Source organism: Methylobacterium sp. BTF04 (assembly GCF_010692745.1).
In the GTDB taxonomy this organism is placed as follows: Bacteria; Pseudomonadota; Alphaproteobacteria; order Rhizobiales; family Beijerinckiaceae; genus Methylobacterium.
In genome coordinates, this window is record NZ_JAAHTB010000011.1 from 54573 (window position 1) to 109338 (window position 54766).

Here is a 54766-nt window from a genome sequence, read left to right on the forward strand (position 1 = left end):
CGACAGGCCGCCGCCACAGACCGCGCCGGTGAGAAAAGACAGAATCAGCAGCCCCGGCATGATCGCGACATAGGGATGTCCATGCCCGAGTGCGACGGCGAACTGGGTGGTGTTGCCGCTCATGAACGAGGTGTAGAGGCCGCCGAGCCGGATGAAGCCGAGGGCGTCGACGTAGCCGGCCATCGCCGTGAGGATGAGGCCGAAGGCCAGGTGCCAGGGTCGAGTCATGGGGTGGGCGACGCGCAGCTCACCGCTGGACCGGCAAGGTTAAAGCTTTGCTCACCAAGTCCGCGCAATTGGAGTGAACCGGGGTGAACGCCGCGCTCCGTTGGCCTGTTGGTCTGGCGATCCGGCACTGGGACGATCGTTCCCCGCCGGGTGAGTTGGAGTTGCGTCATGATCCCGTTCGCCTGCGCTGCCCTTGCGTTGCCAACCTTCCGCGCACACCGCATCGCCGAGACCGTCCTGGTGGTGGAAGACGAAGCGGCGATCTGCGAGCTTGCCGCCGAGGCCCTCCTCGGCGAAGGCTATCGCGTCCTGACCGCCGCCGACGCGGACGAGGCCGAGGACATCCTCGCGCGGGAAAGCATCGATCTGCTCTTCACCGATATCGATCTGGCCCGCAACACGAATGGCATCGTGCTGGCCCGCCGGGCACGACGGCACCAACCCGGCCTCCCGGTTGTTTATACATCCGGGGGACGGGGTCACCTGTCGCTCGCCGATGCGGTGGCGGAATCGGTCTTCGTGCCCAAGCCCTATCGCCTCAGTCACTTGGTGGCCTTGGCCAACGGCTTCCTGCGCCCCAACTCCCATCACGCCTGAACGACGGGGCGCCCGCCAGCGCCTTTCGGAACACCGGAGACCAACCCCCGATGCGCATGATCCTGGCTGCCGCCTCCGCTCTCCTGGCATTCACCGCCGGTGCGTCCGCTGCGTGCGACGTCAAGGCCGCGAAGCTGGAGGAGGCGATCGCGGCGAAGAGCGAGCTGCGAGAGACCGCCAACAAGCAGACGGTGCGTGACCTGCGCACGCTGCGCGACGCGGCGATCGTGCTCGAGACCTATAAGTACGGCACCGAATGCGAGCGCATCGTCGAGATCGTGAAGGCCCTGGCCGCAAACCCCGAGAAGACGATCGAGCGCGGCGGCGACACCGACGAAGACAAGGCCGAAGACCTGCTGGAGGCCCGCGAGCCCAAGGCGGCACCCGGTACCGCCGCTCCGGCCGCGCCCGAGCCGACTAAGGCCAAGTAGGCGCCACCCGCGCGTCCGGCTACGAGCCGGGCACCCGACACCATCATCGACGAGCAGGCGGCAACGGCATGGCGACGGATACGATCTTGCGGGAGGCCGGCATCGCCCATGCGGCTCACCGACTCCCGGCCGTCATCGTCGACGACTACAACATCGAGTTGAAGGACGAGGACGGCTTCATCGGGGACCGGGTCTCGAAGGGTGCGTTCCGCGAGCGCATCGAGGAATCGCGCGAGAAGCTGCGCAAGATCGGTGACGATCCACTCGGCGACAAGCCGAGCGACGCGATCAGCAAACGACGCCTGGATCAGTGTCTCATGGGCGAGGATGCCCAGGCCGCCGGTGTGGTGTTCGGCGCCGTCGAGGACTTCGCCCAGGATCTGGCCGGCGTGGTGCGCCGGTTCCTGCGCCAAAAGGAATGGCGCGACACCCAGGCCATCGTCATCGGCGGCGGTTTTCGCGATAGCCGCGCCGGCATCCTCGCCATCGGCCGCGCCGAAGTTATCCTGCGGGCCGGAGGGCTAGATCTCACCCTGGAGCCGATCCGCCACCATCCCGACGAGGCCGGGCTGATCGGGGCGGTGCACCTCGCACCGGCCTGGATGTTCGCAGGCTACGACAGCCTGCTCGCCGTGGATATCGGCGGCAGCAACATCCGCGCCGGGGTGGTCGCCACCAACCTGAAGAAGGCCCCCGATCTCTCCCGCGCCGAAGTGTGGCGCTCGGAGATCTGGCGTCATCGCGACGAGGAGCCGGCTCCGAGCCGCGACGAAGCTGTCGATCGCCTCATCACCATGCTGTCGGATCTGATTCGGCGGGCCGAGCGCGCCGATCTCGCACTCGCGCCCTTCATCGGCATCGGCTGCCCCGGCCTCATCGCGGAAGACGGCGCCATCACCCGCGGCGGTCAGAACCTTCCGGGCAATTGGGAGAGCAGCCGATTCAACCTCGCCGACCGGCTGGTGGCCGGCATCCCCCGCATCGGCACGCATCCGACCATGGTGGTGATGCACAACGATGCCGTGGTGCAGGGCCTGAGCGAGGTGCCGCACCAGACCGGCGTCACCCGCTGGGGCGTGCTCACCATCGGCACCGGCCTCGGCAATGCCCGCTTCAGCAATCGATCGGACGACAGCGACGCGGAGTGAGGGAGTAGGAGGTCCGCGTCGATCGCACGTCCGGGCCCGGGGCGATCAGGCGAAAGTCGCTTCCTGCCGAGTCAAGATGGGCAAATGCGGGGCGGCCGGCCCGCCCGATCCAAGAGACAGCGCGTGATCTCAAAATGCGCGGTGTGAGCACTCACCGCGCCCTGGCGGCGGCCCGCGAGAGTCTCTGGGCGATCCGTTCGCGCAGTTCCTGGGTCAGCTCGATATCGACGAGGCGCCAAGTCCAGCCGCGTAGCCGCAGCCGAACCCGGAACTGGCGTGCGCGTGGCGCCTCCGGCGGAACCCCGATGACGACGGTGCGAAAGCCGCGCATCTCCGAGCCGAAATAGAACGGAATCAGACGCCCTAGATTCTCGACGCGCAGGCCCGGCCGCGCCAGGCGGGGCGCCGAATTGCCCACTTCGGGCAGGCTGCGATCGCCGAGGTCGATGCTCTGCGGCCAGCCGTCATCGAGGAGATCGACCACGGTCTGGGGCGTCACCAGAGTTTCGGCGAGTGGGATCGCCAGGGCGACAGCGGCGTCGGTGAGACGCTGGCGTTCGCGCGGTTCGGCGTCGGCGGGGTCAGAGCCCTGGATCTGCGCCGCCGCGGCGGCCTGCCGGATGATGGAGAGCCGCAGAGTGCGAAAGTTGACGTGCCGGTCCACGTAGCCGGCATCGTGCGCCTGCACGGCGCGGGCGAGATCGTAGAGGGCCCAGAACGGCGTCAGCGTGAACGCGAACCAGCCGAACGCCAACACGAGAGGAATCAACCACCAGCGCATGCGGTCGAGACCTCAGGCGCGCCGACGGTGTGAGCCGGTACTCACGCCGATGCGCGCCATGCGGTCAATCCGGAAAAGGCCGCGACGACCCCCTCGTAGACCGGACGCTTGAACGGTACGATGAGGTCGGGCAGCCCCGCCATCGGCTCCCAGCGCCACGCATCGAACTCGGACGGATGGGCGCCGCCACCCGGCGATGCGACGTCGATCTCGTCGTCGCTGCCGATGAAGCCGAACGCGAACCACTTCTGCGTCTGGCCGCGATAGCGACCCTTCCAGACCTGCTTGAGCACGTCCGGCGGCAGATCGTAAGACAGCCAGTCCTCGGCCTCGGCGAGACGCACCACCGAGGTCGCGGCGACGTTCGTCTCCTCATAGAGTTCGCGCAGAGCCGCAGCCTCCGGGTCTTCCCCCGGATCGATGCCCCCTTGCGGCATCTGCCAGGCGCGCCCGTCGCTCACATGCTCCGGTCCGGCATCGGCGCGGCGGCGCCCGATGAACACGAGCCCAGACGGCGCGATCAGCGTGATCCCCACACAGGGGCGGTACGGCAGGTCGCGGCCGGAATCGGGAGCGGTTTTCGTCATCGGCGCGACCATAGGGCAGGCCGTCCAGGTGCCGCAACGCACGAAGCGGTCGATCTGGCGTTAAAACCGCTGCGGCGGCGTCACGGAACAGCACTGCTGAGGCGGGCTCCGGCGCCCGAACCGCGCAAGGCGACGCTAACCGGGACGAGGCGGATGCCACGCGCCTCGGCCTCGCGCGCCCAACGTGCGATCCGGTCGATACTCATCGGAAGCGCGCTCGCCGACGCCAAAGCGAAACCATTGGCACGGGCCTGCGCTTCCAGCCGGGCAAGTTCGCGGTCGATCGCTTCGGGTCGGGGAACCGCGTCGAGCACGATCTCGGCCCGCGCCACGGGCAGCTTCGCCTTGGCCGCGAGTCCCGCCGCGAGGGAGCGCGGCGAGGTACCGTCATCGACATAGCCCAAACCGCGGCCGGCGATCTCGCGCAGGACCGGCTCCAGGGCGACAGCATCGCTGGTAAGCTTGGCGCCCATGTAATTCACGATGCCGACGAAGCCAGAAAAGCGGCTCATCGCCCAGCTCAGGCGATCGAGATTCTCCGAAGGCCGTGACGTCGTGAGAAGTGTCTGGGGGCCAGGATCGCTATCGGGATAGTCGAACGGCTCCATGGGCGCCTGAAGCAGCGCCTCGTGCCCGAAATCCCGCGCGCGGGCCACCGTGCGCTCGAGATCGCTGCCGTAGGGTGCGAAAGCGAGGCTGACCGCCGGAGGCAGGCGGGTGATGGCGGTGACCGTGGCGGCCTGGCCGATGCCGAGCCCAGAGACCAGAATGGCGATTCGGGGACCGGTGCCGCCAGCATCCGGACGAGCGTAGACGTCGAGCGGGCGCAGGCGCCCCTCGCCCATGCGGGGTACGTTGCCATGACGGCCGCGCTCGACGAGACGCGGATCCGGGGCCGGCGCGAGCGTGACCGGCGCCGCATCGGGCACCCGGATCACCACGGCTTCGGTGGGGGCGGCAGTGCCGCTCGGGCGCACCACCACCACGCCCGACGCGCTCTCGACCTCATTGGCCGAACGCTGCGCCGCCACTGGCTTGTCGCGCTCGGGGAGTGCCGGTGCCGTCTCGGCCGGGGCCGGATCGCGCATGGCGATCGCCACGTTCGCCCGGGGCTCGCCACCCTGGGGATCGCCCGCGACCACGAGGATGCTGCCGGCAATGACGAGGCCACCGGCCAGGATACCGAAAATCACTGGCGTGGTCAGGCGTACGCTCCCGAACGCCCGCAGGCGCTGCGCCACCGAGCGCTTGGCGCCCAGCGGCCGGGTCAGGATGTCGTCGAAGGCCACGCGCAGCCGCTTCCTTCTGGCCTGGAATCGTCGCGCGCGAAGCGGGTCCGGCTTGCGCGGCGCAACAGCGAAGTCTCGGGAAAGCCCGACGCCGACATCGACCGATAGGGCCGTCAGCGCCGTTCGAGACCGACCCGCTCCAGACGAGAGGAAACGGCCCCCAATGTCGATCCTGGACCGACATTGGGGGCCGCTATGGTTAACGCTTCGCTAAGCCGGGACGATGAATCGCCCCGCGATCGGGTCAGTTCGGGACGACGGGCTTGGCGGTGTTGGCCGCACCCTTCTGGATACCGCGCAGGAAATCGAAGGCCGCGATAAGCTGCTTGTCCTTGGCCGGGTCCGGCGGCACGTAGGCCGAAGAACCACCGCGCTCCTCGACGTCCTTCTGCTTGAGGTGGCCCTTCAAGCCAGCCTCGCCCTTGGTCTCGTCCTTGCCCTTCAGTTCGTCGGGCACCTCCTGCAGGACCTCCTGGTCCGGCTCGATGCCCTTGGCCTGGATCGAGCGGCCCGACGGCGTGTAGTAGCGGGCCGTGGTCAGGCGGAGCGCACCGCTGCCGCCGAGCGGGATGATCGACTGCACCGAGCCCTTGCCGAACGAACGGGTGCCCAGCACCGTCGCGCGCTTGTGGTCCTGCAATGCGCCGGCCACGATCTCGGAGGCCGAGGCCGAACCGCCGTTGACCAGCACCACGATGGGCTTCCCCTTGGTCAAGTCGCCGGATTTCGCCGAGAAACGCTGGGTCTCGTCGGGATTGCGGCCGCGGGTGGAGACGATCTCGCCCCGGTCGAGGAAGGCGTCCGACACCATCACCGCCTGATCGAGCAGGCCGCCCGGGTTGTTGCGCAGGTCGAGCACATAACCCTTGAGCTTGTCGGCGCCGATATCGGCGGTGAGCTTGTCGATGGCCGCGCGCAGGCCGTCGAAGGTCTGCTCGTTGAACTGGGTCAGACGAATGTAGCCGATATCGCCGCCTTCGGCGCGCGAGCGCACCGGCTTGATCTTGATCACGTCGCGGTTGAGCGTGACCTCGATCGGGTCCTTCGACTCCTTGCGGCTGATCTTGAGCTTGACCGGCGAATTCACCGGGCCGCGCATCTTGTCGACCGCCTGGTTGAGGGTCAGGCCCTGGACCTGATCGTCGTCGATCTGCGTGATCACGTCGTTGGTGAGGATGCCGGCCTTCGAGGCGGGGGTGTCGTCGATCGGAGTCACGACCTTGATGAGGCCGTCCTCCATCGTGACCTCGATGCCGAGGCCGCCGAACTCGCCGCGGGTCTGCACCTGCATGTCGCGGAAGCTCTTCGAGTCCATGTAGCTCGAATGCGGGTCGAGGGAGGTCAGCATGCCGTTGACCGCCGCCTCGATCAGCTTGGCCTCATCGGGCTTCTCGACGTAATCGGTGCGGACCTTCTCAAACACGTCGCCGAACAGGCTGAGCTGCCGGTACGTCTCCGCCGAGGCCGCTACCGCGCTCGTTCCCGAAAGAAGGCGGGTCTGCGTCGCGACCATGGTGGAGCCGACGCCGAGGAACGCGCCGACCAGAACGAGGGAAACCTTGCGCATTATCCGCGAACCTTCTCGCTGGGGCTTTTGGCCCACCAAGGCTCCGGATCGATGGAGCCGCCGTCTTTTCTGAACTCGACGTACAAAACCGGATCGCTGCCAGCGGGAGCGGACGTTGCGCCACCCTCGCCCATTGCTGCCACGGGCTCACCCGCGAGCACGAACTGTCCGACCTCGACGTTGATCTGATCCATCCCTGCCAGCAGTAGATAGTAGCCATCGCCGGCGTTGATGATCAAGAGTCGACCGTACGAACGAAATTGCCCGGCAAACGACACCCACCCATCCGCAGGAGAGGAAACCACGGCTTTTGGCCGCGTGGTGAGCGAAATGCCGCGGGTGATTCCACCGTTGCCATCAGGCTGGTTAAAGCTTCGCAGGAGCGCTCCGCTGGCTGGGCGAGGCAAGTCGCCGCGTGTGTCGACGAAGCGGACCTTCGGCGCGAGTCGGGCCGGATCGCGCGTCCCGGCGGCGGCGAAACGCTCCTGGGTGGCGCGGGCCTCCCGGGTTTCGGCGGCACGGGCCTCCTCGGCCGCGCGGCGCGCCGAGGCCACCTCCCCTTCCATCCGGTCGAGCAGATCCTTGAGGCTCTTGGCCTGAACCCCGAGCTCAGCGGTGCGGGCGCGCTCGGCCACGAGGCCGCTTTCCACCTCATCCTGCCGGGTCCGCCGCGCCGCGACGAGGGCGTTGAGACGCTGCTGTTCCTTGGCCCAACCGGCGAGATCGTTCTTGAGCCCCTCGCGATCCGAGGCGATCAGGCCCTTCAGCCGCACCATCTCGGTGAGGTCGGCCGCAAGCGTTTCGGCCTCGCCCCGCAGCTCCGGCACCACCGCGCCGAGCAGCATGGAGGTGCGGATGACCGCAAGGACATCCTCCGGCCGCACCAGCACGGCGGGCGGCGGGCGGCGGCCCATTCGCTGGAGCGCTGCCAGAATTTCGGCGATCACGCCGCGCCGCGCATCAAGGGAGCGACGAATGGCAGCCTCGCTGGCGCCCAGGGTCTTGAGCCGCTCTTCGAGCCGGCTCATCCGATCCTCGGTGGCCTGGGACTGGCGCGCGGCGTCGAGGAGCGCGGTGTTGAGCTTGGCCCGGTCGCCGCCGATCGCCGCCACCTCGGCTTCGAGCTGCGTCCGCGCGCCGGTGCTGGCGGCCAGCGCGTCCTCGATCCGCTTGAGATTTTCCGCCCGCCGAGTCTTCTCGTCGAGGGCGCGCTGGATTGCGTCCGGCGTCGTCGCCTCCTCGGCAAAGGCGGCCCGCGGCAGGTGGGCGCCAACCACCAGCGCCAAGCCGACCAGAAGCACGGCACCCACGGTGCGCATCGGGCTCTTCACCGCCTTGCGTCGCGTGGGTCGACTCATCGGTCGTCGAGGTTTCCGCGGTGGTATGGGTGGCCGGAGAGAATCGTCAGTGCCCTGTACACCTGCTCCAATGCCAGCACGCGCACAAGGCCGTGAGGCAGGGTCGCCGCGCCGAACGACAGGGTGAGGTCCGCCCGCGTCCGCACCCCTGGATCGAGACCGTCGGCGCCGCCGATAGCAACCACGAGGGCCGGACGGGCGGCATCGCGCCAACCCGCCACACGCTCGGCCAGGGCCTCGCTGGTGAGGTCGCTGCGCCCGCGCTCGTCATAGGCGATGACGGCAGCGCCTGCCGCCTGGGCGAGCAGGCCAACGCCTTCCTCGGTGCAACGGTCCTGGGGCCGGCGAGCCCGACTTTCGGGAATTTCGGAGATGTCGCACGCGGAGAAGCCGAGACCGCGCCCGAGCTGGGCGGCCCGCTCGCGGTAGCGAGCGGCCAGGTCGCGCTCCGGGCCGGCCTTCAGTCGACCGACCGCCACGACGAGCAGGCGCACGGGACGCGCGGCCCGCTCTCGGTCAGTCCGCCAGCATCGCGGGACGATCGGCGCCCCACATCTTCTCGAGATTGTAGAAGCCGCGCACTTCCGGCCGGAAGATGTGCACGATCACGTCTCCGGCGTCGATCAGCACCCAATCGCAGGCCGGCAGGCCTTCAACGCGGGCAGAGCCGTGGCCCTTGGCCTTCATGTCCTGCAGTATCCGATCGGCGATGGCGCCGACGTGGCGCTGCGAGCGACCCGAGGTGATGATCATGGTGTCGGCAAGCGAGGTGCGGCCCATGAGATCGATGGAGATCGTCTCTTCGGCCTTCATGTCCTCGAGGCAATCGAGCGCGAGGGCCCGGAGGTCGTCGATCTTCCGGTCGACGGCCTCGGCGGAACCGGGTGGTCCCTGGTGGATCGGATCGTTCAGCGTCTCGGTTCCTGCATTTGCCATGGTCATGGGACCGACCGTAGCCTGAATGGCGGCAAAGTGGAATGTGCCTGTCGGCTTTTCGATGGTCGCTCGCCTTTTCAATGGTCGCTTGCCTTTTCGATAGGCGGTTGCCTCACCTCTTGGCTCGCAAGGCCGTCGACGACAGCCCGGAGCGCGGGCCGTGCAGGAAGACCCAGGCCGGCGGGGCCAGGTCGGCGAGCAGGCCAGCATCCGATTCGTCGATGCGCCAGCGGCTGAGGAATCGGGCGGCGCGGGCGTTGGGAGCCTTGAGGGTGAAACCCGGCCTGTCGATGATCGCGATCGGCATCGTCGCGGCGATCTCGGCGAATCCGCGCCAGCGATGGAACGTGGCGAGACTGTCTGCGCCCATGATCCAGACGAAATGCACGGATGGCGCACGGGCGCGCAGATAGCGCAGGCTCTGGCGGGTGTAGCGAACGCCGATATGGCTCTCGAAGTCGGTGACCGCGATGCGCGGGTGGGTGGCGACGTCGCGCGCCGCCGCGATGCGCGCGTCGAGGGAGGCGAGTTCGCCCCGATCTTTCAGCGGGTTGCCGGGGGTCACCATCCACCACACCCGGTCGAGGCGCAGCCGCTTCAAGGCGACGAGGCTGACATGGCGATGGCCGAGATGGGCCGGATTGAACGAGCCGCCATAGAGCCCGATGCGCAGGCCCGGCGCCGAAGGTGGCAGCCGCGCGAGCGCCGGCGCCTCAAGCCGCATCGGCACCATTCGTCGTAGCTACGCCGCCGGGGCGGCGCGTCAAGCGCGGGTCTGCCCGTTCCCGTGGACGCGGTACTTGAACGTGGTCAGCTGTTCGACGCCCACCGGGCCCCGCGCATGCATCCGGCCCGTGGCGATACCGATCTCGGCGCCGAAGCCGAATTCGCCGCCATCGGCGAACTGGGTCGAGGCATTGTGCGCGACGATGGCCGAATCGACCTCCGCCAGAAAGCGCGTGGCCTCGGCCCCATCATCGGTGACGATGGCGTCGGTGTGGTGCGAGCCGTAGGTCTCGATATGGGTGATGGCCGCATCGAGGCCGTTGACCACCCGCACCGCGATGATCGCGTCGAGATATTCGGTGCGCCAGTCGGTCTCGGTGGCCGGGGTGACGCGCATGTCGCTAGCCTGCACCGTTTCGTCCCCGCGCACGGCGCAACCGGCGTCGATCAGCATCGTGACCAGGGGCGCGAGATGCGTCTCCGCACAGGCCCGATCGACCAGGAGGGTCTCGGCGGCGCCGCAGATGCCGGTGCGCCGCATCTTGCTGTTCAGGACGATGGTGCGCGCCATGTCGAGGTCGGCGCCTGCCGCGACGTAGACGTGGCAGATCCCGTCGAGATGGGCGAAGACCGGAACGCGCGCCTCGGCGTGGACTCGCTCCACCAGACCGCGCCCGCCGCGGGGCACGATGACGTCGATGCAGCCTTCGAGGCCGGACAGCATGGCGCCGACGGCGGCCCGGTCGCGGGTCGGGACGATCTGGATCGCATCGGCGGGCAGGTCCGCAGCCTCGAGCCCGGCGCGCATGGCGCGCGCAATGGCCATGGCGGAGCGATGGCTGTCGGAACCCGCCCGCAGGATCGCGGCGTTGCCGGCCTTGAGGCAGAGCGCGCCGGCATCGGCGGTGACGTTGGGCCGGCTTTCGAAGATGACGCCGATCACGCCGAGCGGCACGGCAATCCGCTCGATGAGCAGGCCATTGGGGCGCTCGAAGGCGGCGACCTGACGGCCAACGGGATCGGGCAGCGCACCGATCTTGGCCACCGCATCGGCAATGGCGCCGAGCCGGGCTTCGTCGAGGGTGAGGCGGTCGATCAGCGCCTGGGTCTGGCCGGCGGCGCGGGCCGCCTCGACGTCGCGGGCGTTCTCGGCGAGGATCGTGTCCGCATCCGCCCGCAGGCGCTCCGCGATGGTCCGAAGCGCGATGTCCTTCACCTGTGCCGGAGCGAGGGCGATCCGGCGAGCGGCGGCGCGGGCGCGCCGGCCGATGGCCTGCATCTCCTCGGACAGATCACCGGGAGGGGTGAAGTCGCTTCTCAGGTTCAGAACGGGCACGGCCTTCATCCTTGCGGTCGCTCCAACAGGGACGGGACCGCACACTTCCAACTCCGTCATGCCACGTCGGGATGCGGCAAAACAAGCAGTCGCGACGTCATGGCCGGATGGCTGCCGGCTATTCGCCCACCATCGCGAGGTCGTCGCGGTGCACCATCTCGGCGCGGCCCGGATGGGTGAGCAGGTCTGCGATCTCCCGGCTGGGACGGCCGATGATGCGCAGGGCCTGAACGCTGTCATAGGCGACGAGCCCGCGCCCGAGGGTGCGGCCGGCCGCATCCCGGATGACCACGGCATCGCCGCGCCCGAAGCTCCCGGTGACGCCGGTGACGCCAATCGGCAACAGGCTCGCCCCGCCCTGAAGCGCACGGGCGGCGCCGTCGTCGACCACGAGGATGCCACGCGGCTCCAGCGAGCCGGCGATCCAGGCTTTCCGCGCGGCGACCGGGTTCGAGCCCGAGAGGAACCACGAGCAGCGGCCTCCCCGCAGGATGGTGCGCAGCGGGTTCTTCTCGCGCCCGTCGGCGATGATCATGTGGGTGCCGCCGCTGGCCGCGATCTTGGCGGCCTCGACCTTGGTGCGCATGCCGCCGCGCGACAATTCGGAGGCCGGGCCACCCGCCATCGCCTCGATCTCGGGGGTGATCCGCTCGATGATCGGGAGGTGGCGCGCCTCCGGATCGGTATGCGGGGGTGCGGTGTAGAGCCCGTCGATGTCGGAGAACAGCACCAGGACCTCGGCGCCGATCATCGTGGCGACGCGGGCGGCGAGCCGGTCGTTGTCGCCGTAGCGGATCTCGCTGGTCGCCACGGTATCGTTCTCGTTGACCACCGGCACGGCGCGGACTTCGAGGAGCTTGAGCACGGTGGCCCGCGCGTTGAGGTAGCGCCGGCGCTCCTCGGTATCCTGCGGCGTCACCAGGATCTGGCCGGCCGCGATGCCGTGGTGGCCGAGCGCCTCCGACCAGTGCCGCGCCAGCGCGATCTGCCCGACCGCCGCCGCCGCCTGGCTCTCCTCCAGGCGCAGGGTCCCGGGCGGATAGCCGAGCACGGTGCGCCCCAAGGCGATCGCCCCCGAGGACACCACCAGAACGTCGGCCCCGCGCGCATGGAGGTCGGCGATATCCTCCGCCAGCGCGGCGAGCCAGGCATGGCGCAGCCGCCCGCGGGCTCGGTCGACGAGGAGCGCCGAGCCGACCTTGATGACGATTCGGCGAAAGTCCTGGAGGTCGGGGGTCGCGAGCGTGAGGGTCATCGGTCCAGCGGAAAAACGGGGAGGATGTCGGTTCGGCTGAAATCATCCCCCTTGAAGAGAAGCCGAGCCGTGTTCGACTTGGCGACGGCGTAGGACAGGCAATCACCGAAGTTCAATTGTGCCGGACGACCCCGTCCCTTGCCGAACCGAGCGAAAGCGGAGCAGGCAAGCTCGTACATCGCCGCGTCGAACGCGAGAACCGTCACGGACGGACTGCGGGTGAATCCCAGCAAGAATTCCGCGGCCGTCTCCGGAATTCGGGATTCGAGGACCATTCGCGTCTCGACCAGGGTGGGCGCGCCGACGACGGCCGTGCGGGCGGCGACGACCCGGTTGAAGGCTTCCTCCTCGGGCTCGCACAACGCGATGGCGACAAGGGCCGAGGTGTCGAGCGCGATCATATCGGCAAGCCGAACTCGTCGTACAGGTCGCTATGGTCGGACGTGGCGCCCGGCAGCTTGTTTGCCGCGGCCCGGCGCGCGAGCGCCCGGAGCGCATCGTATTCCAATTGCTGGCTCGGCGTCAGGTCGCTTCGCGGCGGGAGGCGCGATCCGAACTCGCGCAGGGCCCGCACCACGATCTCCGTCACGCTGGTGTCGAGGCGGTCCGCAAAGTCGGACGCGAGGGCATGCGCCTCGTCACTGCGGATGTTGAGCTGTTTCGCCACGCCATCCCCCGATCTGCTAGCTTGGACAACTTCCATGCTAGCACAGAGTTTCGGCGGCGTCTCTCAGGGCTGCCAGGCATCCGCCGGCTGCGCCTCGGCCGCGGCGGCCTTGGCGTCGTCCATCTCGCGGGCGATCGCACGCAGGGCATCCTGCACGCCGAGGCCGGTGGCCGAGGACAGGATCAGCGGCTTCTTCTTCGAGGCGCGCTTGAGCCGGGCGACCTGCTCCTTCAGCGTGTCGGCATCGACGATGTCGGCTTTCGAGAGGGCGACGATCTCGTGCTTCTCGGCCAGATCGTGGCCGTAGGCTTCGAGTTCCTTCCGGACGAGCTTGTAGGTCTTGCCGGCATGCTCGCTGGTGGCTTCGACGAGGTGGAGCAGCACACGGCAGCGCTCCACGTGGGCGAGGAACTTGTCGCCGAGGCCGACGCCGTCATGGGCGCCTTCGATGAGGCCCGGAATGTCGGCCAGGACGAATTCACGCTCGTCCGACCGTACCACGCCGAGGCCCGGATGCAGGGTGGTGAAGGGGTAATCGGCAATCTTGGGACGGGCCGCCGTCACCGTGGCGAGGAAGGTCGACTTGCCGGCGTTGGGCAGACCGACGAGGCCCGCATCGGCGATGAGCTTGAGGCGGAGCCAGATCCACTGCTCGTGGCCCTCGAGACCCGGATTGGCGTGCTTGGGCGCCCGGTTCGTCGAGGTGGTGAAATAGGCGTTGCCGAAGCCACCGTTGCCGCCCTTGGCGAGGCGCACCCGCTGGCCGACATGGGTCATGTCCGCGATCAGGGTCTCGCCGTCGACGGCGATGATCTCGGTGCCGGCGGGGACCTTCAGCACCACGTCGGCGCCGTTGGCGCCGTGGCGGTTCGAGCCCATGCCGTGCTCGCCCTTCTTGGCCTTGAAGTGCTGCTGGTAACGATAGTCGATCAGCGTGTTGAGGCCGTCGACGCACTCGACCCAGACGTCGCCGCCCCGGCCGCCATCGCCGCCGTTGGGACCGCCGAACTCGATGAACTTTTCGCGCCGGAAGGCCACGCATCCGGCACCGCCGTCGCCGGAGCGGACATAGACCTTGGCTTCGTCGAGGAATTTCACGGTGCTGCTCGTCTCATCTGTTCAGGTCGGTTGCCGGGTCGGGCGTGTCCGCCCCACCTTACAGCGTCGGACCCGATATCGTATCCGCTCCGACGCCGCCGGATCTCGTTCTCGCATCGCGAGGTCCGAGGATCGGAATCCCCATCTCGCGACGGTGCTGTTGCGCGCCCGGGCCGGGTCCGACGGGACGTCCCGCCCGTTGCGTCAGGAGCCGGGAATCACCCGACGCCGTGCCGGCATTTCCCGTCGAGGTTCAGGTACTGCACGCTGCGCAGGCCCGCCTCGAACCAGGTCGCGTCGCGCCGTGCCGGATCGTAGGCGTAGATATTGATCGTGATCGCACCATCCGGCGCGGTGAGGGTTGCCGGACTGTCCGAGGCCTCGAACACCCAGGCCGGTCGCGGCGCCTCGGCTCCGAATTCCGTCCGCGTCCCGTCCCTCTCGATCTGGTTCGCCTGCGTGAAGACAGGCGCGACCGCACCCGGCATCATAACGAAGGTGAACCCGACCTTCGGACGACGGCCGACGAAGTCGTAGAATTCGCAATAGAGCGTGGAATCCGCCGCCTTCGTCCGGCGCGCCGTCGGCGTGTCCTCGCCGTTGGCCGCGGACGGTCGGACCTCACCGCGCAGAAAAAACGCGGCCGCGGCACCGCATGCGACCAGCAAGGCGATCAGGGCGAGGATACGCGTCATCACGGTCGCACGGCTCCAGACGACGAAAGGGAGGATGGTTGTCCATCCTCCCCGACGGTCTCTCAAGACGCCGACCGTTCCGTCACCGGATCCGGTCGAGGCAGAATCGGTCCGCTGCTACTCGGCGGCTTCCTGCATCGGCACGACGGTGACGAAAGCGCGACCGCGCTTGGTCATGAACAGCACATGGCCATCGGTCTTGGCGAACAGGGTGTGGTCCGTGCCCATGCCGACATTGGTGCCGGGATGCCATTTGGTGCCGCGCTGGCGCACGATGATGTTGCCGGCGATCACGGCTTCCGAACCGAACTTCTTCACGCCGAGGCGCTGGCCGGCCGAATCACGGCCGTTGCGGGACGAGCCGCCTGCTTTTTTATGGGCCATTGTGGCTTACTCCGAATTCTCTGAGGCTCAGATCAGGCGCTGATGGCGGTGATGCGCACCACGGTGTGGTGCTGGCGATGACCGCGCTTGCGGCGCGAGTTCTGCCGGCGGCGCTTCTTGAAGGCGATGACCTTCGCGTCGCGGCCATGGCTGACGATCTCGCCGGTGACGCTGATGCCCGAGAGCATCGGCACGCCGACCTGAGTGGCGCCGGCTGCGTCGGTGAAGAGCAGCACGTCTCCGAAGGTCACGGCCGAACCGGCCTCGCCCTCGAGGGTGGCGATCGTAATGGTGTCGTTGGCGGCAACGCGATATTGCTTGCCGCCCGTCTTGATGACTGCGAACATCGTTCTCTTTCGTGTTCTCTGCCGGCCTCCGGCGCGCCTCGCGGCGAATCCTGGACCGTCTTCTTGTTCAGGTCATCCGCATCACCGGGTCGAGCCGGGCGCGAACGCGAAACGCGCGGACTTCGTCGAGGAAGCCGCGCGCCGTGCCGGTGGATAGTCGGATCGGCACCGATTTGTCAAACCAGAAGCCGAAGGCCTTGGAAAGTTTTGTGCCCGCTTGAAGGGGCTGAGCGCTACAGTTCCAGCATTAAGCGTGAGGCTGTCAGGGGCGTCATTATACAACATTCGTGAAATAAAATTCATTCAAAATAAATCTTGTTTATCGGCACCCGATACGCCGGCCTCCAATAACAACAGCTTTTTACATTCAAATACCATCGGCCGATCAACCATTGAACATGGATCATCTCGACATAATATCAAAAATCGTATTTTATTTATCAATACTAAAATCGAATCTTACGAAAATCCGCTTAAACCACAGTCTTGTCGTGGGATCCGATCTCACAAAAAGAGCACGATTTTATGCCTGCGCCAATAAAGGCGGCCTCCAAAAAGAAATTGAGATAAAAAATCGTCCAGCTAGTGTTGATTGGCGGCAAATATGCACTCTAATATGGTGCTTGATTAGTCCGAATGGCGCTGAATGACCTCCCCAGCCATCACCGCCACCACCTATTGGACGTCCCGGCGAGTCTTGTTGAAAGGCAACACAGATGTCACAGGGTTTTTGGATGTCCGATGTAATCTGGGACAGTGAAACGAAACGAGATGATTTATCCCGACTGTATAAAATCATATTTTCGAAAATCCCACATGCTGAAAAGATCGATTCGTTAAATGAGTTGTCAAGAATTGCTACTGAAGGTTCATTAGCTGCCGCAATATATATTGCTTCGTATTACGACGCAGGAAAAAAAGTCGAATTCAAAGGCGCTGCATTGCGCTGGCTTAAAATTGCAGCTTCGATGGGCTCGCGTGCAGCAGCCTTTAGAATGGCGGTTGCGCAAATAGAAAGCACCACAGATCGCAACGAAGCTGAATGTTCTCTAAGAAAACTTTCCGAAGCTGGATATCTTCCGGCTAAATTTAGGCTCGCCTCTTATCTTTACCTACGAAATCCCAAAGCAAACAAAACGGAATGCTTAAATCTTCTTCGCTCTGCCTCTGCAGGTGGACATGTTTTTGCGAAAAGAGAATTGGGTAGGATCACGATGATCAGCCCTGCCCGTCCGCTAGACGTTTTTATTGGATTTTCTATCATACTATCATCGATTATTTCTTTTCTTCCAATTCTTATCAAGCTAGCAAAGGGCGACAATTCCTCTGACGAAAAATTATATGGATAGAATATCAAACCTAATTCTCATTTAAGAAATTATAATACTCTATATAAATTGGCTTTACAGATTTTTGAAATTCGTTACTTAAATTTATATCGGAGATTTTGCGGTTTCCAGAATTTATATTAATTTTAATTCATTCGCCGCATTTTTATTATTGCTCATATCCGTAAACATTAAATAGTCTTTTCAGCTACCTCTTCGTCATTCCACCGAGCACATTCCGAAGGATAGCATTGCCAACCTCAGTGCCGACCTTGCGCGCCATCGAGCGCGCGGCATTGCCGATGACCTGCTCGGCAAGGCTCGGCGCCGGGCGACGCCCCTTGGTCGACGGCTTTGTGCCGAGGACGCTGCCGAGCCAGCCACCCATCAGTCCACCCAGACCATTCTCGGAGACAGCCTCCTCGCTCGGGCCCGAATCGAGCCCCTTGCGCTTGGCCAGAATCTCGTAGGCGCTCTCGTTGTCGACGGCTTCGTCGTATTTCCCCCGCAGCGGGCTTTTGGCGATCAGTTCGGCGCGCTCGGCCGGCGTGATCGGGCCGACGCGGCCCTGGGGCGGAGCGATCAGCGCGCGCTCCACCACCGAGGGCGTGCCCTTGGCCTCCAGAAAGCTCACCAGCGCCTCGCCGACGCCGAGTTCGGTGATCGCCTCGGCGACGTCGAAACCGGGATTCTGGCGAAACGTTTCGGCGGCCGCCTTCACCGCGCGCTGGTCCCGCGGCGTGAAGGCCCGCAGGGCATGCTGGACCCGGTTGCCGAGCTGGCCGAGCACCGTTTCCGGCACGTCGAGCGGGTTCTGAGTGACGAAATAGACGCCGACGCCCTTCGAGCGGATCAGGCGCACCACCTGCTCGACGGCATCGAGCAGGGCCTTCGGTGCATCGTCGAACAGCAGGTGCGCCTCGTCGAAGAAGAACACGAGCTTGGGCTTGTCGAGATCGCCCACTTCAGGGAGCTGCTCGAACAGCTCGGACAGCATCCACAGCAGGAAGGCGGCGTAGAGCCGGGGCCGCTGCATCAGCTTGTCGGCGGCCAGGATGTTGATGATGCCGCGCCCGTCGCGATCGGTCTTCATGAAGTCGTTGAGATCGAGGGCCGGCTCGCCGAAGAATTTGTCGGCGCCCTGGTTCTCCAGCATCAGGAGCTGGCGCTGGATCGCGCCGACCGAGGCCGCCGAGACATTGCCGTACTTGCCCGAGATCTCCTTCAGATTCTCGGTGAGGTAGAGCAGCAGCGCGCGCAGGTCCTTGAGGTCGAGGACCGGCCAATGGTTGTCGTCGGCGACCCGAAAGGCGATGTTGAGCACGCCCTCCTGGGTGTCGTTGAGCTCCAGCAGGCGCGCCAGCAGCAGCGGCCCCATCTCGATCACCGTGGCGCGAATCGGGTGACCCTGGTCACCGAACAAATCCCAGAACACCGTGGGGAAGCGGTCGGGCTCGTAGGTGATGCCGAGTTCCTCGGCGCGCTTGACGAAGACCGGCTTCGATTCGCCGGCCGCCGCGAGGCCCGACAGGTCGCCCTTGATGTCGGCGGCGAAGACCGGGACGCCGGCATTGGAGAAGCCTTCGGCCATCACCTGCAGCGTCACCGTCTTGCCGGTGCCCGTGGCCCCCGCCACCAGCCCGTGGCGATTGGCGAGCCGAAGCATCAGTGCCTCCGGCTTGGTACCGCCGCCTTTGAGGATGCTCTTGCCGACCAGGATCGTGCCGTCGCCCTGCATGATCGTCCGCTCCCAACGTCCGGTCGAAACGGGTCGGAAAAGACCCGCCCGTCCGTGTCATCCGGTTATGCCGTCAGGCCGCGGCATTTTCCAGCGTCGCGGTGCGTGGTCTTGATTTCAGCGCGGACAGACCGGAAGGACAGGGTCCCGACTACGCTGGAGCGTTTTGAGATGGACGAGTTGATTGCCCGCGTCACCACCGTGACAGGCCTGGATGCCGCGACAGCGCAGACCGCCATCGGCCACATCCTGGCCTTCCTGCAAAAGGAGGGCCCGGCGACCGAAGTCGCGCAGCTGCTCGCCACAATGCCGGGTTCGGAGACCGCGGTCGCCGCATCGAACGCGGATGAAGGCGGCGGCGGCCTGATGGGCATGCTCGGCGGCATGATGGGCGGCGGCGTCATGGCGCTCGGCCAGAAGCTCATGGCGGCCGGCGTGCCGATGGGCCAGATGCAGCCCCTGGGCAGCGAACTCTTCGCCTATGGCCGCGAGAAGGCCGGCGAGGACGTGATGGGCCCGATCGTCGGCGCGATTCCCGGCCTGAACCAGTTCGTCTGATTTCCTTGCGTTTTTCTTCGGCGGCTACCCATTGGGGAACCGCCGAAGAGACCCCTGCGGGTTTCTACAAACACCTCTCGCACAACGCGAATTCCTGTCATAAAAGCGTGCGCGCTTCGTGATGATGTGACCTCCCGAAGGCGCGAGGCTCAGGGCTCCAACGGGAGCCCGCCTCGCGGTCCCGACAGGCGGATTCGACGATGGTCCCGAACTTCGCGCGAGACGCATCCGCGGCGTGGCTCACCGGCTGGGAGACGCATGTGCAGGCGCCCCTGGCCCGGATGAAACAGAAGCGGGCGGATGCCGGGTTTGCCGGATTGCCGGGCTTCGGCGGGCGCGGCCTGATCCCGCCCGGCGCCGTCCCGATCAAGTTCAAGCCGCGCCTGAAAAAGCCGCTGGCCGCACCGGGCCTCGACCCGAGCCTCGGCCGCATCGGCAACCTCGAAGTGCGGCTGGCGACCTCGGTGTCCGAGATCCGCCGGGCGCAGCGCCTGCGCTACCGTGTGTTCTACGAGGAGATGTCGGCGATCCCCACCGGCATGACCCTGCTGGCCCGCCGCGACATCGACGATTACGACACGGTCTGCGACCACCTCCTCGTCATCGACCACGCCGCCACCGACGCCAAACCGTTCCGGCGCCCGCGCCCAAAGGTGGTGGGCACCTACCGCCTGTTGCGCCAGGACGCGGCCGATCGGCATTTCGGCTTCTACTCGGCGGGCGAATACGACATCGCCCCGTTGCTCGCCGCGCATCCGGGAAAGCGCTTCCTGGAACTCGGCCGCTCCTGCGTGCTCAAGCCCTACCGCACCAAGCGCACGGTGGAGCTGCTTTGGGCCGGCATCTGGGCCTACGTCCAGCATCACCGCATCGACGCGATGCTCGGCTGCGCCAGCCTGGAGGGGACCGACCCGGACCGCCTCGCCCTCCCGTTGAGCTTCCTCCACCACCACGCCCGCGCCCCCGAGAACTGGCGTGCCCGCGCTCTGCCGGAGCGCTACGTCGCCATGGATCGGCTGGCGCGGGAAGCGGTCGACCCGAAGGCCGCGCTGCAATCGCTGCCACCGCTGATCAAGGGGTATCTGCGCGTCGGCGCCACCTTCGGCGACGGGGCGGTGGTGGACCGGCAGTTCGGCACCACCGACGTGCTGGTGGTGCTCCCGGTCTCGGCCATCGCCGCGCGCTACATCGACCATTTCGGCCCGGCCGCGAACCGCCGGGCGGCGTAAGCGCGGCCTCAGGCCTTCGTGTCCGCCATCAGGGCGGCGAGCCCTTCGCGATAAGTCGGATAGGCCAGGTCCACGCCGAGTTCGTCGCGGATCAGCCGGTTCCGTACCCGCTTGTTCTCGCCGTAGAAGCTGCGCGCCATCGGGCTGAGATCGGCGGTCTCGAAGTCGATCTCGGGCGGCAGCGGCAGGCCGGCGAGGTCGGCCGCATGCTCGGTGACGACCTGCGGCGGCGTCGGCTCGTCGTCGGTGACGTTGTAGATCGCGCCGGCGCGCGGGCGAGCGATGGACGCGAGAAGCGTGGTGGCGATGTCATCCACATGGATGCGGTTGAAGACCTGTCCGGCCTTGATGATCCGCTGCGACTTGCCCTCGCGCAGTTTCACGATCGGGTTGCGGCCCGGCCCGTAGATACCCGACAGGCGAAACACCTGCACCGCCTTGCCGGTCTCCGCGCCCAGCGCGAGCCACGCGTTCTCCACGGCGATCCGGCCGTGCGAGCGCCCGCTCGCAGGATTGGGCTGCGTCGTCTCGTCGATCCACGCCCCCTGCTGGTCGCCATAGACCCCGATGGTGGAGAGATAGCCGATCCAGCCGATCCGGCTTTGGACGATCGCGTCGCGGTAGCGGCCGAGCACCGTGTCGCCGTCGCGGCCGGGTGGGGCGGACACCAGCAGAACGTCCGTGTCGGCCAGATCGGCGGCGATCCGTGCGTCGTCCACATCTGGGCCAAAGCCGCGCAGCGCGACGCCGTCGAGCCCGGCGCCTGCCCGCGCCGGATCGGTCACGGTGGCGCGGACCTGGTCGAACTGAGCCGCTGCGCGTTCGACGAAGCGGCGCGCCGTGAAGCCGAGACCGAAGACGAAGAGATTCATGCCGCCGTGTTTCCCGCCTGATCCAAAGCCTCGCGCCACTCGGCCCGGACATCCTCATCCATTTCGCCCAAGGCATGGACGTTGAAAAGACCGCGCAACGCCGCTGTCCCACTGAGACGGCCGAGCGCCCAGACCGCCATGGCGCGGACGAGGGCCGAGGGATCGGACAGGCACCGTTCCGCTTCGGCCGCCAGCGCCGGCTCCCCCGAATTGCCGATGGCGATGAGCACGTTGCGCAGGAAGCGGTCGCGTCCCGTGCGCTTGATCGGCGTGCCGGCGAAGCGGAGCCGGAACGCCGCATCGTCGAGCCGCGCCAGTTCGGCGAGGGGCGGACTGACGAGATCGGCCCGCGCCGCCATGCGCCCCTCCCCCGCCGTGACGGCGAACTTGTTCCAGGGGCAGACCGCCAGGCAATCGTCGCAGCCAAAGATTCGGTTGCCGATCGCTGTCCGAAATTCGCGCCCGATCGGGCCTTCGTGCTCGATGGTGAGGTAGGAGATGCAGCGCCGCGCATTGAGTGCGTAGGGCGCCGGGAAGGCGTTCGTCGGACAGATGTCGAGGCAGCGGCGGCACGAGCCGCAATGGTCGGTCTCGGGATCGTCGGGAGCGAAGTCGGCCGAGGTGTAGATCGCCCCGAGCAGGAGCCAGTTGCCGAGGGTGCGCGAGACCAGCACCGTGTGCTTGCCCTGCCAGCCGAGGCCGGCTGCGGCGGCCAGCGGCTTCTCCATCACCGGGGCGGTGTCGACGAACACCTTCACCCGAACGTCGCCCTTGGCGGAGAGGTAGCCGCCGAGCTCCTTGAGCTTTCCCTTCAAAACATCGTGATAGTCGCGCCGCTGCGCGTAGGCCGCGATGGCGCCGCGGTCGCGCTGCCCGAGCAGGTCGAGGGGGTCGGTCTCGGGGCCGTAATTCATGCCGAGCATGACGACGCTCCGAACCTGCGGCCACAGGGTGAGCGGATCGGCGCGCTGGTCGGCCCGGTCCTCCATCCAGGCCATCCCACCATGATGGCCGGCTGCGAGCCAGGCCGGCAGGCGTTCGACGAGTTCGGGCACGGCATCGGGCCGGGTCACGCGGATCGCATCGAAGCCGAGATGCCGGGCGCGCGCCTCGACCGCACGGCGCAGGTCCTCCCCCGCCAGGATTTTTCGTGGGGGGCGGCGCGGCGTTGGCGAAACGGTCAGAAGTCGAGATCCGCGTAATGGTCCGCCGGCGCCATCCCGGGCACCCGGTCGGCCAGCAGCGTGCGGAAGCACGGGCGCGACTTCACCCGCGCGTACCAGTCGCGTGCGGTCTCGTCCTCGTCCCAGGGCACGTCGCCGAGGTAATCGACGCAGGAGAGATGGGCGGCGGCGGCGAGATCGGCATAGGTCAGATGGTCGCCCGCCAGCCATTTGCGGCGGGACATCAGGTAGCCGATGTACTTGAGGTGATAGCGCACGTTGGTGCGCGCCGCCCGGATGGCGTTCATGTCCGGCGGCCCGCCACCGGCGGCGCTGTTCATGAAGCGCTTCGAGATCTTCTCGGTGACGAGGTACGCCGTCACCTCGGCGTCGAACTTCACCAGGAACCAGTCGAGCAGGCGCCGCACCTCGACCCGGCCCGCCGTGGTCTCGGGCAGGAGCCGGCGGCCGGAGAGGCCGAGGCCGCGGGTTTCGTCGAGATATTCCGCGATGATGCCGGCCCCTGGCACCGCGAGACCCGATTGCTCCACCAGCACCGGGGTCGTGCCGGCGGGGTTGATGATCAGGAAAGCGTCGCGCCGCTCCCACGGCCGCTCCTCCACGAGGGCGGGCTCCATGCCCATCTCGGCGAGCACGAGACGGATGAAGCGCGAATGCGGACAGAAGGAGGAGTGGTGGAGCGTCGCCATCGAGGCCGTTTCAAACGGGGGAAAGTGCCGAGGGCGAGACGCGTCGAAGCCCCTCGGAGAGGGTCGGCGGATAAGCTTTATTGCCCGATCGTTGCCGCCTCATTAACACGCTCGATCGAGTGCGGTAACCGTCCGTCAATCCTGATCGGCGAAAGCTGCGGCCCGGACGTTGCAGGATCGGCGCGTCCCGGCCCCCGAACAATCCGAATCGTCGAGGCGATGACATGATGGATGCGATGAGCATCGCGAAGGCGGTCGTGCTCGCCGTGGTCGAAGGCGCCACGGAGTTCATACCGGTCTCCTCCACGGGACATCAGTTGCTGGTCGGCCACTTCATCGGCTTCCAGTCTCCCAACAACACCTTCGAGGTGCTGATCCAGCTTGGCGCGATCCTGGCGATCCTGGCGGTCTACTTCAAACGACTCGTCGGCATCGCGACCGCGCTGCCGAGCGATCCGAATGCGCGGCGGTTCGTGGCCGGCATCCTGCTCGCGTTCCTGCCGGCGGCGATCATCGGCGGCCTGTTCTCGAAATACATCAAATACTACCTCTTCAATCCGTGGATCGTGTGCGCGACCCTGGTGGCCGGCGGCATCGTCCTTCTGGTGCTCGACGAGACCGATCTCGATACCCGGAAGCACGACGTCTACGACTTCACCCTTCCGATGGATTTCAAGATCGGCCTGTTCCAGTGCCTGGCGATGATCCCCGGCGTGTCGCGCTCGGGTGCCACCATCGTCGGCGCGATGCTGATGGGCGCCGACAAGCGCTCGGCCACCGAATTCTCGTTCTACCTCGCGATCCCGACCATGGCCGGCGCCTTCGCCAAGGATCTGCTCGACAACTACAAGAACCTCTCGAAGGACGATGCCGGCCTGATCGTGATCGGCTTCATCGTGGCCTTCGTCTCGGCGCTGATCGTGGTCCGCACGGTGCTCGACTACGTCTCCGCCCACGGCTTCCGGCTGTTCGCGTGGTGGCGCATCATCGTCGGCTCCCTGGGCTTCGCCGGCTTGATCATCCTCGGATAGGCGGGACAGCGGCATCGCTCCGTTCTCCACGGCATAGGGGGCGAACGCAGGCTCGATGCGGTGGCGTCGCTTTCCGCCGGGACCTGGATGCAAAATACGCTTTCCCGGGGCAATTGCCTCGGGAAGCCTCGCCGTGCGAGGGCTTTTCCGGAGACAGATCGCCGATCCGCACAGGGTCGGTGCCATGACCGCGAAGGCCTGACCGATGGAAGACCGCCCCCTCGCCGACCTGTTTCCGCCGGCGACCCGCGAGCGCTGGCTCGGCCTCGTCGACGGCGTCCTGAAGGGTGCGGATTTCGAGAAGCGGCTGGTGGGCAAGACCGCCGACGGGCTGCGGATCGAACCGCTCTACGACGCCGCCGAACCGGTCGCGCAGCCGATGCGCGCGCCGGGCCCCTGGCGCATCGCCCAGCGCGTCGATCATCCCGACGCCGGCACTGCCCGGACGCTCGCCATGGCCGACCTCGAAGGCGGGGCCGACGCGCTCACCCTGGTCTTCAACGGCGCCCCGACCGCGCGCGGCTTCGGCCTCGACGTCGCGGATGCCTCGGCCCTCGACACGGCGTTGGACGGCGTGATGCTGTCGCTCATCGCCATCCGCATCGACGCGGGTGGACACGGCCTGCAGGCCGCCGCCGCCATCAAGGCGCTGGCCGCGGCACGCAGCGAGCCCCTGAGCGGGCTCGACCTCGATCTTGGTCTCGATCCGATCGGCACCTTCGCGGCCACCGGCACACTCGGCGCGGATTTCGGCGCGGCCCTCGCCCGCACGCTCACCGAGTTCGACGCCGACGGCTTTTCCGGGCGGGCCTGTCTCGCCGACGGACGGCCCTACCACGCGGGCGGTGCGAGCGAGGGCGCCGAACTCGCCGCGGTGCTCGCCACCGCTGTGGCCTATCTGCGCGCCCTGGAGGCCGGGGGCCACGATCTCGGCCGCGCCCGCGATGCCATTGCGGTGCTGCTGGTGGCCGATACCGACGAATTCCTCACCATCGCCAAGTTCCGCGCCATGCGCCGGCTCTGGGCTCGCGTGGAGGCAGCCTGCGGCCTCGATCCGAAGCCCCTGCGGCTGCATGCCGAGACCGCATGGCGGATGATGAACCGCCGCGACCCCTTCGTGAACATCCTGCGCACCTCCATGGCCGCGTGCTCGGCCGGGCTCGGCGGTGCCGATAGCGTCACCGCCCTGCCCTACACGGCGGCCCTCGGCCTCGCCGATGCCTTCGCCCGGCGCGTGGCGCGCAACAGCCAGATCGTGCTCATCGAGGAATCGAACCTCGCCCGCGTCGCCGATCCGGCGGCGGGTGCCGGCAGCTTCGAGACCTTGACGCAGCAGCTCACCGACACCGCCTGGGCCGCCTTCCAGGCGATCGAGCGCGAAGGCGGCATCGTCGCCAGCCTGCGTGCCGGGCAAGTCCAGACCGACATCGCCGCGACACGGGCGACACGCGCCAAGGACGTCGCCACCCGGCGCGAAGCTCTCACCGGCGCCAGCGAGTTCCCCTTCCTGGCGGAGAAGCCCGTCACCGTTCTCGACGTGCCGCCCGTGGATGCACCGCCGGTGCCCTTTACCGGTGGAGAGACCTGGACCTGCGCGGCGCTGCCCGCGCACCGGCTCGCCGAGCCCTACGAGGCCCTGCGCGACGCCTCCGACGCGTATCTGGCGAAGGCGGGGCGCCGCCCGGCGGTGTTCCTCGCCAATCTCGGTGCGGTCGCGGTGTTCAACGCACGCTCGACATTCGCCGCCAACGCCTTCGCGGCGGGCGGTATCGAGGCGGTGAACGAGGACGGCTTCACCGAGGCGGCGGCGCTCGCCGAGGCCTTCAAGCACTCCGGCGCGCGCATCGCCTGCCTGTGCTCGGCCGATTCGGTCTATGCGACGCACGCCGTGTCGGCGGCCGAAGCCCTCAAAGCGGCGGGTGCCGACACGATCTACCTCGCCGGCAAGCCGGGCGACCTCGCCGCGCCGCTGGAAGCGGCCGGTGTCGCGGCCTATCTCTACGCCGGCTGCGACCTGCTGGCGCTCCTCGACCAAGCCTTGGGGCGGGCGACCCACTCGTGAGGGCAACCGATCGGTCGGCTCGCGAGTTTCAACGGCCAGCCCCGCTTCCATCGAACGGATCACCATGAGAGCCGCGATCGTCGTCGCAACATCCTTAAGCCTGCTGGCCCTCACTATGGGTGGGGCGGACGCCGCCAAGAAGAAGGTCCAGGTTCCCAATCGCTACGATGGATCGTGGAGCATCGAAGTCGTCACCATGGACGGGCCCTGCGACCGCGCCTACCGGTACGGCGTCCAGATTCGGAAGGGTGAGGCGAGCTATGCCGGCGGCGAGTTCAACATCGCCGGGCGCGTCTCCAATTCCGGTGCGGTGCGCGCCGTGATCAGCCGCGGGTCCGACAGCGCCGACGTGGTCGGACGCCTCGGACTCCAGGGCACTGGGGGCGGCACCTGGAACACGACCGGATTGATCGCCTGCAGCGGCCGCTGGAACGCAGAGCGGCGCGGCTGACCGGCTGAAACCTGTGCCCGGCCGGACACAGGTGACAGGCACCTGACAATACGGCGACACGGTGCAGCGATGCGCCCTGTTCCGAACGAAATCCTCGGTAAATACTGCGTGCGAATCGGGATTGATTTCGTACGGAGCTTCGCACGATGAAGGCCTTGTTGCTCGGCGCGCTCGTCATGACCCTCGGCATCGGTACGGCCGACGCGGCAGGCCGTTCTCCCACCGACCCGCATGCCGTGATGACGCCGCTCGTTGAGGCAGCGACCGAGTGTTTCGCCGACACGGTGATGGCCAATCCCGCCGCCATGGGGCACGCCCGGGCCGGACGCTGGTATGAGGCCGCGGGAATCATCGGCTTTCTGTGCCGGCCGGAAGTCGATGCCATGATCGTGGCCCATGACCATCTCTTCGGCCGAGGCAGCGGCAACCGCTATTTTAAGACCGCCTATACGCGCCACCTCGGGCAGGAACTCGCCGCCCGGCTTCAGCCGATGCTGGAGCGCAAGGCGGTGGCGAGCGCAGAGCCTCCGGTGGAGAAGGCCTCGCTCAACGACCCCGACAAGCCGGCCGAGTAAGGGGCGCCGGACACTCCGGACATAAAACCTTAACGGACGCAAAGGTACGGTCGACGCATCGCCGTAACGTTGCCGGTAGGGGAGCCGCCCATGCTCGACGCCTCCGCAGCGGAACTGGAGAGGCCGATCACACCGGACGCTATCCTGTGTGCGGTGCCGACGTCCGACATGGCCCTGGACATCCGGGATCGAGAGGCCGCCGCGACCATCGCGCGTCTCGAAGCGCGGCTCGCCGAGCAGGCGATGGCCCTGGCCCACAGTGCGAAGATTTTCGAGCGCGCATCGGCCCTGGCGCGCATCGGCGTCTGGGAATGCAGTCTGCCCGACGAGACACTGACCTGGACCGGCGGCGTCTACGATCTCTTCGACATCCCGCGCGGCACGCCCATCGACCGAGCCCAGACGCTGAAATCGTATTCCGAAGAGTCGCGGCTCATTCTCGACGCCCTGCGGAGCCAGGCGATCGCCGAGCGCAGCGGCTTCCAATTCGATGCCGAGATCATCACCGCGACTGGGCGCCGCCGCTGGATGCGGCTGACGGCGACGGTGGAATGCGAGGGCGACGTGCCCGTGCGCATCTTCGGGATGAAGCAGGACATCACCGACGAGAAGATTCTCGGCGACCGGATGCGCTATCTCGCCGAATTCGACGTGATGACGGGATTGCCCAATCGCAGCGTGTTCCAGACCCGTCTCGCGGCCTTCGACGCGGGCGGCGGCGGCACGCTCCTGCTCGTCGACCTCGATGGGTTCAAGCAGATCAACGACACCTTCGGGCATGCGCTGGGCGACGATTGCCTCAAGGACGCGTCCGCACGCCTGCGCACGGTCTGCGCCGAGGCCGATCTCGTGGCCCGCATCGGCGGCGACGAGTTCGCCGTGGTGCTCAGCGCGTCCGTCGATGCACGGGCCTGCGAAACACTGGCGGAGACCATTGTCGCGGCCCTGAAATGGCCGGTGGAACGCGGCGGCCGGAGGCTCGTCCTCGGCGCCTCCGTCGGAATCGCGCGGGCGGATGCCTGCAGCGCATCCGAACTGTTCACACGCGCCGACACGGCCCTGTATGCCGCCAAGGCCGCGGGCCGGAACACGTTTCGGACGTTCGTCGCACCGGCTCAGCCCGCGGCATCGGGCGGCTCATGGCAATCAGACCGCGACGGGCTCCGGCGCGGCACCGGCCCGCAGACCTTCCACCGCATCGAGCCCGCCCCCCGGCTCGGGTCCGAGTAGCGCCGCCACCAAAGCATCGATGCGCGCCGCGACACCGTCGGCCCGCAGGACCTTTCTCACGAGAGCGCGTGCCTTCTGGAATGTCGCCCCAGCGGGAATTGCCACGCCGCCAGCGATGCGCTCAGCCGCCTCCCCTGCCGTCGCCAGCGCGGAATGCGCCTCCGAACGCGGGTCGAAGAGCGGTATCGGCAGGGTGAACATCAGCTTGTCGAAGTCGCGGGCGCCTTGCTCGCCGCGGCTTTGGAGTGGCGCAATGCGCGCGCGGACGGTTTCGCTGTTGAGGATCGCCACGAGATAATAGGCTTCGGCGTTTGATTCGATGCTGGCCCAATAGAGTTTATGATCGATCACACCCTCTAAATTTTGAATGATACAGGCAGCAGGTAAAATTCCTGCCTTCGAGAATACTACTCGTCTGGTTGAAAGCGGAAATTGAGAAGATAGCTTATTATAATGATCGATTTGCTTTTTGAAGGTTTTATTCCCTGCGCCAAAGCGCTTCCAAAGCGCTTCCGAGGCGTCGAGCCATTTCGCCAAGCTCGGAAAGCCGCGATCGCGCGCTTGCTCCGCCGACAGAACCGTTCCGTCCTGTAATGTCGGCACGACCCCTTCCGAGGATTCGAGAACGCGAAATGGCGCGATTGATTCCCCAAGGTATACGGGTTGTAGGAACGCAGATTCGATCGCGCCACGCAGTGGCGCAACGGTTTTCCAAACGCCTTTGCGCTCACGCTCTTCACTGCACACGATCGGTGATGTCGAACTCGTTCCCATTTTCGGAACGCTGACGCGCGTCACCAAGCATAGCGTTCTTGGATACAGCGTGGCGCCGTTCCGGAAGGTACCTCGATACGGCGACACCGCCGCGAAGTTCGCGGCGGTCGGTGCATCTGCCGCAACCTGAGTCAGATGGCGGTCGGCCAGATCTTCCGGTGCATCCTTGAACGGCAGACGGCCGGCAAAGGCGGTGATCCGGGCCGGCGTGGGATGGGGCGCGCCATCGGTGACATCGGCGAAGAGTACGCAGGTCGGCACCCGGAACAGCGGCGAGATCGCTTGGTTGTCGAGCACCCATCCCTCGGTGAAGGCGACACTCAGGCCGGTCCAGTCGCCGGTGCGGAAGGCGCGGAACTGGCCCCGACTAAGAGCCGCGAGCGGCAGCACCATGGCCACACGTCCGCCGGGACGCTGCCCCGTGGGTGCGCGGGCATAGAGTTCGGCTGCACGGGCGAAGAACAGCGCCGACAGGTCGGTCTGAGTGACCAGGCGCCCCTCCTCGGGGCCGACCCAGATGCCGAGGCGCCGCGCCGTCTCCCGGAAGCGCCCCTGCATGGCTGTCGCCATGAACCGGTAGGACAGCCAGGGCGGATTGCCGATGACCACGTCGACGCGGGCCCCATCGGACAGCGCCACCGGCCGACTGAGATTGCGTGCGAAGAAGCCCCAAACATGGTCACGTCCGGCACGGCGCAGGCGGTCGTAGGTTGCGAAGGTGATGCGCAGGGTCTCGATCTGATCGGGCGGTACCCCGAGGCCGGGCAGGCTGCGGGCGAAGGTCGCTGCGCTGCGCCCCGCCTCGCTCGCATCGTGCATGGCCGTGACGACGCCGTCGAACAGCGCCGGATCAGCGCAGAGCCCGAGCGGGAAGCGCAAGGTCGGTGCGCCCTTCTTACCCTCGCGCGGATCGCGCGGCACCTCGATGACGAGATCGCTCTCGAATGCGTCGCGCTTGACGTTCCACTGTAGCGCGTCGCCCAGATAGACCGGCAGCGAGATGTCGCCCGCCCGTCCGGGCAGCGCCTCACCGAGGGCCAGAAGGTAGGTGACCCGTGCGAAGATCGCCGCCACCGGATGCACGTCGAAACCGCTGACGGAGGCGCAGCAGCGCGCCGCGACCTCGCCCAGAGGCACCCCGGCTGCGACCAGGGCTTCCCGCTTCAGACGCACCGCGTGGAACAGAAAGCTGCCCGACCCGCAGGCCGGATCGAGGCAGCTCTGCTCGGCCGGCGCATCGAGGGCGCGTCGCACGACCTTCCGGGCGAGCCAGTCGGGCGTGTAATACTCACCGAGATCGTGCCGTTGCTCGGGATCGATCAGGGATTCGTACAAGACCTTGAGCAGGTCGACGTCGACGCTGCCGAGGTCGAATCGGGCCGCGTGCGCGGCGAGCCGCGCCACCACCGCCTCGCCGCCCGGAGCCTCCAGAATCCAGCCGAAGAAATCGGTCTCCACCGCCCCGTGCACACCAGCCTCGTGGAAATGCCGGCCGGAGAGGAGATCGGCGGGCGAGCATTCCGCCGTGCCCATCGCCCCGGCGGCGATCGCCTTGGCCAGGATGACCAGATAGGTGTGCTGGAGCCACAGCGTATCGTCGTCGATGGCCTTGCCGTAGACGAAGCCGAGATGGCGCGACCAGAGTTGGCGCTTCAGCACGGCCTCGGGATCGTCGGCCACGGTATCCCAGGCTTCGGCGAGGAGGCCAAGCGTGCGCGCGAAGGCAACGCTCTGGCGGCCGAGTTCATGGGTGATCCCATCGGCATCGGCAGGCAGCCAGTCGCGTACTGCGATGACACCCTCGAGCCAGGCGGTGAGCTTGCGGGAATCGACCGCGCGCACCGCATGCTCGCTTAGCCGTACCAGCGCGCCGTCGCGCATCTCGTAGGCGATGAAGGTCGCGCCATCGGTGGCGAGCCCGACATAGCGCTGGGCGGTGGCGCGTTCGCGCTCGGGCAGGTAGCGGGCCAATTGGACCTCGGCCGCGGGCCCCTCACGGCGCAGATCGGACTTGATCTCGATGACCGTCCGGCCGAGGAGCGCATCCACGCGGCCGTTAACCTCAGGTATTTTTCTTTCAAATGCGATCTGCTCGCTGCGGGCTCCCAGCGCGTCGGTCAGAAGACGGTACAGCAGAGCGCGGACCTTCTCATGCCCCGGGCGAACCGCTAATTCAGCTACGATAGCGCCCAGAACGTCGTCTTCGATCGGCATCGGCTCTCCCGCTTGAGGGAAGCCAGATAACATTACCTCAGGTTGTTTATCAATCGCCCGATCGCGGCTGTCGTCTTCGGGATCCGGGCCGCGCGTCAGCCCGACGGCAGGCTAAAATTCGGCCAGCCATGCTGCCAATTTGTGCATGAAGCGACGCGGCCGACAAGGTTTCTTCAATCATACTAAGGCTATTCATGACAGGTAGCCCCACCGGCCGAAGCAACTTTTTTGCAAATCGAAGCTTCTGGCGGCGTGCTGGCGTGGCACCTCCGAGAATGAGTCCTCCGTGGCCAAGATGAGTACCTTCGCGATGTTCCGGACGATCGGCGGATCACGGCGGGATGCCGATCGGCCGCCGACGACGGTTCCGCAGGATATCGGGTCCGTCCTCGCCTTCCTCAACGCGGTCGCGCGGGCCTGCGCCGCAGCGCCGACGCCCGAGGCCGCGACCCGCGACTGCCTCGCGATCGTCGCCGGCTTCACAGGGTGGCCGATCGCGCATGCCTACCGGCGCCTCGCCGACGGCAGCGGCGGCATGACCTCGATGCGCGCGTGGTACCTCGCCCCGTCCGACGTCGTGCGACAGGCCGACGCCTTCGTGGCGGCCTCCGAGAGCGTCGTCTTCGCGCCCGGCCAGGGCCTCGTCGGCCGCGTCGCGTCTGGGGGCAAACCGATCTCGTGCGAAGACGTCACCGTCCTTCCCGGGTTCGTCCGGGCGGCCACGGCCCGCGAGAACGGGGTGCGCGGCTGTTTCATGTTTCCGGTCTGCCTCGGCGACACCGTGGAGATCGTGCTGGAGTTCTTTTCGCGGGAGACCGCCGAACTCAAGCCCGACCTCCTCGAGCTCATGGCCTATGTCGCCGACCGCCTCACGCTCGCCCTCACGGAGCACGCGCAGCGGACCCGCGTCGATGCGCTGATGCGCGCCCTCGACGGTATCGCCCACCAGCTCGCCGGCACGACCGTGCAGGTGGAAGCAGGCGCCCAGGCGGTGCTGAGCGTGGCGGAAACCGTCGATGCGCGCCGCACGCAGGTGGACCGGGCCAATTCCGACGCCGCGCGCGACATCGCGCAGGTGGCGCGGTCGGCCCAGGATCTCGTGGTGCTGTCGCGTGAGGCCGGCAGCCATGCCGAGCGGGTCGGGACCATCGCGGGTGGGTCGGCCGCCATCCTCGACGAAGCCGTGGGGGTGTTCACGGATCTGCAGGCCAAGATCGCCGGCGTCGGCCAGATCAGCGAATTGATCGGCGTGATCGCGAACCAGACCAACCTGCTGGCCCTCAATGCGACGATCGAGGCGGCCCGCGCCGGACCGGCCGGGCGTGGCTTCGCCGTGGTGGCGGGCGAGGTCAAGGCGCTGTCGAGCCGCGTCACGCAGGCCACCGCCGAGATCACCACGCAGGTCGATCTGCTCCGGCAGGTCGCCGCCCGGTCCACCGCCTCGCTGTCGCGGGTGCGCGGCGAGATCGAGACCGTGCAGACCACCGCCGCCGACATCACCCGGGTGAGCGCGTCGCATCAGGACGCCGCCCGCGGCATCGCCGATGGAGTGGCGCGCGCCAGCACCACGATGGCGCAGGCGACGCTTCACCTCGACGCCCTGCGGGCCACCACCGCCGAAGCGCTGGCCTCATCGCAGACTCTGGGGGAGACCTCGGCGCAGTTGCGGGATCAGGGACACAATCTGGGGCAGGCGACGCGGCAATTGACCCTGTCGGCCCGCTAAGCGAAGTGGCTCAATCGTCCATCTTCAGGGCGGCGATGAACGCCTCCTGCGGGATTTCGACCTTGCCGAACTGGCGCATCTTCTTCTTGCCCTCCTTCTGCTTGTCGAGGAGCTTGCGCTTGCGCGAGATGTCGCCGCCGTAGCACTTGGCGGTCACGTCCTTGGACAGGGCCTTGATGGTCTCGCGGGCGATGATCTTGCCGCCCAAGGCCGCCTGGATCGGGATCTGGAACAGGTGGCGCGGGATCAGGTCCTTCAGCTTCTCGCACATGGCCCGGCCACGATGCTCGGCGCGGGTGCGGTGGACCAGCATCGACAGGGCGTCCACCGGCTCGGCATTGACCAGGATCGACATCTTGACGAGGTCGCCCTCGCGGTAATCGGAGATGTGATAATCGAACGAGGCGTAGCCTTTCGAGATCGACTTCAGGCGGTCGTAGAAATCGAACACCACCTCGTTGAGCGGCAGATCATAGACCACCATGGCGCGCTTGCCGACGTAGTTGAGATCGACCTGTGACCCGCGCCGGTCCTGGCACAGCTTCAACACGCCGCCGAGATGCTCGTCCGGGGTGAGGATGGTGGCGCGGATCCACGGCTCCTCGATGGTCGTGATCTTCATCACGTCGGGCATGTCGGCCGGGTTGTGGAGCTCCTTCATCGTCCCGTCGGTCATCTGCAGACGATAGACCACGGAGGGCGCTGTCGAGATCAGGTCGAGGTTGAACTCGCGCTCCAGGCGCTCCTGGATGATCTCGAGGTGGAGCAGGCCGAGGAAGCCGCAGCGGAAGCCGAAGCCGAGGGCCGCCGAGGTCTCCATTTCATACGAGAACGACGCATCGTTGAGGCGCAGCTTGCTCATGGCGCTGCGCAGAGTCTCGAACTCGGCGGCGTCCACCGGGAACAGGCCGCAGAACACCACCGACTGGACGTCCTTGAAGCCCGGCAGCATCTCCTTGCAGGGGCGCTTGTCCTCGGTGAGCGTATCGCCCACGCGGGTATCGGCGACCTCCTTGATCGAGCCGGTGAAGAACCCGACCTCGCCGGGGCCGAGCTCGGCGATATCGGCCATCTTAGGACGGAACACGCCGATCTTGTCGACGCCGTGGACGGCGTCAGCCCGCATCATGCGGATGTTCATGCCCTTCTTGAGCACGCCGTCGACGATGCGCACCAACACGACGACGCCGAGATAGACGTCGTACCAGCTGTCCACCAGCAGGGCCTTGAGGGGCGCATCGCGATCACCCTTCGGCGGCGGCAGGCGCTTGACGATGGCCTCCAGCACCGCCTCGATGTTGAGGCCGCTTTTCGCCGAGATCGCCACGGCCTCGGAGGCATCGATACCGATCACCTCCTCGATCTGGGCACGGATGCGCTCGGGCTCGGCCGCCGGCAGGTCGATCTTGTTGAGGACGGGCACGATCTCGTGGTTGGCGTCGAGCGCCTGGTAGACGTTGGCCAGAGTCTGCGCCTCGACGCCCTGGGAGGCGTCCACCACCAGGAGCGAGCCTTCGCAGGCGGCCAGGCTCCGAGACACTTCGTAGGCGAAGTCCACGTGGCCGGGGGTGTCCATCAGGTTGAGGATGTAGTCCTTGCCGTCCTCGGCTTTGTATTCCAGGCGCACGGTCTGCGCCTTGATGGTGATGCCGCGCTCCTTCTCGATGTCCATGGAGTCGAGCATCTGCTCGCTCATGTCGCGCAGAGCCACGGTGCCGGTGGTCTGGATCAGCCGGTCGGCGAGGGTCGATTTGCCGTGGTCGATATGCGCGACGATGGAGAAGTTGCGGATGTTGTCGATGGGCGACGTGGTCATCGAGGATGCGATCTCCGGCGCGCGCGACCCGTCGTCTGAGGACGGACCCGGCGCACGGTTTTTTTGAAATGGGAAACGGGTCGCCCGCAGATAGCAGCGCCCGCCGCCTGCGCCAAGCGTAGGGCCGGGGCGGTCATGTCTCACCCCGACAGGGGCCGGGACCGGCAGCGAACGGCGGCGCGACCCCGATCAGCGTCCGGGCGGACGATCGCCTCACGCCCAGGTCGCGGAGATACCATTATTCCGGAGCCGGAGCCGCGCCCGTGCGCGCCTCGGCCGCCATGGTGACGAGGACCTTGCGCAAATCCCCCATCGCGCGGATCGGCTCCGGGTAGAGCACCCGCGCCGTGCGGTCGCCGGCCAGGAGATCCATGCCCTCCGGATCGAGACCGGTGAGGCGCCACGGGCCGGATTCGGCGCCGGTGCCGATGGCGTAGAGCGCCAGCGCGTCGAGGTGATCGGCGTTCATGTGCTTGACAGCGCCGCGCTCCCCCGCCACCAGGGACTCGGCTCCGGTGAGATCGAGGCGCAACTCGTCCGGTGTCAGCACGGCCGCCTTGGCGAACCCGCCGTTGAGATGACCCGCCTTCGGCTCCAGGGCAAAAAAGCCGAAATCCGGGAAATCCGCATAGAGCTTCGCCTTGGGATGGCGGGCGATGAACCGCTCGCGGATCCGCGGCTCCGCCGTCTGAAGCGCCTGCCCCGTCACGGTGAGGCGCGGATGGGCGAGCGGGTCGCCCTTGCCGCCGGCGCTGAACAGCAGCGAGGCGCGCGGGTCGCTCAGGAGGTTGCGGGTATGGGCCGAGAGCCGCGAGAGCAGCATCAGCGGCGTCCCGTCGACGTCGGTCGCGATGGTCACCAGGGAGACGAAGGGCGTGCCGTCCTCCGGGTCGAGGGTGGCCAGCGCCCCCGAGCGGATGGTGCGCAACAGGTAGCGGCCGAGCCCGATGGCGTCGAAGGGCGCTTCGGACGCCGGCAACGGGACCGCCGGCCCGCGCCGCACCCCCTGGATCTCGTCATCGGCCATCGCGTCGTCCTCGTATCGGGTCCCATTCAGGTCCGCGATGATAGCGGTGCGGTGGGCCGGATTGCGAGGTCTTTGGGCCGTCCGGGGAGTGCGGCGCGTTGGCCTCAGTCAAGCACCAATGCGTCGCGGCTCGCTTTTTCGGCACATTGCCTTTACACAGCCTGACTCTCCGCGCGAATGCGGCCTGCTCCAGCGGTGTCGCCAGCGCGTTTTTGCCGGCCCTTGCCTTCGAAGGGTGGGATGCGGAGATGTGGGTGATCCGACACCCGCAACAGCCGCATCCGAGCAACAGGAAACGCGCATGCCAACCATCGCCCTCGTGGACGACGATCGAAACATCCTCACATCGGTCTCCATCGCGTTGGAGACGGAGGGATATCGTATCCAGACCTACACCGACGGTGCCTCTGCCCTCGACGGCCTGAAGCACTCGCCGCCCGATCTCGCCATCTTCGACATCAAGATGCCGCGCATGGACGGGATGGAGCTTCTCCGGCGCCTGCGTCAGAAATCCGATCTGCCGGTGATCTTCCTCACCTCGAAGGACGAGGAGATCGACGAGCTTTTCGGCCTCAAGATGGGCGCGGACGACTTCATCCATAAGCCGTTCTCGCAGCGCCTCCTGGTCGAGCGCGTGAAGGCCGTTTTGCGGCGCTTCGCCCCGAAGGATGGTCCCGGTGCGGCCGCCCGCGAGGCCGATGCCGCCGCCCGCTCCCTCGAGCGCGGCCTGCTGATGATGGACCCCGAGCGCCACACCTGCACCTGGAAGGGTGAGGCCGTGACCCTGACGGTGACGGAATTCCTGATCCTCCAGGCGCTCGCCCACCGACCGGGCGTCGTGAAGAGCCGCAATGCCTTGATGGATGCGGCCTACGACGATCAGGTCTATGTCGACGACCGCACGATCGACAGCCACATCAAGCGCCTGCGCAAGAAGTTCAAGGTCGTCGATACCAACTTCGACATGATCGAGACCTTGTACGGCGTCGGCTACCGCTTCAAGGAAAGCTGAGCGCGGCGCTCCGCCCTCCGCGCGCGACCCGCGCGCCCTTCGAGTTTCCGGACGATCGTGGCCATCACCGACCAAGTCGAAAACGAGCGCCGCGGCGTGCTGAACTGGCCGCGGGCCCTGTGGAACGGCATCGGGCAGCGGGCCTCGTCGAGTCTGACGCGCCGGATCGTGGTGCTCAACCTCGTCGGGCTGTTCGCCCTGCTGTTCGGCTTTCTCTATCTGAATCAGTTCCGCCAGGGACTGATTCAGGCGCGGGTTCAGAGCCTGCTGATCCAGGGCGACATCATCGCCGGCGCCATCGCCGCCTCGGCCTCGGCCTCGGGCGATACCGAAGCGATCCGCATCGATCCCGACAAGTTGCTTCAGCTCCAGGCCGGCGAGGGCGAGGACGCCCCCTCGCCCCTGGCGTTCTCGCTGAACCCCGAGCGGGTGGCCCCGCTCCTGCGCCGCCTCATCACCCCCACCGGCAACCGCGCCCGCGTCTACGACCAGGATGGCGGCCTGCTGTTCGACACCCGCACGCTCTCGGCGCGGGGCGAGCCCGGTCTCCGCGCGCCACGGCGCACCACCCTGGAGCAGATCTGGGACTTCGTGCAGGGCCGGGTCTTCGGCTTCGTCGGCGCGCCCCGCAGCCCGTCCGTCGAGGAAGTCGGCCCGGCGAGCGGCCACAGCCTCAAGGAAGTGCAGGTGGCGCTGAGCGGCGCCCGCGGCACCATCGTCCGGCGCAACGAGGCCGGCGAGACCATCGTCTCGGTGGCGGTCCCGATCCAGCGCGCCAGCACGGTGCGCGGCGCGCTGATGCTCTCGACCCAGGGCGGCGACATCGACCGGGTCATTGCCTCGGAGCGTTTCGGCCTGCTCCAGGTCTTCCTCGTGGCCGCCGCCGTGATGCTGGTCCTGTCGATCCTCCTCGCGGGCGCCATCGCCGGACCGGTGCGGCGGCTGGCCGATGCCGCCGAGAAGGTGCGACTCGGCATCAAGTCGCGCGAGGAGATCCCGGATTTCACCAGCCGGACCGACGAGATCGGCCACCTGTCGGGGGCATTGCGGGACATGACCCAGGCGCTCTACCGGCGCATCGATGCCATCGAGAGCTTCGCGGCAGACGTCTCGCACGAGTTGAAGAATCCGCTGACCTCCCTGAGGAGCGCCGTCGAAACCCTGCCGCTCGCCAAATCCGACGATTCGCGCTCGCGCCTGCTCCAGATCATCCAGCACGACGTGAAGCGTCTCGACCGGCTGATCTCCGACATTTCCGACGCCTCGCGACTCGACGCAGAGCTGGCGCGGGCCGAGGCGCGCAAGGTCGATATGCTCAAGCTCATGACCACCGTGGTCTCAGTGGCCAATGAGCGCCGCCGCGCGAAGGACGCGCAGATTCAATTCGACGTCGATGCGCCGGCCGGCGAGGTCGAGGCCCCGTTCACGATCTTCGGCCATGACAGCCGCCTCGGTCAGGTCGTCAACAACCTCCTCGACAACGCCCGTTCGTTCTCGCCCCCCGACGCCAAGGTCCGGGTCGATCTGCGGCGCGTCCGCGGTGACGTGGAACTGATCGTCGAGGACGAGGGGCCGGGTATCCCCGAACACGCCTTGGAGCGGATCTTCGAGCGCTTCTACACCGATCGCCCCGAACAGGGCTTCGGCCAGAATTCCGGACTCGGACTCTCGATCTCGCGTCAGATCGTCCAGGCCCATCGCGGCACCATCCGTGCGGAGAATCGCCCCGGCCCGGCGGACGAGGACGGAAAGCCGACCGTGCGCGGCGCCCGCTTCATCGTCCGCCTCCCCGCCGTCGCCCGCTGAGTTTTCCGAGGGTTTTGCAAGGCACGAGGGAATCGTCGATGTCGGTTGGCGAGACGGTCCATGCCACCTGCGTCCTGCTCGATCGGGCCGGCGTGCTGATCCGGGGCGCGTCCGGCAGCGGGAAGTCGACCCTCGCCCTTCTCCTGCTCGACAGGGCAGCGCTGAGCGGGGTGTCCACGGCGCTGATCGCAGACGACCGCGTCCGGCTCGCCCGCGAGGGGGACACCCTCGTCGCCCGGCCGCACCCGGCGTTGGCGGGCCGCATCGAAGTAAGGGGTCTCGGCCTGTGCAGCGCCATGATGGCGGGCGAGATGGCGCACCTGCGGCTGGTGGTCGATCTCGTGGCGGAGAGGCCGCGCCTGCCGGAGGCGGCGTCGGGGCAGATCGATCTCCTCGGTGTCGGACTCCCCCGGCTCGTCCTCGATGCCGCCGTGCTGCGGACGGGCCTCGCGCCGCGCCTGGTTCTCGACGCCCTCGCGGGAATGGGGGGCGTGGCCGCCGGGACGCACCAAACGATTCTCGACATCCCGTTCGGCCGCCGACCGTAGCGCGCGGGCCACCACCGTGGCATGATCATGACGTTCGAGCGAACAAAACGTCGCATTTACCTTGCGCTCGACCTTGCGCTGCACAAAATGGCGGCTCCGCTCACAAGGCGTTGGAACCCGCGTCGATGATTGGAATGGTGCTCGTCACCCACGGGCTGCTCGCGACGGAGTTCAAGGCTGCCCTTGAGCACGTCGTCGGGCCGCAGAAGCAGATCGAGACGATCACGATCGGCCCCGAAGACGATATGGAAATGCGGCGGCTGGACATCATGACCGCGGTGAGCCGGGTCAATACCGGCAAGGGCGTCGTCGTGCTCACCGACATGTTCGGCGGCACGCCGTCGAACCTCGCCCTGTCGTGCATGAACGGCGGTCAGGTCGAGGTGGTGGCCGGGATCAACCTGCCGATGCTGATCAAGCTCGCCAGCGTGCGCGATGCCGAACCGTTGGGCGACGCCGTGCTTCACGCCCAGGAGGCGGGCCGGAAGTACATCAACGTCGCCTCGCGCGTGCTCGCCGGCAAATAGTCTTCCTTAGAACACCTCGACCGCTTACAGGCAGTTCGACGGCACCGCTCGGCGGGACCGGCCGACGCCGACCAAGACGGCGCGCACGCGAGCGAGGGGACGGCGAGCACCCATGAGCGACGAATACGACGACGACGTGGACGACACCTTGCCGCCGGTGCCCGAGGGGGGCTTGATCAAGCTCATCCCGATCATCAACCGGCGTGGGTTGCACGCGCGCGCTTCGGCCAAATTCGTCCAGACCGTGGAACGCTACGACGCCATCGTCACCGTCACCCGCTCGGGCGAAACGGTCGGCGGGCGCTCGATCATGGGCCTTCTCACCCTCGGCGCCGCGCAAGGCACCGCGATCGCCGTGGTGGCGTCGGGTACCGATGCCGAAGCCTGCCTCACCGCGATCGTCGACCTCCTCGCCAACAAGTTCGGCGAGGACGAGTAGGCCGGCTCAGGCGCTGCGCGCGCGCAGCGACGCCACACCGGCGACCTGCCGCCAGACCACCGCCTGGGTACCGACTCCGAGCCGAAGGGTCGCGGCGACGACGGCGCCGTCGCACCGCGTCAATTCGACGCTTGCCTGACGCCGCTGCGCGAATAGCCGCGTCACAACCCGCACCAGTGCGGCCTCGGACGGATCTCCGATGATCGGCGCGGGCGAGACCTCGGCATCGAGGATCAGGAACGCCTCCACCGCATCGCGGATCCGGTCGGGTTCGGAGATGCGCTCCACAGCCGGCCGTTCGGGCTGGGCCGATTCCGCCGAGCGGATGCCGACGAGGGCGTCTGCCGGAATCGCGACCCGCTTGGGGACAGATCGCAGGGTGCGCCCGGGATTCGTGACCGGCGATGCGGCGTAGGGATCATCCGACAGAACCAGAGTGCCGCGCGGACGCACGCTTGCGAGGTGATCCGCGAGCGCATCCCGCACGTCGTCGAACACGGCCGCCTCGATGGTCGGCGCCACCGACACTCCGTGCGGCTGCCATGGCGCGATTTGGCCGTTGCCCCACATGGGATGCGGGATCGCCAGAGGAACCACGCCGTGCAGGCGATCGGGTCCGTTGCCGTGCGACCAAGCGAACGCGAAGACCAAGTCGCGCCCGCCGGCCTGGTGCTGGGCCGCCGCGAGCAGGAAGTCCGGGTCGGCATAGACCGGTTCGGCCGAACCGGCGCGCACGAGCAGGCCGCGCCAGGCGGCGATTTCGCCTTCGGTGACGTCGACCGCACGACGAAGGTCGACACGCCAGAGCAGCGGCCCGACCATCGGGGCAGCGGACGCGCCCTCGGCCGCGCCACCCTGGATCACCGTGAAAGGGTGTCTCATCGTCTCATCCCACTTCCATGGACCGTCCCGTTTCGGGACATCGGCACGCCCTCGAGCGGCCCTATGCCGTCACAGGTCCAAGAAAGATGCCGCCGACGCCTGCGCCGGACTGGGACGGAATCAGCCGCCCGGGATCGCGAGCGGGTTGGCGGTGAGGGCCGCGGCATCCGGCGTGTCGATACGCGGACGCCCGAGAAACGCGTCCCACAGACGCGTCACGAAGGCCGGATCGAGGTCGCGCACGATGAGGACGAGGCGGGAGCTGTGGTCGTCGTCGGGCCACGCGTCGAGATGGACCGGCATGTGAATGACGTGCTGGACGCCGTGAACCACCAGCGGACGGTCCGGCTCGTCGGCGAGCGCCACGAGCCCTTTGAGGCGCAGAAGCTTCGGCCCATGGGCCGAGCGCAACAAATCGAGAAACATCTCGAAGGCGGCTCGCGGTACCGGCACGTCGCTCGTCAGGCTGAAGGCCCGGATCGCGGCATCGTGCCGGTTCACGTCGTGATGGTGGTGGCCGTGATGGTGGTGATGATGCGCGTCGACCGCCTCGGCTCCGAGCCAGGCACGGACGTCGGCGCTCTTCCCCTCGATTCCGAACAGCCCGCCGAGCAGGTCGGACGCCGGGCCGTCCGGCGCATGGATCGAAGCCGACGGGTTGAGGGCGTGCAGGCGCGCCCGCAGGCCCTCACCGCCATCCTCGGCGAGATCCTGTTTCGCCAGGACGATCCGGTCGGCCACAGCCGCCTGCCTCTGGGCCTCCGGATGGGAATCGAGGGTCGAGGCACCGTTCACCGCGTCGACCACTGTGACGACGCCCTGGAGCCGGTACCGCATCACCAGATAGGGATGGTAGATCAGGGCGTGCAGGATCGGCGCCGGATCGGCGAGGCCGGTGGTCTCGATGACCACGCGGCGGAACGGCGTGATCCGGCCGTTGTCGCGCTTGCGCAGCAGGTCTTCGAGGGTAGCGATGAGATCGCCGCGCACGGTGCAGCACAGGCAGCCGGCACCGAGCAAGATCATCCCCTCGTCCACCGTTTCGATCAGCAGGTGGTCGAGGCCGATCTCGCCGAATTCGTTGACGATGACGACGGTGTCGCTGAGCGCCGGATCGCGCAGCATCCGGTTGAGCAGCGTCGTCTTGCCGGCTCCGAGAAAACCGGTGAGCACGGTGAGCGGGATCGGCTCGGGACGACGGATAATCTCGGGCGTCGGCAAATCACTCATGCCGACGATCTAACCCGCCCCGCCCGAGGGCTCAATCCTCGGCGGAGGCCTTGCTGGCCGCCTTGGCCGCCGGTTTGGCGTTCGTCTTCGCCTTGGCGCTCGGCTTGCCCGTGGCCTTCGCTTCCGGCTTCGCCGCTGTCTTGGCTGCTGGCTTGGCATTCCCCTTGCCGGCCGGAGGCTTGAGCGCCCCGATCTTCGGCTTGGCGGAGCCTTCCAGGATCGGCGAGGATTCCGCCGGCACGTAGGCACTGGCGGAAGACGGGATGCCGGGCTTTCCGCGGGCCAGAGATTTCCGCGATTCCGCCTTCGCTGCGGGCTTATCGGTCGCCTTGCCGGCAATCTTGGACTGCTTGGCCGCCTCGCGCTTGGCGGCCACGGCGTCGCTCTTCGCCTTGCGGGCGGCAGCGAGGGTCTCGGCGCGCTCGGCCTTCTCGGCCTCGGCCTGCTCGTTGAGCGCGATGGCGCCCTCGGCCGGATCGCGGCCGATCCAGACCAGGATCGGCTGCAGCGGCGCGCGGGGCGGCAGGGCACGGCCGCGCAGAGTGGCGCTGTTCAGGGTGGCGAGGGCCAGGGCCGATCCGGCGGGGGCGGCAGCGGCCATCAACTGCGCGGTCGCGGCATCGGGTCCGGCTGCGATCGCGCCGGGACCCTCATCGACGGGCATGGGTTTGCGCTTGTCGCAGATGTAGGGGCGCATATCGGGCGGCTCGCCGATGGCCGAAGCCGGCATGGCATCGAGAGTCTGGGCGCCCCATCCGGCGGACTGGCCGAAGCCGTAATCGAACAGGTCCGACGCCTTGAGGTCGCGCTCGCGCGCGCTCGGCTGGCCCATCACGATGGTGACGATCCGGCGGCCGTTGCGAGTGGCGGTGGCCACCACGTTGAAGCCGCCCGAGCAGATGAAGCCGGTCTTCATGCCGTCGGCGCCGGCGTAGCGCCCGAGCAAGCCGTTGTGGTTGGCCATCACCGATTTGCCGAACTGGATCGCGCTGATCGAAAACAGCGCCCGGTTGTCGGGGAAATCGCGAATCAGGGCGCGGGCGAGAACGGCCATGTCGCGGGCCGAGGTCCATTGCCGGGCGTCGGGCAGGCCGTTCGGGTTGGTCCAGCGGCTCTCGTGCATGCCGATTCGCTGGGCGGTTTCGTTCATCATCCCGGCGAAGCCGTCGATGGACCCGCCGAGATTTTCGCCGATGGCCCAGGCCACGTCGTTGGCCGACTTGACCATGATGATCTTGAGGGCGTTGTCGAGGGTGAGTTGCGTGCCGGGGCGGAAGCCCATCTTCGAGGGCGGCTCGGCGGCGGCGGCCGGAGAGATCGTGATCAGCGAATCGAGCGAGACCTTGCCCTGGCGCACCAGATCGAGCGCGACATAGGTGGTCATCAGCTTGGTGATCGAGGCCGGATACCACGGATCGGTGGCGCCCTGCGCGTAGAGCACCTTTCCGGAATCGACCTCGGCCACGAGGATCGGGGCCGTCACCGCACCCGCGCTCCCTGCGCCCAACACCCCGAAGGCGGTGGCGAGACCGAGGACGAGGCGGCTCAACATTCGGTTCGGCATCAGGCCCGTCTCGACAAGGGACACCCCGGCCCGATCGCATATCGGCCCGTACGGTCAAGGTAGCGCAACGGCCGAGCTTCGGCGAGAACGACTCTGACAGCCGATGTCTCGCTGTGGATGACCGCCGGAGCGCTGCCGGCAGGCCGGCCACCAACCCGGCCTCCGTGGCGAGAGCATGGCAAATCCCTTCGGAATGCGGCAATGCACCATGACGGGCGGGATGGCAGACCGCCCCGGGATGCATGGCGCGGCAGCCTGCGCGGTGTGGCCCCGGCGGCGCGGGCCGCCTATGTGCAGGCCGACGACCACCAACGTATGCAGGTGCCGGAGGCGTCGACCTCCACGAGGACGAGATGGGTTACGCGGTCAAGGAACTCTTCCACACGCTCCAGGGCGAGGGTGCGCAGGCCGGCCGTGCCGCGGTGTTCTGCCGGTTTGCCGGCTGCAATCTCTGGTCCGGCCGCGAGGAGGACCGCGCCACGGCCGCCTGCTCTTTCTGCGACACCGACTTCATCGGCATAGATGGCGAGGGTGGTGGCCGATTCGGAAGCGCCGAAGACTTCGCCGCTTCCATCGCGAAAACATGGGCCGGCGGGCCATGGCATCGCTATGTGGTCTTCACCGGCGGTGAACCGCTGCTTCAACTCGATGCCGCATTGATCGCGGCGGTGCATGCCAACGGCTTCGAGATCGCGGTGGAGACCAACGGCACCCTCCCCGCGCCGGAGGGAATCGACTGGATCTGCGTCAGCCCCAAGGCCGGCAATCCCGTCGTACAGGTCAGCGGTCACGAGCTGAAGCTGGTCTTCCCCCAAGCGGAGGCCGACCCCGCCCGATTTGCCGATCTCGACTTCCGCCACCACTGGCTCCAGCCGATGGACGGGCCGGACCGCCTCGCCAACACCGCGGCGGCCGTGGCGTATTGCCGTCGCGACGCGCGTTGGCGCCTGTCGCTGCAGACCCACAAGATCATCGGAATTCCGTAATCTCCGGCACGAACGATGCGTTCCGACGCCGCACAAGGTCTGTATAAGTCCGCCCCATGAAGATCACCCAAGCCTTCACCTTCGAGGCGGCCCACCGCCTGCCCAACGTGCCCGAGACGCATCGCTGCCACCGGATGCACGGGCATTCCTATCGGGTCGAGCTGACGCTCTCCGGCGCGGTCGATGCCGCCACCGGCTGGGTGGTGGATTTCTTCGACGTGGAGCACGCCTTCGCGCCGGTGCTGCTGCAGCTCGACCATTACTGTCTCAACGACATCGACGGGCTGGAGAATCCCACCGCCGAGCACATCGCGATCTGGATCTGGACGCGCACCAAGGTGGCGCTGCCGGCTTTGTCAGCGGTGAAGGTGTTCGAGACACCGATGTCCTGGGCCGAATACGAGGGCGAACCCGCGCGATGACGGATGCCGGCGCCCTGGTCCTGTTCTCGGGCGGACAGGATTCGACCACCTGCCTCGCCTGGGCCCTCGAGCGCTTTGCGCGGGTGGAGACCCTCGGTTTCGATTACGGCCAGCGCCACCGGATCGAACTCGATTGCCGCGCGACGCTTCGGAACCGCATCGCCGCGATGAACTCCGCCTGGGCGGCGCGCCTCGGCGACGACCACACCCTGGCGCTCGATGCGCTCGGACAGGTCTCGGATACGGCGCTCACCCGCGACACCGCCATCGCGTTCGAAGCGGACGGGCTGCCCAACACCTTCGTGCCCGGCCGCAACATCCTGTTTCTCACCTTCGCGGCGGCGCTCGCCTATCGGCGCTCCCTCGGCCACATCATCGGCGGCATGTGCGAGACCGATTATTCGGGCTACCCGGATTGCCGGGACGACACGATCAAGGCGCTCCAGGTCGCGCTCAACCTCGGCATGGATCGCCGCTTCGTGCTGCACACGCCGCTGATGTGGATCGACAAAGCCGAGACTTGGAATCTGGCGCGGACCCTCGGCGGCCGCGAACTGGTCGACCTCATCGTCGAGGACACCCACACCTGCTACCTCGGCGAGCGCGGTTCACGGCACGATTGGGGCTACGGCTGCGGCACCTGTCCGGCCTGCGCGCTGCGGGCGAAGGGGTTTTCGGAATATGTCGCCGAGGCGATCCCGGGCTGATCGGGCACCGATCGTCGCCCGCGGAGACCCGCGCAGTCCGGCGGGCGAACGCAGCAAAAACCCGCGTTGGCGTTTGACGGTCGCGTTCGACGATGATTGTCACGGGCGCCGGATCGGAGCCCGCACCGCGGCGCCGATGATCCCAAACGAAAAAGCCAAGGGCCGATGCTCAACGTCCTGATCCCTTCGGTCCTCGCCGTCCTGGCCGGGGGCAGCATCGTCGTTCAGCAGATTCTGAACACGAATCTCCGCACGGCCCTGAACTCGGCCGTCTGGTCGGGCTTCACGAGCTACTGCGTCGGGGTCGCCTGCATGGCGCTGCTCGCCCTGGTGCTGCGTGATCCGATCCCCTCGGTGAGCGTGGCGGCGCGAATCCCGTGGTGGGCCTGGAGCGGCGGCGTGTTCGGCGCGATCTTCATCGGCCTTTCCGTTCTCCTCGTGCCGCAGCTCGGGGCGGCAACGTTCATCGCGCTCCTCGTCACCGGGCAGATGCTCGCCTCGGTGACGTTCGATCATTTCGGGTGGATGGGCCTCGTCCAGCGCTCCCTCGATGGGCCGCGCCTGATCGGCATCGCCCTCCTGATCGGCGGGGTGGTTCTGATCCGGCGTTGACCCTAGGGTCGTGTCCCTACGGCGGCGTGCGGAAGGACGGTCCCGGTGCATCTGACAGGGCTCTGCGCCTTCCCCATCACGCCTGCGGATCCGAGTGGGACCGTCGACGTCGTCGCCTTGCGCCGGCTCATTGCTCCCCTCCGTGCGGCAGGGGTCGATTCCATCGGCCTGCTCGGCAGCACGGGGACCTACGCATACCTCTCCCGGACCGAGCGACGCCGCGCGGTCGAGGCCGCCATCGCGGAGGCGGCGGGGCAGGTGCCGATCCTCGTCGGGGTCGGTGCGCTGCGGACCGACGAGGCGGTGCGGCTGGCTCAGGATGCCCAGGCGGCGGGAGCCGCCGCCGGTCTCCTCGCCCCGATGTCCTATACCCCGCTCACCGACGACGAGGTGTTCGAGCACTTCGCCACGGTGGCGCGGGAGAGCCGCCTTCCGCTCTGCATCTACGACAATCCGGGCACGACCCATTTCCGTTTTAGCCCCGCCCTGATCGGCCGGCTGAGCCGGCTTCCGGGCATCGTCGCGATGAAGTGCCCCGCCCCGGAGCCGGACGCGGCCGCCGCATATCTGCGAGACCAACGCGGTTTGGTACCGGACGGGTTGTCACTCGGCTGCAGCGGCGATTGGAACGCGGTCGCCGCGCTCCTGGCGGGCGCAGACGTCTGGTACAGCGTCGTCGCGGGCCTGTTCCCGCAGGTCGCCCTATCGATCGTCCGGGCCGTCCAAACCGGAGATGCGGGCGAGGCCCAGCGTCAGAATGCGCGGCTGGCGCCACTTTGGGCGTTGTTCAAGGAATTTTCGAGCCTGCGGGTCATGTACGCGAGCGCCGACCTGCTCGGTCGCTGCAGCGTAATGCCACCGCTCCCGATCCTGCCGCTGTCCTCAACGGCCCATCAGCGCGTTGCAGACACGCTCGCGAGCCTGGGCCTGATTTGAAGCGGCGCTGCTTGACTGGATAGCCCTACTTCCAATCTCCCGCCTCATCCCGAGGCGCCGCAGCGCAGCGGAGGCCTCGAAGGTGGGCTCCAGGGATCGCAGAGCGCACTGGCGGTCTCCTTCGAGGCCGCTGACGCGGCACCTCAGGATGAGGGGGTGGGTGGGATCGCTTCGATCTGGTCAAGCGTCGCCATTCTCAACAGCGCGCGTTTTCTCGACGTCCCCAGAGCTGACTGCCGGCTGCAGGATCGGCATACCCCGTCACGCCCCGATGACGTGGAGGACGATCTCCCGCCGGTGCGGGTGGTCGCGGTGCTCGATCAGGTAGATGCCCTGCCACGTCCCGAGGACGAGACGACCGCCGTTGACCGGCACGACGAGGCCCGAATCCGTCACCATCGTGCGGATATGCGCCGGCATGTCGTCCGGCCCCTCCAGGCCGTGGACGTAGCCGGCATGGCGCGGGGCGAAGCTGTCGAGGGCGGTCATCAGGTCGGTCCGCACGTCCGGGTCGGCATTCTCCTGGATCGTCAGCGAGGCCGAGGTGTGCCGGCAGAACACCGTGACGAGGCCCTGGCGGATGCCGCTCTCGCGCAGAAACGCCGCCACTGGTTCTGTGATGTCGGTAAAGCCCTGGCCCGGCGTCGCAACGGTGAAGCGAGCGCTCGCCTGCCGCTCCACCGGGCCGCTGGAGAACCCTTCCAGAGCGCCGATTCGGCCTGACCGCCTCATGCCTCCGCACCCGCTATTGTGCTGCCCGGCGCGATTTCACGTTCGCCCCGGGCCAGGATGGTTTCGAGCGCGTCGATGGCATCGGCCTCCGCCGCGGGCTTGTCCCAGCGGATGCGGGCCACCCTCGGAAATCGCATCGCCACCCCCGATTTGTGCCGGGTCGAGCGCTGGACTCCCTCGAACGCGATCTCCAGCACGAGACCGTGGTCGAGCCCGTAGGCGACCTCGCGCACCGGCCCGAAGCGCTTGGTGGTGTTGTTGCGGACGTAGCGATCGAGCTTGGCAAGTTCGGCATCGGTGAAGCCGTGATAGGCCTTGCCCACCGGCACCAGTTCTCGGCCGCCGTCCTCGTGTGCCCGCCAGACCCCGAACGTGTAGTCCGAGTAGAACGACGAGCGCTTTCCGTGGCCGCGCTGGGCGTACATCATCACCGTATCGACACGGAACGGCTCGCGTTTCCACTTCCACCACGGCCCCTTGGGGCGACCGGGCAGATAGGTGCTGTCGCGGGCCTTCAGCATCACGCCCTCGATGGCGTCGGCATCCTCGCCCGCCCCGACGGAGGCCGGATCGGCGCGGGCGGCGGCGAGATCGTCCCAGGTCGCGAAGGCGACGAGCGGCGAGAGATCGATACGGGCATGGTCGAGGGCCGCCACGAACGCCTCGAGCCGCGCGCGGCGCTCCGTGAACGGCAGCGGGCGCAGATCCTCGCCATCGGCCGCCATCAGATCGTAGGCGCGCGCATGCGCCGGGAATTCCTCGAGCAGCTTCGGCGTCACCGCCTTCCGGTTGAGGCGCTGCTGCAGCACGTTGAAGCTCTGCACGCGGGACTCGCGCAGGATCAGCAATTCGCCGTCGATGGCGCCGTCGAACGTGATGGCGTCCGCCAGATCGGGAAAGGCGCCGGAGATGTCCTCGCCGGTGCGCGAATAGATCCGGGCCACGCGGGAGCCGGCCTCATCCCGGCCACCGACGAGCTGAACGCGGATTCCGTCCCACTTCCACTCGGCCGAGAAAAGCTGCGGCTCGAGTTTCTGGAAATCGCCCTCCTCGTCGATGGGATGCGACAGCATTGGCGGTCGGAAAGGCGCCGGGTTGCGGGTGGTGGGGCGCTCTCCCCTGCCCTCCACCCAGGCGAACAGCGTGGCGTAGGGCGGTTCCAGCCCATGCCAGACCTCCTCCACCGCATCGGCCTCGTGGCCGCCGAGGGCGCCGATCGCCGTCTTGGCGAGCCGTGCCGAGACGCCGACCCGCAAGGCGCCGGTGATGAGCTTGAGGAGCGCCCAGCGGCCGGTCTCGTCGAGCGCATCGAGCCAGGTGGCGATGTGGCCGGGAAGATCGGCCTTGCGAATGGTCGCCAGCGTTTCGACCACCTCGGCGAGGGTGGGCACGTGCGGTGGCGGATTGTTGTGGCCGAGGACGGCGATCGCTTCACCGTCCCTTGTGCCTCCGCGGTCCTCGGGGGGCGCGGGGTCGGGCACCGGCCAGATCAGAGCGGTGGTCTCGGCGAGATCGCCGACATAGTTGTGCGACAACGCGAACAGCACCGGGTCGATGCGGGCTTCCGCGAGGCCGCGGATCATCGCCGGCTTGGCCTCGCGGAACGTCAGCCCGCCGGTCATCGCCGCCAGGGCGTAGCCGCGCTCGGGATCGGGGGCGTGGGTGAAATAATCCTGGAGCAGGCGCAGCTTGGCGTTGCGGCGCGGCTCGTAGGCGAGGCGGTCGAGGAGGTGGGCGAACTCGTTCACGCGGCTTCCTCCGCCGCTGCGACCGGCTCGGCCTCGCCATCGTCGCCGTAGCCCAGCAGATGCAGGGGCTTCGCCGCGATCCCTTGCGTCCCGCACCAATGCACCAGCGCATCCTCCTGGCCATGCGTCACCCAGACCTCGCCGGCCCCGGTCTCGCGGATGGTCCGGCACAGGTCCGGCCAGTCGGAATGGTCCGAGATCACCAGCGGGAGCTCGGCACCCTTCTGGCGGGCGCGGGCGCGCACCCGCATCCACCCCGAGGCGAACGAGGTGACGGGATCGGGGAACTTGCGCGACCACACGTCCTGGATCGCGGAGGGCGGACACAACACGATCGCGCCGTGGAGTTTTCCGCGTTCGGTGGCCACCACCTTCGGCGTCTCGCCCAGCGGAATCCCCTCGCTCTTATAGAACTCGGTCAGCTTCTCCATCGCGCCATGGAGGTAGATCGGCCGGTCGTAGCCGGCCTCCCGCAGCAGGGCCATCACGCGCTGCGCCTTGCCCAGCGCATACGCACCGACGATATGGGCGCGCTCCGGGAACAGCGCGACGGAATCGAGGAGCTTCCGGACCTCGAGGCGGGTATCGGGCATCCGGAACACCGGCAGGCCGAAGGTCGCCTCGGTGATGAACACGTCGCAAGGCACCACCTCGAAGGGCAGGCAGGTCGGGTCTGGCGCGCGCTTGTAGTCGCCGGACACCACCACCCGGACGCCCTGCGCCTCGATGGCGATCTGCGCCGAGCCGAGGACGTGACCGGCCGGCGCGAAGCGCACGGTGACCTCGCCGACGCGGATCGCCTCGCCGAGCTTCGCCTCCTGCCGGCTCCGGCAGAAATCCTCGCCGTAGCGCACCGCCATGATGCGCAGGGTCTGCCGCGTCGCCAGAACGCTGTCGTGGCCGGAGCGGGCATGGTCGGCATGCCCGTGGGTGATCAGGGCGCGGGGCACGGCCCAGGTCGGGTCGACGTGAAAATCCCCGAGTGGGCAGTAGAGGCCCTCGCGGGTCAGGGTGAGGAGATCGCTGGCGCGTAGGGTCATCGGCGCGGCATATAGGGCGCCCCATCCTCAAGCGAAGCCGCATGTCACGTCATCACAGTTCGGGCGACCTCCTCGCCGATCGTCGCTACGCCTATGCGGTGGGTTGCCTTGCCGATGGCGACGCCCGGGGCGCGGCCGAAATGGCCGAGCAGACCCTGGAGATCACACCCCGCTACGCCCCGGCGTGGTTCTTGCTCGGGCGGGCCCGGGAGGCGCGCCACCTCGCCGGCGGCCCCCTGGCCGACCACCATGCGGCCTTGCGTGCTTATTCGAACGCCCTCGACCTCGACCCCGACGACGTGCTCGGCGCCCGGCTTGCCCTGGCGCAGATCGGCCAGGGTGACGCGCTCGGGGCGATCTCGCAGGGCTATGTCCGCGCGCTGTTCGACGGCTACGCCGCCCGCTTCGAACGCCATCTCGTCGACGACCTGCATTATCGCGGCCCGGCCCTGATCCTCGCCGCCCTCGACGCGGTGCCGGACGCACCCGCGACCTATGGCGACGTGCTCGACCTCGGCTGCGGCACCGGGCTGGTGGGGGCGGCCCTCGGAGACCGGGCCACACGTCTCGTCGGAATCGACCTATCGCCGGCCATGCTCGCCGAAGCCGCCAAACGCCGGCTCTACACCAGGCTGGTCGAGGGCAACCTCGTCGGGTGTCTCGCGGACGAGCCGGAAGCCAGCGCCGACCTCGCCGTCGCGGCGGACGTGCTCATCTACGTCGGCAGCCTCGCGACCGCCTTTACAGGCGTCGCACGGGTGTTGCGGCCCAGAGGCCGCTTCGCCTTCACGGTCCAATCCCACGACGGCGACGGCCTCGTCCTCGGGGCGGACGCGCGCTACGCCCATGCCGACACTCTCGTCTCTGAGGCGGTCGCGCTGGCCGGGCTCGACCTGTGTAGCCTCACGGCGGCGGCGGTGCGGCGCGAGCGCGGTATCGATGTGCCCGGCCGGATCGTGGTGGCCAGTCGGCCAGCCCGACCGCCGCCGGCGATCTGATCGCATCGGGCTTTGCGGTCGCCTCTCCACTCGGTAAAGCCCGCAACCGGTGAACCGGACCATACGCTGGCGTGTTGCATGGCGCGCGGCGGGTTCAACCGGAAGTCGCTGCGAAACTCTTCGGCCGTCCCGGTGCGTAAAGGGTACCGACGACCGAAGACGCCCCGAAACTCGAGTGGAGACCCATGGCAGACACGCAGAACAAATCGTTTCCGGCGAGCGCCGCGACGCGCATTCCCTTCGCGCTCGCGCTTTCGGCGGTGGCAGGCTGCGCCGATTCCATCGGCTTCCTCGAATTCTCGCAGCTGTTCATGTCGTTCATGAGCGGCAACACCACGCGATTGGGCGTCTCGGTGAGCAAGTTCGACTGGGAGAGCACCTCGCGGGTCGCCTCCGTCATCGTCGTATTCTGCTTTGGTGCCTTCGCCGGTACGCTGATCGCCGCCTGGGTCGGCCGCTGGCGTCTGTCGGTCCTTCTCCTGCTGCAGGCGGTGCTGCTGACCATCGGCATCATCATCCCGCACGGGACCTTCGCGGTGCCGCTCCACGCCTATCCGATCGTCATCGCGCTGGGCCTCCAGAACGCGACGCTGCAGGACGAAGGCGGCCGCAGCCTGGCGCTGACCTACGTCACCGGCGCTGTGGTGCGGTTCGGAACCGGGCTCGCCAACCTGCTGCTCGGCACGGTGGCGCCGTCGTTCTGGATCCAGGCGCCGCTCTGGGCCGCGCTCACCACAGGGGCCATCACCGGCGGCGTCCTCCAAACCTATTACGGCGAGGATGCGTTTCTATTCCCGGCCGCGCTGGCCGGGCTGCTCGCCATGGTCGCCCTCGTGCTGACGATCCTGAAGCCCGGCAGCGCCTACGTCAGCGGCGAAGTCGAATCGCACCCGCCCGACGGGGCCTCGGCGGCCAAAATCTGACGCGGCCTCAGTCGCCCGCACCGCCGTCGCCGCGCAGGCGCTTGGTGGCCCCGCGCTTCGACTTGTCGTCGAGACGGCGCTTCTTCGAGGCCAGCGTCGGCCGGGTCGCACGGCGCGGCGTCGGTGGCACGGCGGCTTCGGCCACCATTTCGGCCAACCGTTCGCGCGCATCGGCCCGGTTCCGGTCCTGCGTGCGGAAGCGCTGAGCGCTGATGACGATGATGCCGTCCTGCGTCAGTCGCCGTCCGGCGAGCCGCATCAGCCGCACCGCCACCGCGTTGGGCAAGGCGGCCGAGCGGCGGGCGTCGAAGCGCAGCTGCACGGCAGTGGAGAGCTTGTTGACGTTCTGGCCGCCCGGACCGGAGGCGCGCACGAAGGTTTCGTCGAGCTCTCCCTCGTCGATGGCGATGTTGGGCGTGCAATACAGGGCCACGGACACCATCTCCGCTGGACGCGTCAGGCGGCTTCTGACGGCGCCCGCGCCTTCAGCGCGAGTGCATGCAGACCGCGTTTGAACGCCGGATCGAGGGCGGCGTTGACGATGCGGTGACGCTCCACCCGGCTCTTGCCCTCGAAGGCAGCCGCGACCACGTCGAGGCGGAAATGGGTCTCGCCTTCGGGACGCGCGCCGGAATGGCCGGCATGCAGGTGGGATTCGTCAACCACGTCGAGACGGGCCGGCGCCAGTTGCGCCTGCAGGGTCTCGGTGATCCAATCCTTCAGGGTTACGGTCTCGGTCATCGGGGCAATCTCCTCACACTTCGTGTCGGGGCTTCGTAGATTTCGGTCGTCCCAGGACGGAGGCCGCCCGGCCGCACCCGTCAACCCCCGATGTCCGCATGCGGCATCAGGCCCGCCGCCCTTGTGTCTCCGGCACGCCCTCTCATAATCGCACCATCATGGATCTCAACTCGCCCCTGTTCGACAGCATCCGCATCAAGCCGTCCTGCGACGAGCCGAAGAAGGCTGCTGCCCAGACCTGCGAGACCCCCGGCTGCAAGAATGCCGGGCTGTACCGCGCGCCCAAGGGTCGGAAGGCCGAGGGGCAGTATTGGCGCTTCTGCATGGACCATGTCCGCGCCTACAACGCGACCTACAACTACTTCGACGGCATGAACGACGCCGCCGTGCAGGCCTTCCAGAAGGACGCCATCATCGGCCATCGCCCGACCTGGGCGATGGGCGTGAACCCGGCCACCGCCTCGGGCAAGCCCAAGACCGATCCCAAGCGCGACTGGGCCTATGTCGATCCGCTCGACATCCTGCGGGCGGAGGGTGTCGGTGAGACCGCACGGCGCAAGGCCGCGCCCGAGCCGCGCCGCCCGAGGCATTCGGCGACGACGCTCAAGGCCCTCGACGTGCTCGGTCTCGACGAGAATGCCGATCCGGCCGCGATCAAGGCTCAGTACAAGGTGCTGGTGAAGCGCTTCCATCCCGACGCCAATGGCGGCGACCGCTCGTTCGAGGAGCGGCTGCGCGACATCATCAAGGCCCATGACGCCCTGCGGGCCGCCGGCTTGTGCTGACCAGGGGTTCCTGTCTCGGGGCCTGCGGCACGAACCATGCAAAGTTTCCGGCGCGTGGCTGCTCCGCAAAGGCGGAAAACGGCGGACGCGGCCCTATATCCCGCGTAGCTACCCCTTGGCGTCCCCCGACGCCGCCGTTTAGATGATCGACGCCCGCGGCTCGCGAACGCATCCGCACGACGCTCATTGCCTGA

General features: G+C 67.5%; 57 protein-coding genes (1 of these 57 running past the window's edge). 25 read left to right on the plus strand and 32 right to left on the minus strand.

Features of this window, described 5'->3' with window-relative positions:
• Window positions 1-228, minus strand: the beginning of a protein-coding gene (locus tag G3T14_RS09120) for a YoaK family protein (protein ID WP_163641970.1). It extends 453 nt beyond the left edge of the window; only the first 228 of its 681 coding nucleotides appear in the window; it begins with the start codon at window positions 226-228; its stop codon lies beyond the left edge, outside the window.
• Window positions 229-396: 168 nt separating this feature from the next.
• Between G3T14_RS09120 and G3T14_RS09125 the strand changes: the two genes are divergently transcribed.
• The 3 genes from G3T14_RS09125 (at window position 397) to G3T14_RS09135 (ending at window position 2404) form a co-directional block, all read left to right on the plus strand.
• Window positions 397-825 carry a response regulator gene (locus tag G3T14_RS09125; RefSeq protein ID WP_163641971.1) on the plus strand — a complete coding sequence of 143 codons (429 nt, stop codon included), beginning with the start codon at window positions 397-399 and terminating at the stop codon, window positions 823-825.
• A gap of 50 nt (window positions 826-875) precedes the next feature.
• Entirely contained in the window at window positions 876-1256 is a 381-nt protein-coding gene (locus tag G3T14_RS09130) for a photosystem reaction center subunit H (protein WP_163641972.1), read from the plus strand.
• Between the two features lie 68 nt (window positions 1257-1324).
• On the plus strand, window positions 1325-2404 hold the full coding sequence (locus G3T14_RS09135; RefSeq protein WP_163641973.1) for an ROK family protein: 1080 nt from the start codon (window positions 1325-1327) through the stop codon (window positions 2402-2404).
• 151 nt (window positions 2405-2555) lie between these two features.
• Here G3T14_RS09135 and G3T14_RS09140 read toward each other — a convergent pair whose 3' ends face one another.
• From G3T14_RS09140 to rplU, 16 genes are all read right to left on the minus strand, one after another.
• Window positions 2556-3185 (minus strand): DUF2939 domain-containing protein, encoded by a 630-nt coding sequence (locus tag G3T14_RS09140; protein WP_163641974.1) that lies wholly within the window; start codon window positions 3183-3185, stop codon window positions 2556-2558.
• 41 nt (window positions 3186-3226) lie between these two features.
• Window positions 3227-3784 (minus strand): RNA pyrophosphohydrolase, encoded by a 558-nt coding sequence (locus G3T14_RS09145; protein ID WP_163641975.1) that lies wholly within the window; start codon window positions 3782-3784, stop codon window positions 3227-3229.
• Between the two features lie 68 nt (window positions 3785-3852).
• Window positions 3853-5061: a divergent polysaccharide deacetylase family protein gene (locus G3T14_RS09150; RefSeq protein ID WP_348645243.1), complete on the minus strand. Its 1209-nt coding sequence runs from the start codon at window positions 5059-5061 to the stop codon at window positions 3853-3855.
• 244 nt (window positions 5062-5305) lie between these two features.
• Complete coding sequence (locus G3T14_RS09155) at window positions 5306-6628, minus strand: S41 family peptidase (protein ID WP_163641976.1); 1323 nt, start codon at window positions 6626-6628, stop codon at window positions 5306-5308.
• Window positions 6628-7947, minus strand: coding sequence for a peptidoglycan DD-metalloendopeptidase family protein (locus G3T14_RS09160; RefSeq protein WP_246733120.1), 1320 nt, complete (start codon window positions 7945-7947; stop codon window positions 6628-6630). Before G3T14_RS09160 ends, G3T14_RS09155 begins: the two co-directional genes overlap by 1 nt.
• A 35-nt stretch (window positions 7948-7982) precedes the next feature.
• Window positions 7983-8480 carry a 23S rRNA (pseudouridine(1915)-N(3))-methyltransferase RlmH gene (gene rlmH / locus G3T14_RS09165; RefSeq protein WP_163641978.1) on the minus strand — a complete coding sequence of 166 codons (498 nt, stop codon included), beginning with the start codon at window positions 8478-8480 and terminating at the stop codon, window positions 7983-7985.
• 22 nt (window positions 8481-8502) lie between these two features.
• Window positions 8503-8928, minus strand: coding sequence for a ribosome silencing factor (gene rsfS / locus G3T14_RS09170; protein ID WP_163641979.1), 426 nt, complete (start codon window positions 8926-8928; stop codon window positions 8503-8505).
• Window positions 8929-9034: 106 nt separating this feature from the next.
• Window positions 9035-9646, minus strand: a complete 612-nt coding sequence (locus tag G3T14_RS09175; protein WP_163641980.1) for a nicotinate-nucleotide adenylyltransferase — start codon at window positions 9644-9646, stop codon at window positions 9035-9037.
• 39 nt (window positions 9647-9685) lie between these two features.
• On the minus strand, window positions 9686-10984 hold the full coding sequence (locus G3T14_RS09180) for a glutamate-5-semialdehyde dehydrogenase (protein WP_163641981.1): 1299 nt from the start codon (window positions 10982-10984) through the stop codon (window positions 9686-9688).
• Window positions 10985-11102: 118 nt separating this feature from the next.
• The gene (gene proB / locus G3T14_RS09185) at window positions 11103-12239 is read right to left on the minus strand and encodes a glutamate 5-kinase (RefSeq protein WP_163641982.1); all 1137 of its coding nucleotides are present in this window, start codon (window positions 12237-12239) and stop codon (window positions 11103-11105) included.
• Window positions 12236-12640, minus strand: a complete 405-nt coding sequence (locus G3T14_RS09190; protein WP_163641983.1) for a type II toxin-antitoxin system VapC family toxin — start codon at window positions 12638-12640, stop codon at window positions 12236-12238. The genes proB and G3T14_RS09190 overlap by 4 nt, the downstream gene beginning before the upstream one ends.
• A complete protein-coding gene (locus G3T14_RS09195) occupies window positions 12637-12906 on the minus strand; it encodes a type II toxin-antitoxin system VapB family antitoxin (protein WP_163641984.1) in 270 nt (89 codons plus the stop codon). Before G3T14_RS09195 ends, G3T14_RS09190 begins: the two co-directional genes overlap by 4 nt.
• A gap of 63 nt (window positions 12907-12969) precedes the next feature.
• The gene (gene obgE, locus G3T14_RS09200; RefSeq protein ID WP_163641985.1) at window positions 12970-14004 is read right to left on the minus strand and encodes a GTPase ObgE; all 1035 of its coding nucleotides are present in this window, start codon (window positions 14002-14004) and stop codon (window positions 12970-12972) included.
• A 218-nt stretch (window positions 14005-14222) separates the two neighbouring features.
• The gene (locus G3T14_RS09205; RefSeq protein ID WP_163642069.1) at window positions 14223-14699 is read right to left on the minus strand and encodes a hypothetical protein; all 477 of its coding nucleotides are present in this window, start codon (window positions 14697-14699) and stop codon (window positions 14223-14225) included.
• Window positions 14700-14816: 117 nt separating this feature from the next.
• A complete protein-coding gene (rpmA, locus tag G3T14_RS09210; protein WP_163641986.1) occupies window positions 14817-15083 on the minus strand; it encodes a 50S ribosomal protein L27 in 267 nt (88 codons plus the stop codon).
• Between the two features lie 32 nt (window positions 15084-15115).
• On the minus strand, window positions 15116-15430 hold the full coding sequence (gene rplU, locus G3T14_RS09215) for a 50S ribosomal protein L21 (protein ID WP_163641987.1): 315 nt from the start codon (window positions 15428-15430) through the stop codon (window positions 15116-15118).
• 734 nt (window positions 15431-16164) lie between these two features.
• Here rplU and G3T14_RS09220 point away from each other — a divergent pair.
• Entirely contained in the window at window positions 16165-16779 is a 615-nt protein-coding gene (locus G3T14_RS09220) for a hypothetical protein (RefSeq protein WP_163641988.1), read from the plus strand.
• A 187-nt stretch (window positions 16780-16966) separates the two neighbouring features.
• On the opposite strand, the gene G3T14_RS09225 is transcribed toward G3T14_RS09220, so the two are convergent.
• Window positions 16967-18496, minus strand: coding sequence for a helicase HerA-like domain-containing protein (locus G3T14_RS09225; protein ID WP_163641989.1), 1530 nt, complete (start codon window positions 18494-18496; stop codon window positions 16967-16969).
• Between the two features lie 171 nt (window positions 18497-18667).
• On the opposite strand from G3T14_RS09225, the gene G3T14_RS09230 reads away from it, so the two are divergent.
• Both G3T14_RS09230 and G3T14_RS09235 read left to right on the plus strand, forming a co-directional pair.
• A complete protein-coding gene (locus G3T14_RS09230) occupies window positions 18668-19054 on the plus strand; it encodes a DUF2267 domain-containing protein (protein ID WP_163641990.1) in 387 nt (128 codons plus the stop codon).
• 200 nt (window positions 19055-19254) lie between these two features.
• Window positions 19255-20283, plus strand: a complete 1029-nt coding sequence (locus G3T14_RS09235; protein WP_163641991.1) for a GNAT family N-acetyltransferase — start codon at window positions 19255-19257, stop codon at window positions 20281-20283.
• Between the two features lie 8 nt (window positions 20284-20291).
• On the opposite strand, the gene G3T14_RS09240 is transcribed toward G3T14_RS09235, so the two are convergent.
• Genes G3T14_RS09240 through G3T14_RS09250 form a run of 3 tightly spaced genes read right to left on the minus strand, consistent with a single transcriptional unit; the run spans window position 20292 to window position 23028 of the window.
• Window positions 20292-21155 carry an SDR family oxidoreductase gene (locus tag G3T14_RS09240; protein WP_163641992.1) on the minus strand — a complete coding sequence of 288 codons (864 nt, stop codon included), beginning with the start codon at window positions 21153-21155 and terminating at the stop codon, window positions 20292-20294.
• Window positions 21152-22282, minus strand: a complete 1131-nt coding sequence (gene queG, locus G3T14_RS09245; protein ID WP_163642071.1) for a tRNA epoxyqueuosine(34) reductase QueG — start codon at window positions 22280-22282, stop codon at window positions 21152-21154. Before queG ends, G3T14_RS09240 begins: the two co-directional genes overlap by 4 nt.
• Window positions 22283-22335: 53 nt before the next feature.
• Window positions 22336-23028, minus strand: coding sequence for a glutathione S-transferase family protein (locus G3T14_RS09250; RefSeq protein WP_163641993.1), 693 nt, complete (start codon window positions 23026-23028; stop codon window positions 22336-22338).
• Between the two features lie 227 nt (window positions 23029-23255).
• On the opposite strand from G3T14_RS09250, the gene G3T14_RS09255 reads away from it, so the two are divergent.
• The 5 genes from G3T14_RS09255 (at window position 23256) to G3T14_RS09275 (ending at window position 28377) form a co-directional block, all read left to right on the plus strand.
• On the plus strand, window positions 23256-24059 hold the full coding sequence (locus tag G3T14_RS09255; RefSeq protein ID WP_163642073.1) for an undecaprenyl-diphosphate phosphatase: 804 nt from the start codon (window positions 23256-23258) through the stop codon (window positions 24057-24059).
• 205 nt (window positions 24060-24264) lie between these two features.
• Complete coding sequence (locus G3T14_RS09260; RefSeq protein ID WP_163641994.1) at window positions 24265-26121, plus strand: methylmalonyl-CoA mutase subunit beta; 1857 nt, start codon at window positions 24265-24267, stop codon at window positions 26119-26121.
• A gap of 64 nt (window positions 26122-26185) precedes the next feature.
• Window positions 26186-26572: a hypothetical protein gene (locus G3T14_RS09265; RefSeq protein ID WP_163641995.1), complete on the plus strand. Its 387-nt coding sequence runs from the start codon at window positions 26186-26188 to the stop codon at window positions 26570-26572.
• A 176-nt stretch (window positions 26573-26748) separates the two neighbouring features.
• The gene (locus G3T14_RS09270) at window positions 26749-27147 is read left to right on the plus strand and encodes a hypothetical protein (protein ID WP_246733149.1); all 399 of its coding nucleotides are present in this window, start codon (window positions 26749-26751) and stop codon (window positions 27145-27147) included.
• Between the two features lie 90 nt (window positions 27148-27237).
• The gene (locus G3T14_RS09275) at window positions 27238-28377 is read left to right on the plus strand and encodes a sensor domain-containing diguanylate cyclase (RefSeq protein ID WP_348645244.1); all 1140 of its coding nucleotides are present in this window, start codon (window positions 27238-27240) and stop codon (window positions 28375-28377) included.
• On the opposite strand, the gene G3T14_RS09280 is transcribed toward G3T14_RS09275, so the two are convergent.
• Window positions 28294-31200, minus strand: coding sequence for an N-6 DNA methylase (locus tag G3T14_RS09280; RefSeq protein WP_348645245.1), 2907 nt, complete (start codon window positions 31198-31200; stop codon window positions 28294-28296). The two genes, G3T14_RS09275 and G3T14_RS09280, sit on opposite strands and share 84 nt — an antisense overlap.
• Before the next feature lie 460 nt (window positions 31201-31660).
• Between G3T14_RS09280 and G3T14_RS09285 the strand changes: the two genes are divergently transcribed.
• Complete coding sequence (locus G3T14_RS09285) at window positions 31661-33091, plus strand: methyl-accepting chemotaxis protein (RefSeq protein ID WP_246733151.1); 1431 nt, start codon at window positions 31661-31663, stop codon at window positions 33089-33091.
• Between the two features lie 10 nt (window positions 33092-33101).
• Here the strand turns inward: G3T14_RS09285 and lepA are convergent, their stop codons facing one another.
• Window positions 33102-34907 carry a translation elongation factor 4 gene (gene lepA / locus G3T14_RS09290; RefSeq protein ID WP_163641999.1) on the minus strand — a complete coding sequence of 602 codons (1806 nt, stop codon included), beginning with the start codon at window positions 34905-34907 and terminating at the stop codon, window positions 33102-33104.
• Window positions 34908-35145: 238 nt separating this feature from the next.
• Window positions 35146-35934 carry a DUF2470 domain-containing protein gene (locus tag G3T14_RS09295; protein ID WP_163642000.1) on the minus strand — a complete coding sequence of 263 codons (789 nt, stop codon included), beginning with the start codon at window positions 35932-35934 and terminating at the stop codon, window positions 35146-35148.
• A gap of 301 nt (window positions 35935-36235) precedes the next feature.
• On the opposite strand from G3T14_RS09295, the gene G3T14_RS09300 reads away from it, so the two are divergent.
• From G3T14_RS09300 to G3T14_RS09320, 5 genes are all read left to right on the plus strand, one after another.
• Window positions 36236-36946: a response regulator transcription factor gene (locus tag G3T14_RS09300; protein WP_163642001.1), complete on the plus strand. Its 711-nt coding sequence runs from the start codon at window positions 36236-36238 to the stop codon at window positions 36944-36946.
• A gap of 96 nt (window positions 36947-37042) precedes the next feature.
• Window positions 37043-38752: a sensor histidine kinase gene (locus G3T14_RS09305; RefSeq protein WP_348645247.1), complete on the plus strand. Its 1710-nt coding sequence runs from the start codon at window positions 37043-37045 to the stop codon at window positions 38750-38752.
• Between the two features lie 38 nt (window positions 38753-38790).
• Window positions 38791-39300: a hypothetical protein gene (locus tag G3T14_RS09310; protein WP_163642002.1), complete on the plus strand. Its 510-nt coding sequence runs from the start codon at window positions 38791-38793 to the stop codon at window positions 39298-39300.
• Window positions 39301-39425: 125 nt separating this feature from the next.
• Window positions 39426-39827 carry a PTS sugar transporter subunit IIA gene (locus G3T14_RS09315; protein WP_163642003.1) on the plus strand — a complete coding sequence of 134 codons (402 nt, stop codon included), beginning with the start codon at window positions 39426-39428 and terminating at the stop codon, window positions 39825-39827.
• Window positions 39828-39939: 112 nt separating this feature from the next.
• The gene (locus G3T14_RS09320; protein ID WP_163642004.1) at window positions 39940-40266 is read left to right on the plus strand and encodes an HPr family phosphocarrier protein; all 327 of its coding nucleotides are present in this window, start codon (window positions 39940-39942) and stop codon (window positions 40264-40266) included.
• A 6-nt stretch (window positions 40267-40272) separates the two neighbouring features.
• On the opposite strand, the gene G3T14_RS09325 is transcribed toward G3T14_RS09320, so the two are convergent.
• The 3 genes from G3T14_RS09325 to G3T14_RS09335 all read right to left on the minus strand — a co-directional run bounded on the left by G3T14_RS09325 (window position 40273) and on the right by G3T14_RS09335 (window position 43942).
• Entirely contained in the window at window positions 40273-41148 is an 876-nt protein-coding gene (locus G3T14_RS09325) for a hypothetical protein (RefSeq protein WP_246733125.1), read from the minus strand.
• A gap of 120 nt (window positions 41149-41268) precedes the next feature.
• Complete coding sequence (locus G3T14_RS09330) at window positions 41269-42378, minus strand: GTP-binding protein (protein ID WP_163642005.1); 1110 nt, start codon at window positions 42376-42378, stop codon at window positions 41269-41271.
• Between the two features lie 31 nt (window positions 42379-42409).
• On the minus strand, window positions 42410-43942 hold the full coding sequence (locus tag G3T14_RS09335; RefSeq protein WP_163642006.1) for a D-alanyl-D-alanine carboxypeptidase family protein: 1533 nt from the start codon (window positions 43940-43942) through the stop codon (window positions 42410-42412).
• 353 nt (window positions 43943-44295) lie between these two features.
• On the opposite strand from G3T14_RS09335, the gene queE reads away from it, so the two are divergent.
• From queE to G3T14_RS09360, 5 genes are all read left to right on the plus strand, one after another.
• Window positions 44296-44928, plus strand: coding sequence for a 7-carboxy-7-deazaguanine synthase (gene queE, locus G3T14_RS09340; RefSeq protein ID WP_163642007.1), 633 nt, complete (start codon window positions 44296-44298; stop codon window positions 44926-44928).
• Window positions 44929-44984: 56 nt separating this feature from the next.
• Window positions 44985-45350 (plus strand): 6-carboxytetrahydropterin synthase QueD, encoded by a 366-nt coding sequence (gene queD, locus G3T14_RS09345; RefSeq protein ID WP_163642008.1) that lies wholly within the window; start codon window positions 44985-44987, stop codon window positions 45348-45350.
• Window positions 45347-46057: a 7-cyano-7-deazaguanine synthase QueC gene (queC, locus tag G3T14_RS09350; RefSeq protein ID WP_163642009.1), complete on the plus strand. Its 711-nt coding sequence runs from the start codon at window positions 45347-45349 to the stop codon at window positions 46055-46057. Before queD ends, queC begins: the two co-directional genes overlap by 4 nt.
• 165 nt (window positions 46058-46222) lie before the next feature.
• Window positions 46223-46669 (plus strand): DMT family transporter, encoded by a 447-nt coding sequence (locus G3T14_RS09355; RefSeq protein WP_163642010.1) that lies wholly within the window; start codon window positions 46223-46225, stop codon window positions 46667-46669.
• Between the two features lie 45 nt (window positions 46670-46714).
• A complete protein-coding gene (locus G3T14_RS09360; protein WP_163642011.1) occupies window positions 46715-47605 on the plus strand; it encodes a dihydrodipicolinate synthase family protein in 891 nt (296 codons plus the stop codon).
• A gap of 261 nt (window positions 47606-47866) precedes the next feature.
• Here the strand turns inward: G3T14_RS09360 and G3T14_RS09365 are convergent, their stop codons facing one another.
• From G3T14_RS09365 to G3T14_RS09375, 3 genes are read right to left on the minus strand one after another with little or no spacing between them, the layout of a single operon-like run.
• Window positions 47867-48337 (minus strand): secondary thiamine-phosphate synthase enzyme YjbQ, encoded by a 471-nt coding sequence (locus G3T14_RS09365; protein ID WP_163642012.1) that lies wholly within the window; start codon window positions 48335-48337, stop codon window positions 47867-47869.
• The gene (locus G3T14_RS09370; RefSeq protein ID WP_163642013.1) at window positions 48334-50085 is read right to left on the minus strand and encodes a cisplatin damage response ATP-dependent DNA ligase; all 1752 of its coding nucleotides are present in this window, start codon (window positions 50083-50085) and stop codon (window positions 48334-48336) included. The genes G3T14_RS09365 and G3T14_RS09370 overlap by 4 nt, the downstream gene beginning before the upstream one ends.
• Complete coding sequence (locus G3T14_RS09375) at window positions 50082-51125, minus strand: ligase-associated DNA damage response exonuclease (protein ID WP_163642014.1); 1044 nt, start codon at window positions 51123-51125, stop codon at window positions 50082-50084. Before G3T14_RS09375 ends, G3T14_RS09370 begins: the two co-directional genes overlap by 4 nt.
• A gap of 41 nt (window positions 51126-51166) precedes the next feature.
• On the opposite strand from G3T14_RS09375, the gene G3T14_RS09380 reads away from it, so the two are divergent.
• Window positions 51167-52123: a methyltransferase domain-containing protein gene (locus G3T14_RS09380; RefSeq protein WP_163642015.1), complete on the plus strand. Its 957-nt coding sequence runs from the start codon at window positions 51167-51169 to the stop codon at window positions 52121-52123.
• 185 nt (window positions 52124-52308) lie between these two features.
• On the plus strand, window positions 52309-53046 hold the full coding sequence (locus tag G3T14_RS09385; RefSeq protein WP_163642016.1) for a YoaK family protein: 738 nt from the start codon (window positions 52309-52311) through the stop codon (window positions 53044-53046).
• A gap of 7 nt (window positions 53047-53053) precedes the next feature.
• Here G3T14_RS09385 and arfB read toward each other — a convergent pair whose 3' ends face one another.
• Window positions 53054-53488, minus strand: a complete 435-nt coding sequence (gene arfB / locus G3T14_RS09390) for an alternative ribosome rescue aminoacyl-tRNA hydrolase ArfB (RefSeq protein WP_163642017.1) — start codon at window positions 53486-53488, stop codon at window positions 53054-53056.
• A 14-nt stretch (window positions 53489-53502) separates the two neighbouring features.
• On the minus strand, window positions 53503-53787 hold the full coding sequence (locus tag G3T14_RS09395) for a BolA family protein (RefSeq protein WP_163642018.1): 285 nt from the start codon (window positions 53785-53787) through the stop codon (window positions 53503-53505).
• A 158-nt stretch (window positions 53788-53945) separates the two neighbouring features.
• Here G3T14_RS09395 and G3T14_RS09400 point away from each other — a divergent pair, with 158 nt between their 5' ends.
• Entirely contained in the window at window positions 53946-54572 is a 627-nt protein-coding gene (locus tag G3T14_RS09400; protein ID WP_163642019.1) for a DnaJ domain-containing protein, read from the plus strand.
• The last annotated feature ends 194 nt before the right edge of the window (window positions 54573-54766 follow it).

What these genes read in the sequence shown, in the direction of transcription:
- G3T14_RS09125 (WP_163641971.1), top strand. Translation starts at nt 397, where the DNA reads ATGATCCCGTTCGCCTGCGCTGCCCTTGCGTTGCCAACCTTCCGCGCA.
- G3T14_RS09130 (WP_163641972.1), top strand. Translation starts at nt 876, where the DNA reads ATGCGCATGATCCTGGCTGCCGCCTCCGCTCTCCTGGCATTCACCGCC.
- G3T14_RS09135 (WP_163641973.1), top strand. Translation starts at nt 1,325, where the DNA reads ATGGCGACGGATACGATCTTGCGGGAGGCCGGCATCGCCCATGCGGCT.
- G3T14_RS09140 (WP_163641974.1), bottom strand. Translation starts at nt 3,185, where the DNA reads ATGCGCTGGTGGTTGATTCCTCTCGTGTTGGCGTTCGGCTGGTTCGCG.
- G3T14_RS09145 (WP_163641975.1), bottom strand. Translation starts at nt 3,784, where the DNA reads ATGGTCGCGCCGATGACGAAAACCGCTCCCGATTCCGGCCGCGACCTG.
- G3T14_RS09155 (WP_163641976.1), bottom strand. Translation starts at nt 6,628, where the DNA reads ATGCGCAAGGTTTCCCTCGTTCTGGTCGGCGCGTTCCTCGGCGTCGGC.
- G3T14_RS09160 (WP_246733120.1), bottom strand. Translation starts at nt 7,947, where the DNA reads ATGCGCACCGTGGGTGCCGTGCTTCTGGTCGGCTTGGCGCTGGTGGTT.
- rsfS (WP_163641979.1), bottom strand. Translation starts at nt 8,928, where the DNA reads ATGACCATGGCAAATGCAGGAACCGAGACGCTGAACGATCCGATCCAC.
- G3T14_RS09175 (WP_163641980.1), bottom strand. Translation starts at nt 9,646, where the DNA reads ATGCGGCTTGAGGCGCCGGCGCTCGCGCGGCTGCCACCTTCGGCGCCG.
- proB (WP_163641982.1), bottom strand. Translation starts at nt 12,239, where the DNA reads ATGACCCTCACGCTCGCGACCCCCGACCTCCAGGACTTTCGCCGAATC.
- G3T14_RS09190 (WP_163641983.1), bottom strand. Translation starts at nt 12,640, where the DNA reads ATGATCGCGCTCGACACCTCGGCCCTTGTCGCCATCGCGTTGTGCGAG.
- G3T14_RS09205 (WP_163642069.1), bottom strand. Translation starts at nt 14,699, where the DNA reads ATGACGCGTATCCTCGCCCTGATCGCCTTGCTGGTCGCATGCGGTGCC.
- rpmA (WP_163641986.1), bottom strand. Translation starts at nt 15,083, where the DNA reads ATGGCCCATAAAAAAGCAGGCGGCTCGTCCCGCAACGGCCGTGATTCG.
- rplU (WP_163641987.1), bottom strand. Translation starts at nt 15,430, where the DNA reads ATGTTCGCAGTCATCAAGACGGGCGGCAAGCAATATCGCGTTGCCGCC.
- G3T14_RS09220 (WP_163641988.1), top strand. Translation starts at nt 16,165, where the DNA reads ATGTCCGATGTAATCTGGGACAGTGAAACGAAACGAGATGATTTATCC.
- G3T14_RS09225 (WP_163641989.1), bottom strand. Translation starts at nt 18,496, where the DNA reads ATGCAGGGCGACGGCACGATCCTGGTCGGCAAGAGCATCCTCAAAGGC.
- G3T14_RS09230 (WP_163641990.1), top strand. Translation starts at nt 18,668, where the DNA reads ATGGACGAGTTGATTGCCCGCGTCACCACCGTGACAGGCCTGGATGCC.
- G3T14_RS09235 (WP_163641991.1), top strand. Translation starts at nt 19,255, where the DNA reads ATGGTCCCGAACTTCGCGCGAGACGCATCCGCGGCGTGGCTCACCGGC.
- G3T14_RS09240 (WP_163641992.1), bottom strand. Translation starts at nt 21,155, where the DNA reads ATGAATCTCTTCGTCTTCGGTCTCGGCTTCACGGCGCGCCGCTTCGTC.
- G3T14_RS09250 (WP_163641993.1), bottom strand. Translation starts at nt 23,028, where the DNA reads ATGGCGACGCTCCACCACTCCTCCTTCTGTCCGCATTCGCGCTTCATC.
- G3T14_RS09255 (WP_163642073.1), top strand. Translation starts at nt 23,256, where the DNA reads ATGGATGCGATGAGCATCGCGAAGGCGGTCGTGCTCGCCGTGGTCGAA.
- G3T14_RS09260 (WP_163641994.1), top strand. Translation starts at nt 24,265, where the DNA reads ATGGAAGACCGCCCCCTCGCCGACCTGTTTCCGCCGGCGACCCGCGAG.
- G3T14_RS09265 (WP_163641995.1), top strand. Translation starts at nt 26,186, where the DNA reads ATGAGAGCCGCGATCGTCGTCGCAACATCCTTAAGCCTGCTGGCCCTC.
- G3T14_RS09270 (WP_246733149.1), top strand. Translation starts at nt 26,749, where the DNA reads ATGACCCTCGGCATCGGTACGGCCGACGCGGCAGGCCGTTCTCCCACC.
- G3T14_RS09275 (WP_348645244.1), top strand. Translation starts at nt 27,238, where the DNA reads ATGCTCGACGCCTCCGCAGCGGAACTGGAGAGGCCGATCACACCGGAC.
- G3T14_RS09285 (WP_246733151.1), top strand. Translation starts at nt 31,661, where the DNA reads ATGAGTACCTTCGCGATGTTCCGGACGATCGGCGGATCACGGCGGGAT.
- lepA (WP_163641999.1), bottom strand. Translation starts at nt 34,907, where the DNA reads ATGACCACGTCGCCCATCGACAACATCCGCAACTTCTCCATCGTCGCG.
- G3T14_RS09295 (WP_163642000.1), bottom strand. Translation starts at nt 35,934, where the DNA reads ATGGCCGATGACGAGATCCAGGGGGTGCGGCGCGGGCCGGCGGTCCCG.
- G3T14_RS09300 (WP_163642001.1), top strand. Translation starts at nt 36,236, where the DNA reads ATGCCAACCATCGCCCTCGTGGACGACGATCGAAACATCCTCACATCG.
- G3T14_RS09310 (WP_163642002.1), top strand. Translation starts at nt 38,791, where the DNA reads ATGTCGGTTGGCGAGACGGTCCATGCCACCTGCGTCCTGCTCGATCGG.
- G3T14_RS09315 (WP_163642003.1), top strand. Translation starts at nt 39,426, where the DNA reads ATGATTGGAATGGTGCTCGTCACCCACGGGCTGCTCGCGACGGAGTTC.
- G3T14_RS09320 (WP_163642004.1), top strand. Translation starts at nt 39,940, where the DNA reads ATGAGCGACGAATACGACGACGACGTGGACGACACCTTGCCGCCGGTG.
- G3T14_RS09325 (WP_246733125.1), bottom strand. Translation starts at nt 41,148, where the DNA reads ATGAGACACCCTTTCACGGTGATCCAGGGTGGCGCGGCCGAGGGCGCG.
- G3T14_RS09330 (WP_163642005.1), bottom strand. Translation starts at nt 42,378, where the DNA reads ATGAGTGATTTGCCGACGCCCGAGATTATCCGTCGTCCCGAGCCGATC.
- G3T14_RS09335 (WP_163642006.1), bottom strand. Translation starts at nt 43,942, where the DNA reads ATGCCGAACCGAATGTTGAGCCGCCTCGTCCTCGGTCTCGCCACCGCC.
- queE (WP_163642007.1), top strand. Translation starts at nt 44,296, where the DNA reads ATGGGTTACGCGGTCAAGGAACTCTTCCACACGCTCCAGGGCGAGGGT.
- queD (WP_163642008.1), top strand. Translation starts at nt 44,985, where the DNA reads ATGAAGATCACCCAAGCCTTCACCTTCGAGGCGGCCCACCGCCTGCCC.
- queC (WP_163642009.1), top strand. Translation starts at nt 45,347, where the DNA reads ATGACGGATGCCGGCGCCCTGGTCCTGTTCTCGGGCGGACAGGATTCG.
- G3T14_RS09355 (WP_163642010.1), top strand. Translation starts at nt 46,223, where the DNA reads ATGCTCAACGTCCTGATCCCTTCGGTCCTCGCCGTCCTGGCCGGGGGC.
- G3T14_RS09365 (WP_163642012.1), bottom strand. Translation starts at nt 48,337, where the DNA reads ATGAGGCGGTCAGGCCGAATCGGCGCTCTGGAAGGGTTCTCCAGCGGC.
- G3T14_RS09375 (WP_163642014.1), bottom strand. Translation starts at nt 51,125, where the DNA reads ATGACCCTACGCGCCAGCGATCTCCTCACCCTGACCCGCGAGGGCCTC.
- G3T14_RS09380 (WP_163642015.1), top strand. Translation starts at nt 51,167, where the DNA reads ATGTCACGTCATCACAGTTCGGGCGACCTCCTCGCCGATCGTCGCTAC.
- G3T14_RS09385 (WP_163642016.1), top strand. Translation starts at nt 52,309, where the DNA reads ATGGCAGACACGCAGAACAAATCGTTTCCGGCGAGCGCCGCGACGCGC.
- arfB (WP_163642017.1), bottom strand. Translation starts at nt 53,488, where the DNA reads ATGGTGTCCGTGGCCCTGTATTGCACGCCCAACATCGCCATCGACGAG.
- G3T14_RS09395 (WP_163642018.1), bottom strand. Translation starts at nt 53,787, where the DNA reads ATGACCGAGACCGTAACCCTGAAGGATTGGATCACCGAGACCCTGCAG.
- G3T14_RS09400 (WP_163642019.1), top strand. Translation starts at nt 53,946, where the DNA reads ATGGATCTCAACTCGCCCCTGTTCGACAGCATCCGCATCAAGCCGTCC.